45 protein-coding genes and 1 pseudogene (2 of these 46 running past the window's edge) are annotated in these 57,671 nt (G+C 59.9%); 29 read left to right on the top strand and 17 right to left on the bottom strand.

Annotated features, from left to right (window positions below):
- The 8 genes from aspA to AB4N91_RS27290 form a co-directional block, all read left to right on the top strand.
- Positions 1–1,039, top strand: partial view of an aspartate ammonia-lyase gene (gene aspA / locus AB4N91_RS27325; protein WP_010465341.1) — the 3' portion only. Its footprint begins 386 nt before the window's first position; 1,039 of the gene's 1,425 nt are visible here — the last part of the coding sequence; the start codon falls outside the window, past its left edge; it ends in the stop codon at positions 1,037–1,039.
- A 521-nt stretch (positions 1,040–1,560) separates the two neighbouring features.
- Positions 1,561–3,012: an alanine/glycine:cation symporter family protein gene (locus AB4N91_RS27320; protein ID WP_010465343.1), complete on the top strand. Its 1,452-nt coding sequence runs from the start codon at positions 1,561–1,563 to the stop codon at positions 3,010–3,012.
- A 272-nt stretch (positions 3,013–3,284) separates the two neighbouring features.
- Positions 3,285–4,247, top strand: a complete 963-nt coding sequence (locus AB4N91_RS27315; RefSeq protein ID WP_017341458.1) for an IS110 family transposase — start codon at positions 3,285–3,287, stop codon at positions 4,245–4,247.
- 36 nt (positions 4,248–4,283) lie between these two features.
- Entirely contained in the window at positions 4,284–5,288 is a 1,005-nt protein-coding gene (locus AB4N91_RS27310) for an asparaginase (RefSeq protein WP_154912737.1), read from the top strand.
- Between the two features lie 147 nt (positions 5,289–5,435).
- Positions 5,436–6,428 (top strand): AraC family transcriptional regulator, encoded by a 993-nt coding sequence (locus tag AB4N91_RS27305; protein ID WP_083375439.1) that lies wholly within the window; start codon positions 5,436–5,438, stop codon positions 6,426–6,428.
- A gap of 246 nt (positions 6,429–6,674) precedes the next feature.
- On the top strand, positions 6,675–7,706 hold the full coding sequence (locus tag AB4N91_RS27300) for a histone deacetylase family protein (protein ID WP_154912736.1): 1,032 nt from the start codon (positions 6,675–6,677) through the stop codon (positions 7,704–7,706).
- Between the two features lie 12 nt (positions 7,707–7,718).
- Positions 7,719–8,819 carry a polyamine ABC transporter substrate-binding protein gene (locus AB4N91_RS27295; protein ID WP_010465352.1) on the top strand — a complete coding sequence of 367 codons (1,101 nt, stop codon included), beginning with the start codon at positions 7,719–7,721 and terminating at the stop codon, positions 8,817–8,819.
- Between the two features lie 149 nt (positions 8,820–8,968).
- Positions 8,969–13,552, top strand: a complete 4,584-nt coding sequence (locus AB4N91_RS27290; RefSeq protein WP_460111937.1) for a dermonecrotic toxin domain-containing protein — start codon at positions 8,969–8,971, stop codon at positions 13,550–13,552.
- Positions 13,553–13,684: 132 nt separating this feature from the next.
- On the opposite strand, the gene pdxR is transcribed toward AB4N91_RS27290, so the two are convergent.
- The gene (pdxR, locus tag AB4N91_RS27285) at positions 13,685–15,235 is read right to left on the bottom strand and encodes a MocR-like pyridoxine biosynthesis transcription factor PdxR (protein WP_460111936.1); all 1,551 of its coding nucleotides are present in this window, start codon (positions 15,233–15,235) and stop codon (positions 13,685–13,687) included.
- A 90-nt stretch (positions 15,236–15,325) separates the two neighbouring features.
- Between pdxR and AB4N91_RS27280 the strand changes: the two genes are divergently transcribed.
- The 3 genes from AB4N91_RS27280 to AB4N91_RS27270 are packed head-to-tail and all read left to right on the top strand — an operon-like array spanning position 15,326 to position 17,094.
- Positions 15,326–15,949 (top strand): FMN-binding negative transcriptional regulator, encoded by a 624-nt coding sequence (locus AB4N91_RS27280; RefSeq protein ID WP_102594424.1) that lies wholly within the window; start codon positions 15,326–15,328, stop codon positions 15,947–15,949.
- Positions 15,950–15,958: 9 nt separating this feature from the next.
- Positions 15,959–16,405, top strand: a complete 447-nt coding sequence (locus AB4N91_RS27275; RefSeq protein WP_102594425.1) for a GNAT family N-acetyltransferase — start codon at positions 15,959–15,961, stop codon at positions 16,403–16,405.
- A 17-nt stretch (positions 16,406–16,422) separates the two neighbouring features.
- Positions 16,423–17,094 (top strand): GNAT family N-acetyltransferase, encoded by a 672-nt coding sequence (locus AB4N91_RS27270; protein WP_460111935.1) that lies wholly within the window; start codon positions 16,423–16,425, stop codon positions 17,092–17,094.
- 227 nt (positions 17,095–17,321) lie between these two features.
- Here the strand turns inward: AB4N91_RS27270 and AB4N91_RS27265 are convergent, their stop codons facing one another.
- The gene (locus AB4N91_RS27265; RefSeq protein ID WP_083375432.1) at positions 17,322–17,600 is read right to left on the bottom strand and encodes a helix-turn-helix domain-containing protein; all 279 of its coding nucleotides are present in this window, start codon (positions 17,598–17,600) and stop codon (positions 17,322–17,324) included.
- Entirely contained in the window at positions 17,597–18,949 is a 1,353-nt protein-coding gene (locus AB4N91_RS27260; protein WP_460111934.1) for a HipA domain-containing protein, read from the bottom strand. The genes AB4N91_RS27265 and AB4N91_RS27260 overlap by 4 nt, the downstream gene beginning before the upstream one ends.
- 232 nt (positions 18,950–19,181) lie before the next feature.
- Between AB4N91_RS27260 and AB4N91_RS27255 the strand changes: the two genes are divergently transcribed.
- Together AB4N91_RS27255 and AB4N91_RS27250 are read left to right on the top strand one after the other, a co-directional pair.
- A complete protein-coding gene (locus AB4N91_RS27255; RefSeq protein WP_460111933.1) occupies positions 19,182–22,145 on the top strand; it encodes an autotransporter outer membrane beta-barrel domain-containing protein in 2,964 nt (987 codons plus the stop codon).
- A gap of 200 nt (positions 22,146–22,345) precedes the next feature.
- Positions 22,346–24,712: an autotransporter outer membrane beta-barrel domain-containing protein gene (locus AB4N91_RS27250; RefSeq protein WP_460111932.1), complete on the top strand. Its 2,367-nt coding sequence runs from the start codon at positions 22,346–22,348 to the stop codon at positions 24,710–24,712.
- A 134-nt stretch (positions 24,713–24,846) separates the two neighbouring features.
- On the opposite strand, the gene oadA is transcribed toward AB4N91_RS27250, so the two are convergent.
- Positions 24,847–26,655 carry a sodium-extruding oxaloacetate decarboxylase subunit alpha gene (gene oadA, locus AB4N91_RS27245; RefSeq protein WP_010465372.1) on the bottom strand — a complete coding sequence of 603 codons (1,809 nt, stop codon included), beginning with the start codon at positions 26,653–26,655 and terminating at the stop codon, positions 24,847–24,849.
- 11 nt (positions 26,656–26,666) lie between these two features.
- Entirely contained in the window at positions 26,667–28,082 is a 1,416-nt protein-coding gene (locus AB4N91_RS27240) for an acetyl-CoA carboxylase biotin carboxylase subunit (RefSeq protein ID WP_010465373.1), read from the bottom strand.
- 190 nt (positions 28,083–28,272) lie between these two features.
- Here AB4N91_RS27240 and AB4N91_RS27235 point away from each other — a divergent pair, with 190 nt between their 5' ends.
- Entirely contained in the window at positions 28,273–29,235 is a 963-nt protein-coding gene (locus AB4N91_RS27235; RefSeq protein WP_010465374.1) for a LysR family transcriptional regulator, read from the top strand.
- Here AB4N91_RS27235 and AB4N91_RS27230 read toward each other — a convergent pair.
- The 3 genes from AB4N91_RS27230 to AB4N91_RS27220 form a co-directional block, all read right to left on the bottom strand.
- Positions 29,177–29,386, bottom strand: a complete 210-nt coding sequence (locus AB4N91_RS27230) for a PA3496 family putative envelope integrity protein (protein ID WP_010465375.1) — start codon at positions 29,384–29,386, stop codon at positions 29,177–29,179. The genes AB4N91_RS27235 and AB4N91_RS27230 overlap by 59 nt on opposite strands.
- Before the next feature lie 251 nt (positions 29,387–29,637).
- The gene (hexR, locus tag AB4N91_RS27225; RefSeq protein WP_008027445.1) at positions 29,638–30,504 is read right to left on the bottom strand and encodes a transcriptional regulator HexR; all 867 of its coding nucleotides are present in this window, start codon (positions 30,502–30,504) and stop codon (positions 29,638–29,640) included.
- Positions 30,505–30,639: 135 nt separating this feature from the next.
- Positions 30,640–33,513: an EAL domain-containing protein gene (locus AB4N91_RS27220; RefSeq protein ID WP_010465376.1), complete on the bottom strand. Its 2,874-nt coding sequence runs from the start codon at positions 33,511–33,513 to the stop codon at positions 30,640–30,642.
- A gap of 258 nt (positions 33,514–33,771) precedes the next feature.
- Between AB4N91_RS27220 and uvrD the strand changes: the two genes are divergently transcribed.
- The 3 genes from uvrD to AB4N91_RS27205 all read left to right on the top strand — a co-directional run bounded on the left by uvrD (position 33,772) and on the right by AB4N91_RS27205 (position 37,683).
- Entirely contained in the window at positions 33,772–35,955 is a 2,184-nt protein-coding gene (gene uvrD, locus AB4N91_RS27215) for a DNA helicase II (protein WP_010465377.1), read from the top strand.
- Positions 35,956–36,266: 311 nt separating this feature from the next.
- Positions 36,267–37,139, top strand: coding sequence for a Tim44 domain-containing protein (locus AB4N91_RS27210; protein WP_010465378.1), 873 nt, complete (start codon positions 36,267–36,269; stop codon positions 37,137–37,139).
- A 136-nt stretch (positions 37,140–37,275) separates the two neighbouring features.
- Positions 37,276–37,683, top strand: a complete 408-nt coding sequence (locus tag AB4N91_RS27205; RefSeq protein ID WP_010465379.1) for an SMI1/KNR4 family protein — start codon at positions 37,276–37,278, stop codon at positions 37,681–37,683.
- Between the two features lie 21 nt (positions 37,684–37,704).
- Here the strand turns inward: AB4N91_RS27205 and AB4N91_RS27200 are convergent, their stop codons facing one another.
- Entirely contained in the window at positions 37,705–39,468 is a 1,764-nt protein-coding gene (locus AB4N91_RS27200) for a cation:proton antiporter (protein ID WP_010465380.1), read from the bottom strand.
- 205 nt (positions 39,469–39,673) lie between these two features.
- On the opposite strand from AB4N91_RS27200, the gene AB4N91_RS27195 reads away from it, so the two are divergent.
- Positions 39,674–40,156: an acyl-CoA thioesterase gene (locus AB4N91_RS27195; RefSeq protein ID WP_010465381.1), complete on the top strand. Its 483-nt coding sequence runs from the start codon at positions 39,674–39,676 to the stop codon at positions 40,154–40,156.
- A gap of 51 nt (positions 40,157–40,207) precedes the next feature.
- On the opposite strand, the gene pdxY is transcribed toward AB4N91_RS27195, so the two are convergent.
- A complete protein-coding gene (gene pdxY / locus AB4N91_RS27190) occupies positions 40,208–41,080 on the bottom strand; it encodes a pyridoxal kinase PdxY (protein WP_010465382.1) in 873 nt (290 codons plus the stop codon).
- 118 nt (positions 41,081–41,198) lie between these two features.
- Between pdxY and AB4N91_RS27185 the strand changes: the two genes are divergently transcribed.
- Positions 41,199–41,612 carry a DUF3301 domain-containing protein gene (locus AB4N91_RS27185; RefSeq protein WP_010465383.1) on the top strand — a complete coding sequence of 138 codons (414 nt, stop codon included), beginning with the start codon at positions 41,199–41,201 and terminating at the stop codon, positions 41,610–41,612.
- Here the strand turns inward: AB4N91_RS27185 and AB4N91_RS27180 are convergent.
- Positions 41,609–42,574, bottom strand: a complete 966-nt coding sequence (locus tag AB4N91_RS27180; protein WP_154502308.1) for a CobW family GTP-binding protein — start codon at positions 42,572–42,574, stop codon at positions 41,609–41,611. The two genes, AB4N91_RS27185 and AB4N91_RS27180, sit on opposite strands and share 4 nt — an antisense overlap.
- A 27-nt stretch (positions 42,575–42,601) precedes the next feature.
- On the opposite strand from AB4N91_RS27180, the gene AB4N91_RS27175 reads away from it, so the two are divergent.
- Complete coding sequence (locus tag AB4N91_RS27175) at positions 42,602–42,958, top strand: hypothetical protein (protein ID WP_010465385.1); 357 nt, start codon at positions 42,602–42,604, stop codon at positions 42,956–42,958.
- Here the strand turns inward: AB4N91_RS27175 and AB4N91_RS27170 are convergent.
- Both AB4N91_RS27170 and zigA read right to left on the bottom strand, forming a co-directional pair.
- Positions 42,955–43,605: a DUF1826 domain-containing protein gene (locus AB4N91_RS27170; protein ID WP_010465386.1), complete on the bottom strand. Its 651-nt coding sequence runs from the start codon at positions 43,603–43,605 to the stop codon at positions 42,955–42,957. The two genes, AB4N91_RS27175 and AB4N91_RS27170, sit on opposite strands and share 4 nt — an antisense overlap.
- A complete protein-coding gene (gene zigA / locus AB4N91_RS27165) occupies positions 43,605–44,813 on the bottom strand; it encodes a zinc metallochaperone GTPase ZigA (protein ID WP_154912724.1) in 1,209 nt (402 codons plus the stop codon). The genes AB4N91_RS27170 and zigA overlap by 1 nt, the downstream gene beginning before the upstream one ends.
- A 143-nt stretch (positions 44,814–44,956) precedes the next feature.
- Between zigA and AB4N91_RS27160 the strand changes: the two genes are divergently transcribed.
- Positions 44,957–45,334 (top strand): hypothetical protein, encoded by a 378-nt coding sequence (locus tag AB4N91_RS27160; protein WP_010465388.1) that lies wholly within the window; start codon positions 44,957–44,959, stop codon positions 45,332–45,334.
- Here AB4N91_RS27160 and AB4N91_RS27155 read toward each other — a convergent pair.
- Positions 45,331–46,527 (bottom strand): N-acetylmuramoyl-L-alanine amidase, encoded by a 1,197-nt coding sequence (locus AB4N91_RS27155; protein WP_311096981.1) that lies wholly within the window; start codon positions 46,525–46,527, stop codon positions 45,331–45,333. The genes AB4N91_RS27160 and AB4N91_RS27155 overlap by 4 nt on opposite strands.
- An 86-nt stretch (positions 46,528–46,613) precedes the next feature.
- On the opposite strand from AB4N91_RS27155, the gene folE2 reads away from it, so the two are divergent.
- From folE2 to AB4N91_RS27120, 7 genes are read left to right on the top strand one after another with little or no spacing between them, the layout of a single operon-like run.
- Positions 46,614–47,510 carry a GTP cyclohydrolase FolE2 gene (folE2, locus tag AB4N91_RS27150; RefSeq protein ID WP_154912722.1) on the top strand — a complete coding sequence of 299 codons (897 nt, stop codon included), beginning with the start codon at positions 46,614–46,616 and terminating at the stop codon, positions 47,508–47,510.
- The gene (locus tag AB4N91_RS27145) at positions 47,507–48,175 is read left to right on the top strand and encodes a metal ABC transporter ATP-binding protein (protein WP_083375422.1); all 669 of its coding nucleotides are present in this window, start codon (positions 47,507–47,509) and stop codon (positions 48,173–48,175) included. The genes folE2 and AB4N91_RS27145 overlap by 4 nt, the downstream gene beginning before the upstream one ends.
- Positions 48,175–49,041 carry a metal ABC transporter permease gene (locus AB4N91_RS27140; protein WP_083375421.1) on the top strand — a complete coding sequence of 289 codons (867 nt, stop codon included), beginning with the start codon at positions 48,175–48,177 and terminating at the stop codon, positions 49,039–49,041. Before AB4N91_RS27145 ends, AB4N91_RS27140 begins: the two co-directional genes overlap by 1 nt.
- A gap of 11 nt (positions 49,042–49,052) precedes the next feature.
- Positions 49,053–49,928: a metal ABC transporter substrate-binding protein gene (locus tag AB4N91_RS27135; protein WP_154912721.1), complete on the top strand. Its 876-nt coding sequence runs from the start codon at positions 49,053–49,055 to the stop codon at positions 49,926–49,928.
- A complete protein-coding gene (locus tag AB4N91_RS27130) occupies positions 49,925–50,485 on the top strand; it encodes a gamma carbonic anhydrase family protein (protein WP_102594434.1) in 561 nt (186 codons plus the stop codon). Before AB4N91_RS27135 ends, AB4N91_RS27130 begins: the two co-directional genes overlap by 4 nt.
- Positions 50,486–50,487: 2 nt before the next feature.
- Positions 50,488–51,825 carry a dihydroorotase gene (locus AB4N91_RS27125; RefSeq protein WP_102594435.1) on the top strand — a complete coding sequence of 446 codons (1,338 nt, stop codon included), beginning with the start codon at positions 50,488–50,490 and terminating at the stop codon, positions 51,823–51,825.
- 30 nt (positions 51,826–51,855) lie between these two features.
- A complete protein-coding gene (locus AB4N91_RS27120; RefSeq protein WP_102594436.1) occupies positions 51,856–52,761 on the top strand; it encodes a His/Gly/Thr/Pro-type tRNA ligase C-terminal domain-containing protein in 906 nt (301 codons plus the stop codon).
- A gap of 79 nt (positions 52,762–52,840) precedes the next feature.
- Here AB4N91_RS27120 and AB4N91_RS27115 read toward each other — a convergent pair whose 3' ends face one another.
- The gene (locus AB4N91_RS27115) at positions 52,841–53,362 is read right to left on the bottom strand and encodes a DUF3617 domain-containing protein (RefSeq protein WP_010465397.1); all 522 of its coding nucleotides are present in this window, start codon (positions 53,360–53,362) and stop codon (positions 52,841–52,843) included.
- A gap of 131 nt (positions 53,363–53,493) precedes the next feature.
- On the opposite strand from AB4N91_RS27115, the gene cls reads away from it, so the two are divergent.
- Positions 53,494–54,933 carry a cardiolipin synthase gene (gene cls, locus AB4N91_RS27110; RefSeq protein WP_010465398.1) on the top strand — a complete coding sequence of 480 codons (1,440 nt, stop codon included), beginning with the start codon at positions 53,494–53,496 and terminating at the stop codon, positions 54,931–54,933.
- On the opposite strand, the pseudogene cfaB reads toward cls, so the two are convergent.
- Positions 54,930–56,115: pseudogene (cfaB, locus tag AB4N91_RS27105) on the bottom strand (C17 cyclopropane fatty acid synthase CfaB). The gene cls and the pseudogene cfaB overlap by 4 nt on opposite strands.
- Positions 56,116–56,331: 216 nt before the next feature.
- Positions 56,332–57,671 carry the 3' portion of a cation-translocating P-type ATPase gene (locus AB4N91_RS27100; RefSeq protein WP_460111931.1) on the bottom strand. 571 nt of this gene lie beyond the right edge of the window, so only the last 1,340 of its 1,911 coding nucleotides appear in the window; the start codon falls outside the window, past its right edge; its stop codon occupies positions 56,332–56,334.

The raw sequence follows: 57,671 nt of genomic DNA, 5'->3' as shown, positions 1-57,671 counted from the left end.
ATACCAATACCTGCACCCGAACAACGACGTGAACATGGCGCAGTCGACCAACGACGCCTACCCGACCGCGATCCGCCTGGGTCTGCTGCTGGGTCACGACGCGCTGCTGGCCAGCCTCGACAGCCTGATCCAGGCGTTCGCTGCCAAGGGTGTTGAGTTCAGCCACGTCTTGAAGATGGGCCGTACCCAGCTGCAAGACGCCGTGCCGATGACCCTGGGTCAAGAATTCCGCGCCTTCGCCACCACGTTGAGCGAAGACCTGGCACGCCTGAAAACACTGGCCCCTGAACTGCTGACCGAAGTGAACCTGGGCGGCACCGCGATCGGTACCGGTATCAACGCCGACCCGCGTTATCAGCACCTGGCCGTTCAGCGCCTGGCCCTGATCAGCGGTCAACCGCTGGTTCCGGCGGCCGACCTGATCGAAGCCACCTCCGACATGGGCGCCTTCGTGCTGTTCTCCGGCATGCTCAAGCGCACCGCGGTCAAGCTGTCGAAGATCTGCAACGACCTGCGCCTGCTGTCCAGCGGCCCGCGCACCGGCATCAACGAAATCAACCTGCCGGCGCGTCAGCCAGGCAGCTCGATCATGCCCGGCAAGGTCAACCCGGTAATCCCGGAAGCGGTTAACCAGGTAGCGTTCCAGATCATCGGCAACGACCTGGCCCTGACCATCGCTGCCGAAGGCGGCCAGTTGCAACTGAACGTGATGGAGCCGCTGATCGCCTTCAAGATCTTCGACTCGATCCGCCTGCTGCAACGCGCCATGGACATGCTGCGCGAGCACTGCATCGTCGGCATCACCGCCAACGAAGAGCGTTGCCGTGAGCTGGTCGAGCACTCGATCGGCCTGGTCACCGCGCTGAACCCGTACATCGGCTATGAAAACGCCACCCGCATCGCCCGTATCGCCCTCGAAAGCGGCCGCGGCGTGCTGGAACTGGTGCGCGAAGAAGGCTTGCTCGACGACGAAATGCTCGCCGACATCCTGCGCCCGGAAAACATGATTGCTCCGCGTCTGGTGCCTTTGAAGGCTTGACCGAACGCAGACTCTTGCTCTTTTAACGAAGAGCACCAGGAGCCACACGCTCACCAGGTCGAGGGACTAGACACCTCTCACCTTTTGAGGGCTTGGGGATTTATTCCCCAAGCCCTTTTTTTTAACTTTTGTAAGGAAAACCGTCTTCTGTAGGAGTGAGCCTGCTCGCGATGAACGATAACGCGGTGTAACTGAAATACCGCGGTGCCTGCATCGCGAGCAGGCTCACTCCTACAAAGGCCTGGCTCAAAAAGTCAGGTGTTTCAAAGGCTTCGTTTCGTCGCTTGCACCACAACCGTGCAGACGGACGGCACTCTCCTAGGTATAGTGCCGCCCCTCTTCGCGTGAGCGGTCGTCGGTAACGAGGCCCAAACCCATGCGAAACCCGAACTAATAACAAACCTGCGATATGGGCCCGGGACGAACACTCGCCTCACTGTTGTGCCACGTGCACACCGGTGTAACGCGATGTTTCTGCCTGCCCAACATTTGCCTACACAAAAAACAGCGAGGAATAATCCATGCTCGAAGTCATTAACGACTTCCTCTCAGGGAAAGTACTGATCGTGCTCATTGTCGGGCTCGGTAGCTACTTCACGATCCGCTCGCGTTTCGTTCAATTGCGCCATTTCTTCCACATGTTCGCGGTGTTCCGCGACAGCCTGAAAAGCAGCGCCGGCCAACTCAGTTCGTTCCAGGCCTTGATGCTCAGCCTCGCCGGCCGTGTCGGCGCGGGTAACATCGCCGGTGTCGGCATCGCCGTTACCCTGGGTGGCCCGGGGGCGGTGTTCTGGATGTGGGTGACCGCACTGGTCGGCATGTCCAGCAGCTTCTTCGAATGTTCCCTCGGCCAGCTCTACAAGCGCTGCGATGCCGACGGCACCTACCGTGGCGGCCCGTCCTATTACATCCAGCACGGTCTGCAGAAACGCTGGCTGGGCATGATCATGGCGTTCCTGTTGCTGGTGACCTTCGGGTTTGCCTTCAACGGCCTGCAATCCCACGCCGTGACTCACTCGCTGAACAACGCGTTCGGCCTCGACACCACCTACACAGGCCTGGCCCTGGCGGTGCTGCTCGGTCTGGTGTTCATCGGCGGGATCAAGCGCATCGCCAAGGTCGCTGACCTGCTGGTGCCGGTGAAAACCCTGGTGTACATCGGCGTGACCATCTATGTGATCGTGCTGCAATTCGACCAGGTTCCGGGCATGCTGATGACCATCGTCAAAAGTGCTTTCGGTCTGGACCAGGCCTTCGGCGGCCTGATCGGCAGCGCGATTGTCATGGGCGTGAAGCGTGGCGTGTTCGCCAACGAAGCGGGCCTGGGCAGTGCGCCGAACGTGGCGGCCGTGGCTTCCGTCGAGCACCCGGTGGCACAAGGCGTGGTTCAGGCGTTCAGCGTGTTCCTCGATACTTTCGTGATCTGCACCTGCACCGCATTGCTGATCCTGCTCTCGGGTTTCTACACCCCAGGCTTCGAAGGCGACGGCATTGCCCTGACCCAGAACTCGCTGGCCGCCGTGGTCGGTGACTGGGGTCGCAGCTTCATTTCCGTGGCGTTGTCGTTGTTCGTGTTCACCTCGATCCTCTACAACTACTACCTGGGCGAGAGCAACCTGCGCTTCCTGATCGGTGAAAACCGCAAGGCGCTGATTGGCTACCGCGCGCTGGTGCTGGTGTTGATTTTCTGGGGCGCCATCGAAAACCTCGGCACGGTGTTCGCCTTCGCCGACATCACCATGACCATGCTCGCGTTCGTGAACCTGATCGCGCTGTTCCTGCTGTTCAAGGTCGGCATGCGCATCCTGCGTGACTACGATGACCAGCGTGCCGCCGGGATCAAGACGCCGGTATTCGATTCGAGCAAATTCCCGGATCTGGACCTGGACTTGAACGCCTGGCCAGCCAATCCGCCGGCCGCGGCTCCAAAGGCTGAAGCCGAACTGCAAGGCGTACCCGCAGCGCAACGCTGATGGGTAAACGACGGGCGCATCCTCTGCGCCCGTCAGTTAAAGTGCACAACTTGTGAGAGCGGGCAGGCTCGCTTGTATGTTTAGACTTGAAGGGGTGGGTGGGACTAAAGCTCGTCATCTGACTCTGACCAGTACAGACCGTGGGAGACTTCGTCCCACCCCTTCACCTAATGCGCCGATAAGGAATGCATCGGCTCGGACCGACGATAGAAACAAGCCAGCGCAACGGTGAACCCCGTCAAGTATCTAAACCCTAGCTCGGAGGGTGTGCCATGACAATCCTGGATTCGCAGGTGGTCGTCGGTGTGGATGTGGCGAAGGACGAGATCGTTATCTATCGATCCGACCTGGAAAAGACCCTAAATATCGCGAACAAGCGATCAACCTTGAAGCAATGGCTCAAGACGCTGCCAGCGCACAGCGCTATCGCGCTAGAAGCGACCAATATCTATCACCTTGATACAACGGAAATGGCCCATGAAATGGGCCATGACGTTTACGTCATCGATGGCAGTCGCCTCAACAAATACCGCGATGGAATAGGCATGAGGGCGAAAACAGATACGTTGGATGCCGAACTGCTGGCCCGTTACTTGAGCCGCGAATCCGACAGATTGAGGATCTGGAATCCGCCACCGAAGGCTTACACACAAATGAAAAGCCTGCTTCGCCGTCGGGCTCAGTTGGTCCGGGCCTGTGTTGCACTCAAGCAGAGCTGGAAAAACGAATCCTTGCTGAAAGAGCACTTCAACCAGCTTCTGGCCGCCATTGCCCAGTTCGAAAAGATGATTCAGAAAACGCTCAAGGAAATTGCTGAGGAAGGTGGGATTGATGATCAGGTGAAGCGTTGCCAGGCCATCGAGGGCGTAGGGCTCCTGACGGCCACCGCAGCGGCCACTGCTTTTATGCGTGGGGAATTTGCCAACAGCGACGAGTACGTCGCCTTCCTCGGCATGGATCCGCGTGTGAGGCAGTCAGGACAAAAGGATCAAAAGCGCCGACTCTCTAAACGAGGGGACTCGGAGTTCCGGCGCTTGTTTCACAATAGCGCTATGGCTGCCAGCCGTTCGCCGACCTGGAAGCCGTACTACGAACGCTATCTGGCCAGAGGTCTAAAAGGCACTCAGGCCTTGGTTATCCTGGCACGCAAGCTGGCCAGAGTGATGTTTGCCCTGATGAAAAACCAAACCGAATACAAGCCAAATTCTATGTTTGGGTGTTCCCCCCAAACATAGAATCTCCCACATGTCATCTCTTGCGGAGACTTTCCCATGGTTCCCAACTCCTACCCTGCCGCCCAGCACGTCATGGTGCTCTACACCGGTGGCACCATCGGCATGCAAGCCAGCGCCAATGGCCTGGCCCCGGCGTCCGGTTTCGATGCGCGGATGCGTGAATATCTGCACAGCCAGCCCGACGTGGTCGTGCCGCAGTGGCGCTTTCGCGAAATGTCGCCGCTGATCGACAGCGCCAACATGAGCCCGACGTACTGGCAGCAACTGCGTGAAGCGGTGGTCGACGCCGTTGATGTCCAAGGCTGCGACAGCGTGCTGATCCTGCACGGCACCGACACCCTCGCCTACAGCGCCGCCGCGATGAGTTTTCAATTGCTCGGCCTGAATGCCCCCGTGGTGTTCACCGGCTCGATGCTGCCGGCCGGCGTGACCGACAGCGATGCCTGGGAAAACCTCAGCGGTGCGCTGGTTGCCCTCGGCCATGGCCTGGCGCCGGGCGTACATCTGTATTTCCACGGCGAACTGCTGGACCCGACCCGTTGCGCAAAAGTCCGCAGCTTCGGTCGCCATCCGTTCAAGCGCCTGGAGCGTCAGGGCGGTGGTGTGAAGGCCACGTCGCTGCCGGCTCAATTGAATTACAACCAGAGCAAGCAACTGGCGAAAGTCGCGGTGCTGCCGTTGTTCCCAGGCATCGGCGCCGAGCAGCTTGATGGCGTGCTGAACAGCGGTATTCAAGCCCTGGTGCTGGAGTGTTACGGCAGCGGCACCGGGCCGAGCGACAACCCTGAATTTCTCGCCGCTCTGGAGCGGGCGCGGGACAAAGGTGTAGTTGTTGTCGCCGTCACCCAATGCCATGAAGGTGGCGTTGAGCTGGATGTCTACGAGGCCGGTAGCCGGTTGCGAGGCGTGGGTGTGCTTTCGGGCGGCGGCATGACCCGTGAGGCGGCGTTGGGCAAGTTGCATGGGTTGCTGGGTGCCGGGCTGGACACCTCTGAAGTCCGGCGTCTGGTCGAGCTCGACCTTTGCGGTGAACTGGTCTGATACACCGCAGGACCTGTAGGAGCGAGGCTAGCCCGCTAAGACGTCCTTGAAGGCGCCAAAAGCTTCGCGGGCAAGCCTCGCTCCTGCAAGTATTCATTCGCGGCATACAACTTGCTCGATTCCAGCATCCAATCGCTGGAACTTCCCATGCTCCACTCTCACCTCACCACCCTCAACGCCGTCTCCCTGGTGCTCAACACCTTCAAGGCCGAAGGCTTGTCCAGCGAAGCACTACTGGCAGGAAGCGGCATCAGCGCGGCGGATCTGAGCCGGGCGGACACGCGCATCACCACCAACCAGGAGATGCAGGTGTGTGCCAACGCCGTCGCGCTCAAGCGTGATATCGGCCTGGAACTGGGCCGGCGGATGCACGTTTCGTCCTACGGCATACTCGGTTATGCGCTACTCACCTCTGCCACCTTCGGTGACGCTTTGCGCCTGGCGATGCGTTATCCGGCGCTGTTGGGAACACTTTTCGAGTTGAGCCTGGAAGTCGACGGCGAGCGGGTGTGGTTCGTGGCTGCCGATTATCGAGAGAACCCGGCGCTGGCCGTGTTCAACGCCGAGTTCTGCCTGGTGTCGTTGAAAGTCATTTGCGATGACCTGCTCGGGCACCCGCTGCCATTGCTCGCCGCTCGCCTGGAACATACGGCGCCGGATTATCGGGCGAGCTACGCCGAACACTTCGACTGCCCGCTGCACTTCGACGCGCGAGATAACGCCTTCGCATTCGACAAGCGCTGGCTCGACCAGCCCTTGCCGCTGGCCGATGTCATCACCCATCAGGCCATGGTCGACCGCTGCCGCAAGCAGAACACCGAATTCACCGGGCGTCAGGCGTGGTTGGGGCGGATTCGGCAGTTGCTTCGTGCGCAACTGAATGCAGCCCCGGGGCTGGAAGGTTTGGCGTTGCAGATGAATTGCTCGGCGCGCACCTTGCGTCGCCATCTCAAGGACTTGGGGTGCAGCTATCAGGAATTGCTCGATGAACTGCGCTTCGAGCAGGCCAAGCAGATGCTCTGTGAGGATCAGCTGCCGATCTACCGGATCGCCGAGGCGCTGGGCTTCAGCGAAACCGCGAGTTTCCGCCATGCGTTCGTGCGCTGGAGTGGTGTGGCACCGAGTCAGTTTCGCCCTTGACCCACAACTCTCTGTAGGAGCGAGGCTTGCCCGCGAAGGCGTCTTCAAGTACGCCAAACGCTTCGCGGGCAAGTCTCGTGCCTACAGGTGGTTGCCCAACACCGGGGCACTTGCGCGCCAATAAAGGGCGAATTCCGGTCAGATCTTTTGGCCATATCGATCCCCTTTTGGCCTTTCCTGCCGTTCTCCGAATCGCGCTGCGCCGCAAGACTGTGTTCAACCGAATCAGCCTGCGGAGAACAAGAAATGCTGACGATCTACTCGGACGATCACCACCTGCACCACGGCCGTTGTGAATTGATGGACGGGCAACTGATGCCCTGCTTCGAAATGCCCTCGCGTGCCGACCATGTGCTGCAACGCGTGCAAACGCAGAACCTCGGCCCTGTCGAAGCGCCGAAGGATTTCGGCCTCGACCCGATCGCGCGCATCCACAGCCGCGACTACCTCGACTTCTTCAAAGGTGCATGGGCACGCTGGACCGAATTCAAAACCGACGGCGATTTACTGCCCTACACCTGGCCAGCCCGCACCTTGCGCCGGATCATCCCCACCAGCCTGCACGGCCAGCTCGGCTATTACAGCTTCGATGGCGGCGCGCCGATCACCGCCGGCACTTGGCAAGCGGCATACAGCGCAGCGCAAGTGGCCCTCACCGCGCAAGCCGCCATCCAGCGCGGCGCTCGCAGTGCCTTTGCCCTGTGCCGTCCACCGGGACACCACGCCGCCAGCGACTTGATGGGCGGTTATTGCTACCTCAACAACGCCGCCATCGCCGCTCAGGCGTTCCTCGATCAAGGCCACAAAAAGGTCGCGATCCTCGATGTCGACTACCACCACGGCAACGGCACCCAATCGATTTTCTACGAACGCAGCGATGTGCTGTTCACCTCGATCCACGGCCACCCGGAAGCCGAATTCCCGTTCTTCCTCGGCTATGAAGACGAGCTCGGCGAAGGGGCCGGTGAAGGCTTCAACTTCAACTACCCTTTGCCGGCTGGCAGCGGCTGGGACCGTTGGAGTGCAGCGCTGGAGCAAGCCTGCAACGAGATCGAAACATACGGCGCCGACATCGTCGTCGTGTCCCTGGGCGTCGATACGTTCAAGGACGATCCCATCTCCCAGTTCAAGCTCGACAGCCCCGATTACCTGGCCATGGGCGCGCGCATCGCGAAACTCGGCAAGCCGACGCTGTTCGTGATGGAAGGCGGCTACGCGGTAGAAGAAATCGGCATCAATGCCGTGAACGTTCTCGAAGGTTTTGAAAGCGCCCAATGAGGAATTAGAACAATGAACAGACTCACGCGTTTTATCGCACCGGTACTGTGCGCCACAGTACTCGGTGGCGCCGCCCACGCTGAAGAGCGAACGTTGCGCGTCTACAACTGGTTCGACTACATCACTCCCAAGGCGCTGGAAGACTTCAAGGCGCAGAACACCCAGACCAAACTGGTCTACGACATCTTCGACACCAACGAAGCACTCGAAGCCAAGCTGCTGACCGGTAACTCCGGCTACGACGTGGTGGTGCCCTCCAACGTGTTTCTCGCCAAGCAGATCGAAGCCGGCGTGTTCCAGCCCCTGGACCGTAGCAAATTGCCGAACTGGAACCACCTCGATCCGAAGCTGATGAAGCTGCTCGAAGGCAACGACCCGGGCAACAAATTCGCCGTGCCGTACATGTACGGGACCATCCTGATCGGCTTCAACCCGGACAAAGTCAAAGCCGCGCTGGGCGACAAGGCGCCGGTGGACAGCTGGGACCTGATCTTCAAGGAAGAGAACATCAGCAAGCTCAAGCAGTGCGGCGTCGCCCTGCTCGACTCGCCGTCGGAAATCCTGCCCCTGGCCCTGCAACACCTCGGCCTGGACCCTAACAGCAAGAAGCCGGCGGACTACGAAAAGGCTGAAGCGCTGTTGATGAAAATCCGTCCGTACATCACCTACTTCCACTCCTCCAAATACATGGCGGACATTGCCAACGGCGACATCTGCGTCGCGGTCGGTTATTCCGGCAGCTTCTCCCAGGCCGCCAACCGCGCCAAGGAAGCCAAAAATGGTGTGGTCGTCGATATGCGCCTGCCCAAGGAAGGCGCGCCGATCTGGTTCGACATGCTCGCAATCCCCAAAGGCGCGAAGAACCCGGAAGACGCCTACACCTTCATCAACTACCTGCTGCAACCCCAGGTGATTGCACCCGTCAGCGATTTCGTCGGCTACCCGAACCCGAACAAGGACGCCACGGAACTGGTCGACCCGGCGATCCGCAACAACCCGAACCTGTACCCGACCGAAACCGCGATGGGTACGCTGTACACCCTGCAACCGTTGCCGCGCGATGCCGAACGCGCGCGGACCCGGGCCTGGACCAAGATCAAGTCCGGGACCTGATACCCGACCGAAAACCGAAGACCCGCGGCGACGCGGGTTTTTTTGCCTGCGATATTTATGTACCACCCGACACGGGTGGCCGCCCGATACCTTCTCCCGATTCCGCGCTGCGCAATCAGCAGCGGCGCGCTCTCAGTCAGGAGACGACCATGTCCGAAACCGTTGCCCCGAGTGCAGAAGAGCTACTGACCCAACTGGTCACCGGCCCCTCGATCAGAGAAGTCGCAGCGGCCGCGCTGAGTCCTGCGCTCAACGCGCTGTATCCGCAGTTGAGGATTGACCCGACACTCGCCACGGTCGTCACCCCGACCTGGGTCGATACCGGCACCGAGGTAGTGCCCGGCCCTAACGTGTTTGAATCGCTCACCGATGTGTTGGTACGACTCGGTTTGTCAGGATCGACGGTGACGCTCATTGATGGAGAACACTTCCTGACCCTGCAACCGGGCGCGGAACCGCAGGCTCAACTGCCGGTGAAAATCGATGCCATCGGCTGCCTGCTCAATGCGCTCGCACCGCAGTTGTTCATCGCCTATCAGCAACAGCAGCTTGATTACTGGAACCAGGAGACAAGCCCTTCGACGCCGCGCTGGCATTCGCTCGCGAAATCGCTGCAGGACATCTGGAGCCCCGATCCCGCCTCGGACTGGGATGCGGATGAAAAAGCCATGGCCCAGGCCATCTTCGATCATCCGGATCGCGCAACTCGGACACAGGACAAGTACCTGACCAAGGCCTGCCTGATCGACACCGATCGGCTTGAGAACGCCGTCAGCGAACACCTGCGCGTTCTGGATATCGCCGTGTTCGTGGGCACATCGGGCACGCGCCCCCTGGTGCTGACGCACTCGATTGCCGAAGGGTTCAAGCGTTACGACTCGGTTGCCGCGCTGGGTGAAGCCGTGTTCAAACACCCTGGAACGTCAAGCGTCGAGCAGACCCTGCAATGGCGTCTGTATGAGCCCGAGGGCAATTTCTTTCACCACCAGGCCTGCGCGCTGATTGCGCTCGAGGTCGAAGCCATCGGTGCATTCGGTGCGGTCCAGCGCGCGTCAGCCACACCTCTTTCGCCACAAATCAGTGCGGCGGCAAAAAGCTTCACTGAATTTGAAGCCCTGCCGTCGTCACGCTTCAACAGGGTTCAAGGGTTGCTGACCGACTGGCTGAAAAACGCTTCGTCGGCGGACCTCTCCCGCTACAGCCGACACTTGATGGACCTGGCACAGCTGCGGGAACAGGACGCTGGAAAAACCTTCGACGAGGACATCGCGTCACTGCCGGCGTTTGCGCTGCAGACCCTGCGAGAGCAGATGATCAAGGATCATCCCGCGGCAGCGGACCTGGACCTGCAAGACATTGAAATCAGCATCACCAGCGTCGTGGTGCTCGGCGCTGTCGTGATACCCGGCAAGACGCAGACCACCACGCTGTCGCTGATCGAGCTGGCGCTGCAAAACCTGATTGCCATTCCGCTGGGAAACAAGACGGTGAACTGCAAAAACGGCGACGCAGTGCCCATCTGGATGACCCCTGCCTATCTTGAAAAGCTCGTCACACAGGTCAATATCGGTGGGGTTTACCCGGCGCTGATCAAGCGCAAGTTGCTTGACGACCCGGCAGAAACGTTGCGACGACAGACGCTCTACACCCGCCATCTGCGTATCCAGCTGCCCTTGCAGGCGCTGCAACAGAAGATGCGCGGCGAGGCGGGTATTGATGAACGTGGTTACCAGTACGTTAATGCCGTCATGCTGGAAAACGCTGCCGACCGCAGGGTAAACGGGCAGGAGATTGTCATTCGACCGCTGGCCTTTATGACCGGTGATCGCGCCAGCAGCCAAGGCGATGAAGTCGCCAACATGTTCGTCATCGGCCCCAGGCTCACCGATCAAGGACCGTGCCTGCTCTACCGACCATTGCTCACCCCCTCGTTGATGCAATACCCGAGCGAGGCCAATCTGCTGTATGCCATCAAACACGAAAAATCACTTCGCCAATCGATCCTGGCCTGGCTGTCCGACGATGTTCGGTTCAACTATTCCCAGTATGTGTTCTCGGGTGAGTTGCCTTCGGTCTGGACGTTGACCCAATTGCTGGTCGATCCCACGTCAGCCCTGGGCAAGATGGGCACGGTGACGCTCAGTGCAGCAGCCCTTGATGACACGCCGCTGGCCGCCGTGTTCAAGGCCAACGCCAACGCCATGATTACCTTGGCGGACCAACAATCGGTGTCCAATGCGCAAGCCCGCTGGGCAACACTCAAGCAAGGCACATGGATGCTGTTCAATGTCGCGCTGCCCTTTCTTGGTCGCACCGCCGGGGTGGCTGCGTGGATCTGGCAGATCATGGACGACTTGCAGGACATTACCGAGGCCGCTGAGAACGATGACAGCTCACTCGCCTGGTCCGCCCTGACCGATCTGCTGTTGACCCTTGGCATGGTGCTGGCTCATCGCGCCGCCACTCGCAACAAACCCGTCTCGCGGTTGCCCGAGAAGGTCGAGCCGCCACGCGTCATACCCGAAAGCAAGCCTGCGCACACCATCACGGTGAGTCATCTGCCCGACCTCAATCAGCCTCCACCCTCCCATGAGGTAGCGATGCACGCCATCGCCACGCTGCCGCCTTCATCCCTGGGCGTCTTGCTTGATGAACTGGCCGTCGCCGAACCCAAAGGGATGGCCGCCGCCTCCAGCGAGCCCGGCCTTCGCCAACACCTCGGTTCGCTCAAGGGAAAATGGTATGCGAAGGTTGGCCAGCGATGGTTCGAGGTCACCCTCAACGACAATGACGATGTGCAGATCATTGATTCACGCCGGTCTCCCGCACGCACGGGGCCGTTGCTGATCAAGAACGCCAGGGGTGAATGGTTTATCGATACGCGGCTGAGGCTCAAGGCCGGAGGCAAGGAGAAACAACGGCTGGAGCAACAAAACCGGCAACGCCAGGCTGAACTGAAACAGCAAATGATCGCGTTCGAAAGCCAGACCCAAAGCCGCGAAACAGAGCTCAAGGAAGCTCAAAAAAACGCCCAGGCGACGACCGCCACCGACACCCATCGCCGCGTGTACCTTGAAATGCTCGACGCGCAGATGTCACTCCTCAGCATCAACATGGAACAGATGAAAGCCTTCAATGCTCGCGAGGCGATTCCCAATTACCGAAAAGCGATGATCAGTCGCCTGGATTTCCAGCTGTCGCTGCTGCAAAGATGGTTCGTTCAACAGCAGTCGGTTTTCGGCAATCAAATGCGCTTTTCCCTCGATATTCTCGACAACCCGTCAACGGAAAATACACAGACCACCCGGCAAATCCATCAACTCACCGGCGAGTTGACCGCCAGCTACATCAATAAAATCGAGTCGGCACAGGCGTGCTTCGAGCAACTGAACCTGCTCGGCAAAGAAGCCATCGAAGTTATCCGCGACGTTAAAGCCAACATGCCGTCGTTCGATTTAAAGGACCTCAAACTGTTTCAGATCACACTCGGCCAGGAGTTGTGCCTCGACAACAGCGTTGAGCCCGCACCTGAAGCGCGCCAGGCACTGGAGAGCGTTGTCGAAAATGCAGGCCTTGCGATTCAGGCCTCACTGGACCTGATCGCTGACGAAGAAGTGCTGCACTTGCCGGATCGGATCGACGGGCTCAGCGATCTGGTGGAGCAACTGACGATCACCGACCAGCGCATCGTCGATCTGCCCACGGAGTTTCCCGGTCAGTTCCTGCAACCAGCCCTCGACGTGATGCGCCAACGTCTCGACGGTTTTCAACAGCGCACCGTGAAACACCTGGCGAGCTTGCTGCGGGAGCGCCAGGCGCTCGAGCCGCTACCCGGCCCTTCCCGTCCACCGACCGCGCCCGCCAAGCGAATCATCAAGACCCGCTACAAAGGTACTGTGGTGGGCCAGCCTCGTGCCGACTCCATGACACACGGTTCAGAACTGATCGACGTGACCTCGGCGCTGACCGGTAAAGTCATCTCGACTTTTCATGAGAAAACCCCGGGGGTCTGGGTTGAAAGAGTGGCCCCGCCACCGGTTTCCGCCGTCGTTCTCCAACCCGACTTGAGTGCAAGCACCGCTCAAGGGCAGGCGTTGCTGGAGGGATTGGAAGCGTTCATTCGTCGAACGCAAGCCCATTCAAAAGGGATGCGTCGAATCCCCGTGGAAATCGAGGAGATGTTTCATCAGCAGGCTCACCGGCTGCAGGACGCCGCCAGCGCAATCGACGCAGCGTTGGTCGCGACCAATGCCACCGAGGGCGGTCCGGGATCCGTCGTCGTTTTGGTCAAGCAGCTAAACGACGCGGCGACCAAGCTGTATAACCAGGGACGCGTCACGCGAATCAGCATGACCAAACTACAGCCGCCGACAGCGGAGCGCGTCCGCTGGCTGCAAAGCGAAGGTCAGGTCGACATCGTCAAGAATCCAGGCCGACGCTTGCTCAAAAGCCGTAAACGAGACTATCTCGAGGAATATGAGGTCCGCGATCACAGCAACCAAAGTGTTCTGTGGTATGCCCACTTCCACTATGCGGAGCCCGCTTCACCTGCACAAACCTTCACCGCGGCACACCTGAAAACCGTGCAACAACGACTGCTGGGTGGCGCATCCGAGTCCCGCCACGCCAACGACGACCTCCAGGCGATCTCGATCTACCGCAGCGAGATCAGCCCGCAACTGGCGACGTCCCTGTTCTTCGCAAAAGTACCGGCCTCGGCCTCAGGGTCATAAACCGTGCTGAACCCGAGACCTGCATTCGCGGGTCTTTTTTTACCCGCGATATCTATCTACCACCTCCAGTGGCCGACGCCTGATTACCGTCGATGCACCAAGAGGCTTTCCCGGCCTCGTCATTGCCCCCACCTAAGGACGCCAGACCTTTTCCAGTCGCCCGAGCGCGGCGCTGATGGCCGCCTCGGGCACCGCCGCGAAACCCAGGACCAGCCCCGCGCGCTGGTCCATAGGTGTTGTCGAATCCGGCAACCAATAACCGCTCAGGGCATTGATCTCGACGTCGACACTCGCCGCCTGCTCCACCAGCTCGCGCTCGCGGGCCTGTGAGTCGACCGCCACGGTCAGATGCAGCCCTGCCGCGACACTGGGCAGGCTGCCGATGCCGGGAATATTCCGCGGCCAACCGGCCAGCAAGGTATCGCGCCGGCTCAGGGCCGCGCGACGCATGCGGCGGATATGCCGCTGGAAATGCCCGGCAGCCATGAACTCGGCCATGACCGCTTGGGTACTGACCTCGGAGTGCCGGACGTCCACCGCTCGACGTTGCGAAAACGCCTGCACCAGCGTTGGTGGCAACACCAGGTAACCCAGGCGCAGCGCCGGGAAGGCAACTTTGCCAAACGTCCCGACGTACAAAACCCGGCCCTGCCGGTCGAGTGCGGCCAACGGGGCCAGTGGCGCGCCGCTGTAGCGGTATTCGCCATCGTAGTCGTCCTCGACGATCCAGCCTTGGGTACGTTCGGCCCAGGCCAGTAACTCAAGACGTCGCGCCAGGCTCATCACCACCCCGGTCGGGTATTGATGCGACGGCGTGACATACGCCAGTCGACAATCGCTGAGGCCATTCAATTCGTGGCAGTCGATGCCCTCACTGTCCACCGCCACGCCATGCAATCGCGCACCGGCCACGGCGAAGGCATGACCTGCCGCCCGATACCCCGGATTCTCGATCGCCACCCCATCGCCCGGTTCCACCAGCAGCTGTGCACAAAGGCTAATCCCCTGCTGCGCGCCGCTGGTGATCACTATTTGCTCAGCCGAACACTGCATCCCTCGTGAACTGCGCAAATACGCGGCGATCATGCCGCGCAAACGCTCGTCCCCCGCCGGATCGCCATAACACAGTTGCTGTAAATCCGGTTTACGCCAGAAAGCGGCATTCAGCTTGGCCCAGACCTCGAAAGGAAACAGATCGAACGCCGGAACACCCACCCGAAAAGCCCGCGGCGGACCGCTCGGCGGCAGGGCCAAATGGTTCTTTTCTACGCGCCCCAACGCGCCACTGTGGATAACTTTACTGGATGAAATCACAGGTAAATCCAGCCAATTTGTGGATAAGGCTGTGGGTAAACCTGTTGACAACCCTGTGGATACTTTTGTGGATAATTTTTTTCCGGATGCCGCGGTTTGAGGCAATTGCGCGACGTAAGTCCCGTCACCGACACGCCCTTCGATAAACCCCTCGGCATAGAGCTGGTCGTAGGCCCGCACCACACTGTTGCGGGAAATTGCCAACGCCGCCGCCAGATCCCGGGTGGCCGGCAATCGCGTGCCACTGGCCAGTCGTCCGTCGAGCACCCGCAGGCGCAAGGCCTGATAGAGCTGGCGACTCAGACCTTGGCGACGGTCGAGTTCGATACCCGCGGGGTTGAAGGACAACGAAAGCGACGTTCCGCTCATGACAATGGACCTACGAAATTGGTCATTAATGGCTCTTACAACAGACCAATAGCCTGCCTAGGATGGATGCATTCGCCAAGGAATATTTCCATGTACAACCCCAGCGGCTTTGCCATCAAAGATTTGCATGAACTGCAGCAGCAGATAATCGACACGCGTCTCGCCATGGTGGTCACCCACGGCGAGCAAGGTTTGCAAGCCAGTCATCTGCCGCTGTTATTCAATCCTGAGCAGGGCCCGAATGGCACCCTCTACGGCCACTTCGCCCGGGGCAATCCCCAGTGGAAGGAACTGCAGAACGGCGCAGAAGCCCTGGTGATTTTTGCCGGTGCCGACGCTTATGTCAGCCCGGGGTTTTACCCGAGCAAAGCCGAGCACGGCAAAGTCGTGCCGACCTGGAACTACGTCGCCGTGCACGCTTACGGAACCGCCGACGTGTTCACCGAGGCCGATCGCCTGCTCAACCTGGTGAGTGCGCTGACCGATCGTCACGAAGCGAGTCGCCAGCAGTCGTGGAAAGTCACCGACGCGCCCGCCGACTACATCGACGGCATGCTCAAAGCCATCGTCGGGTTTGCCCTGCCGATCCAGCGCCTGGAAGGCAAGCGCAAGCTCAGTCAGAACCGCAGCGCTGCAGACATCGCCGGTGTGCGCGAGGGGCTCGCCGCCAGCCCTGATGTGCATGACCAGGCCCTCGCCCACTTGATGCGTTAAGGAATGATCATGAGTCAGATTGAAATTCGCCCGGTCAGCGCAGACGATCACGCCGCCTGGCTGCCGCTGTGGCAAGCCTACCTGCGCTTCTACAACACCGAATTGGCCGATGCGGTCACGGACAGCACCTGGCAGCGCATGCTCGACCCGAATGAACCGACTCACTCGGCGTTGGCCTGGGTCGATGGCAAGGCGGTCGGCATGGTGAACTTCATCTACCATCGCTCGAACTGGAGTATCGAAAACTCCTGCTACCTTCAAGACTTGTTGGTAACGCCGCAAACCCGGGGCACCGGCATCGGCCGCAAGCTCATCGAATTTGTGTACGCCACCGCCAAAGCGGATGGTTGCTGCAAGGTCCACTGGCTGACCCACGAAACCAACGCCACCGCGATCCAGCTCTACGAGCGCATCGCCGAACGCCCCGGTTTCATCCAGTTTCGCAAAGCCCTTTAAGGTTCAAGGAGAACACTATGTCGACTTCACTCGCAGACTGGAAAGGCGCCCCGGCGCCGTCGGTTCAAACCATCGAAGGGCGTTTCATCCGCCTGGAAAAACTCGACCCGTCGCGTCACGCCGAGGGTTTATGGAAAGCCCTGCAAGGCCCGGGATCAGACCCGAAACTCTGGGACTATCTGCCTTACGGCCCTTTCCCGGAGCGTAGCGCTTTCAATGATTGGCTGAACAACCATGCGGCCAACAGCGACCCGTATTTCTTCAGCGTGATCGACCGTGCCAGCGGTGATGTACAGGGCCTCCTGAGTCTGATGTCGATCGTCCCGGCCCAAGGTCGCATCGAAATCGGCCACGTCACCTTCGGCGCGCCGATGCAGCGTTCGCCGAAAAGCACCGAGGCCGTTTACTTGCTGGCCAAGGAATCCTTTGCACTGGGCTACCGGCGCCTGGAGTGGAAATGCAATAACGGCAACGCCCGCTCCAAGTACGCGGCCGAGCGGCTTGGGTTCAGTTTTGAAGGCGTGTTCCGTCAGCACATGGTGGTCAAGGGAGAGAACCGGGATACGGCGTGGTATTCGATTCTGGATTCAGAATGGCCGGCGATTGGCGCGGGGTTTGAGCAGTGGCTATCCGATGAAAACCAGACGGAGTCCGGGCAGGTGAAAACACTGGTCGAGTGCCGCGGGTAGCTTTCAGAGTCTGGACGTACGGCTTCGCGGGCGAGCCGGATCGCCCGCGAAGTTTTGGATGTTCATTAACGCCTCGCTAAATCCCGCCTCCAGCCCAGCGAACCTGAAGTATCACAACCGTCCTCAATCAACATTGGCGAAATGCAGGCGCATTTATGAATGAAGCCCATACCCGCAACTTCAGTCCGTTGCTACACCCATTAAGCAAAAGCGGAGCTTGAGTTTTCTTAGTTCAAGTCTCGCCGAATCCGCACTACACCCATCTTCAGTCCAAACGGCTTGAACACGGCATTCAGCGATTTCAACGTTTGATTCCCTTCCCCATGCTCGATATGTACCAGCGTGCGCACCGAAATTTTGCACATTTTTGCGAATTGGGTCTGGTGCAGCCCTGTGGCCTCTACTCGTAATCGACGAACTGCCTCGCCTATCTCAAGAGTGCCTTGAGCCAGCCCTTCCTGGATACTTTCAATGAGTACAGTACGCTCGGCCACGGTCATGCTCATTTCAGGTCCCACTCTTTCAAACGCTGCTCCAGATTTTTCAAGGCAATTCGCGGGTGATTCATTGTTGCGTCGGGCAAGCCACTGGCGGTCAAAATGTCGGGGAGTGCTGCCAGATGTTTGGCATCCTCGCGCAATCGTTCGAAAGAATTCGACGCGTCACTCACCGCAGCTAATGGATCATTTGGATCGGCAATGTCAGCCAATGCTCGACATACGCCACGCCAATCAACGTCACCCGCTCTCTCCAGCTCTTTTGGCCATTTGGTAGTGCGTGTCACACCTTCGTCGTCCATCACCATAGGCGCCAGATCATAGATCGGTGCTAAACGAAACGAAGCTGTGTCCCGAAGGATTGCGGTGTTGCGGCCATGGTTATCTGAGTTGCCGAGGATTTTATTGATCAGATCCCGACGCAGGTAGTCAGCAACAAGATTCGGGATTTGGTCCGTCTGCCCCGCTTCACGCCAGAGTCTCGCAAGTAGCCGGATAACCTCCATGTGGTCCATTGCGCTACCGGGCGTGGTTATTTGCGCCAAAGAATAGATCGACTCCACGGCAAAACGCTCGACCCCCTGAGGGGTTACTTGTCGGTCAAAACGCTGCATCCACAAACTAGGTTTGGTCGCCTCTTCCAACGCCAAGCCCTGTTCTGCCACCGTCTCGATGTCTAGTTTCTGTAGTGCTTTGTAGTAGTGGTATTCGCTTCTGAGGATATCTTGATCGTTCCTGTTTCCTTTGTTGCGAGAGAACTTCACGAACCAGTGCTGGGTAACGTCTGCGTCGTCCAATACTGCGTCCGGGTATAAATTTCCATCCTTACCCTGAACTAACAAAAGTTTGGGCGCCTCGCCACCCGCCCCCGTTGCTCCACCAATAGCGGCGCCTTGCTCATAGGCATATTCGAGAAACCGGTTATCACGACTAATGACCTCTTGGCGTTTAAACCCTATAGCCTCACGCTGATCTACCGCCTCGACGGACTCCTTTATGCGCATATTGCCAATCGGTGCCGGAGTGCTTCTGGCCACTAAATAAAGATCAGTACTGATATCAGCAGGCTTGTCGCGACCTATGCGCGCCAGAAGAAATCTCTTGGCTGCACCGGAAGGAGCAATATCGTGCAGAAATGCTGGTGCACTGGATCGCTTGCCCTCCCATTCAAGGGGAAACCTGGCACTCACCGCCTTGGCAAATGGAGCTCCGATGTCCTCAATATTTTCGATGAGATAAGGTGTTGCGTAGCCGAAGTTACATCGACTTTCGAATCCTTTTTCAGGGCTGTCGAAGCTCAAGACCATGGCGTCGTGCCATTTCCCTGTAATGAAAATCTGTAAAGTCAGGTCGTACATGCCATCAGCACCTGCATAAATGCATTTCTTGAGGATTTCTTAAGCCTTGAGTGCACTATAGTGCGTTTGTGAAGCTCCAGGCCTACGCTTAAACGCATTAAAATGCAGATAGATCACGATTAGCCGTTTTAGAATGCAAAATAATGCAGATACAGGGGGGCGCGCAGACATCATTCTGTAAAAACCCTCCGCTATACAAGACGGCCCGCTTATAACAAAAAGGCCGTCTCACATGCCCTTCTCCCCCCAGCGCCTGGCACTCAGCATCGCGTTGTTGATCAGCACTGGCGCCCACGCCGCACCCTTCAAGAATGTGCAGATCGACACGCCGACCACCGCTGCGCAAACCCTCGGCGGCGCAGACACGCTGACGATTTTAGCGCCGGGCAGCATCACCAACGCTGGCAAGGCAGTGAGCCTGAAAGACAGCACCAGCGGCGTGGGTGTGGTGATCGATAACTCGGGCAGGATCATCTCGACCGGCGGCCGGGCGATCGACAGCAGCGGTGACCTGACCCAGGCACGCAACTACAGCATTTATAACCGCGCGGGTGGGCAGATTCTCGGTTTCAACGACGCGTTGCGCATCGACAGCAACTTCGCCAGCGGCAGCTTGCTGATCGACAACAGCGGCATTATCCGCTCGACCACCGGCCAAGGGCTGGACCTGGATGCGCTGCGCAGTGCCGGGGTCAAAACGACGATCATCAACCGCGCAGGCGGGTTGATTCGCGGGGACGCCAGCGATGGCATGAAGACCGGCGCCAACGCGATAATCACCAACTATGGCGAGATCTCTACCGGCGACGCTCGAATCGCTGACAACAAATTCGACGGTATCGACATCGACACCGCGACCGGCGTGACGGTGACCAACTACGGCAGCATTTCCGGTGGCCGCCATGGCATCACCACTGACCTGGGCGCGACACTCACCAACTACGGTCAAATCACCGGCCGCAATGGCTCGGGCTTCGGCTCCGATGGCGACGGCACCGTCATCAACCACGGCACGATTACCGGTGCTTATTCGGGCCTGCAACCCAATGGCGACGGTGATGGCGTGGACATCGACAAGCTCGCCCACATCGAAAACTACGGCACCATTCAAGGTGTCGGTGCCGGCGGTGTCGACAAGGGGGGGTTCGCCAACGGCAGCGAAGGCATCGCGTTGGGTGGCGGCTATGTGTTGAACGCCAGCGGGGCGCTGATCAGCGGCGCCAACAGCGCCATTTTGGTGGACGACGGCAGCGGCGGTTCGGGCGTGGCCGCGACCACGCTGGAAAACTTCGGCACCATTCAGGGCCTCGACGGATTCGGCGTGAAGTTCGTCGGCGGGTTCGATGACAGCGTGATCAACGGCGGCACGATCAGCGGCAGCAATGGCCTGGCGCTGGACTTGGGCGGCGGCAACGACAACCTGACAGTGCGCAATGGCAGCCGCTTCGTCGGCATGGTCGACGGCGGCAGCGGTGACGACCGCGTGGTGATGGACGACGCGGCGGGCGGACATTTCGGTGCGAGTCGCAACTTCGAATGGCTGGAGGTCAGGCACGGGGCCTGGACGCTGACCGGCAGCGGTGATTTCAGCGACGGCGGCGCGGTGCGCAATGGTGCAACGCTGATCAACCAAGGCGGCATCGCTGGCACTTTGACCGTCGATGCGGGCGGTGTATATGCCGGTGGTGGTTCGGTCGGCAACTTGCTGGTCAACGGGACGTTACGGACCAACACTCAACTCGGCACAGCAACCATCACCCACGACTTGACCATGGGCAGCGGCGCGACCCTGGCCTACGGCGTCAATGCCGATGGCAGCAGCGCGCCGATCCAGGTCGGCGGCTTAGCCAACCTGAACGGCTCAACCCTGGCGGTGAACCCTGGCAGCGGCACTTATCCGTGGCAGAGCCACTACACCGTCCTGCAAGCCGCGAACATCAACGGCACCTTCGGCAAGGTCACCAGCGACTACGCGTTCATCACGCCGACCCTCGCTTACACCCCGACACAAGTCGACCTGACCTACACGCGCAACGATGTCGCCTTCAACCAGTTCGCCGTCACGGGTAACGGCAGCAACGCCGCCAACAGCCTGGCCTCGATGGGCAAAAATAACGCGCTCTACAACGCACTGCTGAACACCACCAGCGCCACGGCCGGCGCGGCGATCGAGCAACTCGCCGGCGCCAGCAACGCCAACCTGACCAGCGCCACCCTCAGCGCCAGCAGCCAGATCGGCAGCAGCATGCTGTCGGCGATGCAGCAAATGGGCGGTGGGCCAGGATTGCTGGTCGGCCTGGATCAGCGCGACACCCCAGTACTCGCCGCCGCTGGCGTTCCCTCTGAAGCCCGCAACCTCAATGACCCGAACGCCCAAGGCCGACTATGGCTGCAAGCCATCGGCGGCTACGGCAAGCTCGATGGCGAGCATGGCAGCAGCGGCCTGGAGCAGCGCACCAAAGGCAGCGTGCTCGGGGCCGACTGGGCGCTCAATCCACAATGGCGATTGGGTGTTCTGGGCGGTTATTCGAAAACAGATCTGGATGCCACGGGAGTCGATGGCAGTGTCGAGAGCTGGCACGCCGGCGTCTATGCCTTGCGCCAAAGCGGTCCCTTCGCTTTGCGCCTCGGCGCCGCGTACAGCGGTCATCAGGGTGAAAGCAAACGCACGGTGGCCTTCAACGGCTTCAGCGACCGCCCAAAAGGCGATTACGACGCCGACAGCCAGCAGGCCTTCGCCGAACTGGGCTACGCAATGGGCAGCGGTCGACTCAGTGCCGAGCCGTTTGCCAACCTCGGCTACCAGCGTTATCACCGCGACCGCTACCAGGAAAAAGGCGGCGCCGCCGCACTTCAAGTCGACAAACAAACCCAGGACAACTTCAGCAGCACCTTCGGCCTGCGCCTGGCGCACCTGAGTTCGCTGGAGAACGGCATGAGCCTGACGCCCCGTATGACCGCAGGCTGGAAGCACACCTATGGCGATGTCAGTAACTCGACGCGTCAGGCTTTTGTGGTCGGGGGAACGGCGTTCAGCGTTGATGGCAGTTCACTGGACCGTGACAGTCTGGTGCTGGAAGCCGGGCTGGACCTGGGCATTTCGGCGCGGCATTCGGTGGGGATTGGGTACAGCGGAGAGATGGGGAGCAACAGCCGCAATCATGGGGTGATTGGGCAGTGGCAGATGAGTTTCTGATCCGTAAAAAACAGACCAGTCCGGAAAGGTTGTAGGCAAATACTCCGCCGTGTGAAGGCCAATGCACACGTAATCTGCGGAGTAGGATTTTTGCTACAACCGAATTTCCATGGCCCTTCAAAAATGCCGGAAACGCCCGGCATTCAAGGACCAGCGCTCCCTCCTAGAGTTTGACCTTCTCAAAAACAAGGTCAAATTCAATGCCCACGCCGTCCACTTATCGCCCGCATCGACTCGCCCTGGCGATCGCCCTCTCCCTTGGCTGCATCGATGTATCGATGGCTCAGCAACCAGAGATTGATGCGGCTGTCGAAGCGCCCGACAAAAAAGCTCGAACAACCGCTTGGCGAAAAAGTGATGATCTTTTGGCGATCAGGAACTTCATTGGTCCGATGCAGCATGCCGTCAAACCCGCTTCACTAAAGCCCCAAGAACCGGTAATTCAGCCGCCAACTGATTCGGCTGCCCCGGAACCTGTAGATCTCGCAGCGCACCTTTACGACTTTCCCGAAACTGCCGACGATTCGCTCCCACCGCCATCGCCCGCAACACTGGAAGGCGAACCCGGCCCGGTTTCGGCTGAGGTGCCAGCGAATCCTGCTCCACCTGTAGCCGCTACCACGGAACCCATCGATCCAGCAGAGCCTCTTTACGAGTTACCCGGGAACAATGATGTCCCGCTCGAAACGGTAGATAACGATTTACCGATGACGTTCGACGAATTCTCAAATGCCGATGGCGTCAAGCGCACCACTGCAGCAGGGCGGTACGAAAGCATCGACGGCGTCTCACTGACACTGGGGATGGGAGATGACCTTCTTATCATCGGTAGCGGTGTCAGCTTTGCAGGAGAAATTCAGGGCGGTGGTGGGAAAAACGCACTACTGCTCGACTCCCCCGAGGGCGGCGTACTCGACAAAACCAGTAACTTTTCCGGGTTGCGAGTCGCGCAAGGCGCTTGGTCTTTGACGGGTAAAGACGACTTCGACCGCGGAGCCGAGGTATTGGACGGCGCAACGCTGTTCAACATGGGCAGCATCGCGGGTGATGCCATTGTTCGCGAAGGGGGGCGCTACGGTGGCCAAGGTGAAGTACGCAATCTTTATGTAGACGGTACATTGCAGGTCAGCGAGCGGCTTGGCGCTCCACGCATCAAAGGAGACCTGATATTCACAGAGGGTGCCACGCTCTCCTACGGCGTAACGGCTACCGGCAAGCCTCCCACCATCATCGTCGAAGGTATTGCAGCGCTTGAAAATGCCTCACTGGAGGTTGCTGCACTGCCGGGCAACTATCCCGACAGCAGTGATTACACAGTGCTGAAAGCCGGCCTGGTGGAAGGCAAATTCGGTAGCGTCACGAGCAATCTGGCGTACATGACGCCGAAGCTGTCTTACTCCAAGACTGATGTGGTGCTCAACTACGCTCGCAATGAAGTACCGATAGAGGATTTCGCCGCAGACGACAATGCTCGAGCGTTTGGCCAAAGCGTGGCCGAGCCGACGGCTAAAACAAGCGCGTCCAATGCGGCCGTCACCGCCCTGCTCACCACCGACAAATCCACTGCCACCTACGCTCTTGAGCAACTGGCCGGTGACAGCAATGCCAACCTCGCCAAGGCAACCCTCAACAGCGACAGCCCTGTCAGCGCCTCCTTGCTCTCGACCATGCGCCAACTGGACCGCGCCAGCGCGTACAACCCACGCGGCAACCGTTCCAACTCGCCACGACTCGCCGCCGGCAGCCCGGAAAACGGCAGGGTCTGGCTGCAAGCCTTGGGACACGGTGGAACGCTGGATCGCGACCACTACGCTCTGCAAACGTCGACCAAAGGCCTCGTTCTGGGCGCAGATTGGGGTGTCGATGAGGAATGGCGTGTCGGTGTGATGGGCGGCAAGTCTGAGACTCGCCTGGACAGCCGCGAACTAGACGGCGATCTCGACAGCTGGCACTTGGGCGCCTATGCCCTGCGCCAGAGCGGCCCCATGTCGCTGCGTCTGGGCGCGACCTACAGCAATCACGACGCCAGCACTAAACGTCGGGTTGCCTTCAACGGTTTCAGCGACCGCCCCGAAGGCCGTTATGCTGCCAGCACCCAGCAGGCCTTCGCGGAAGTGGGTTACAACCTGGGTCGAGCCAATGTCAGCATCGAACCCTTTGCCAGCCTTGGCTACCAACGCTATCAGCGCGACGGTTACACGGAAAAAGGTGGCGCGGCAGCGTTGAAAGTCCACGGCCAGACCCAGAACAACCTCAACAGCACGTTCGGCCTGCGACTGGCGAAGATCAACACCCTGGATAACGGCATGCAACTGACCCCGAGGTTCAGTGCCGGCTGGAAACACACCTACGGGGATATCGACATCGACACCCGTCAGCGACTGGCAACGGGCGGAAAGAACTTCACCGTTTCCGGTGCGCCGCTGGACCGTGACAGCTTGCTGGTTGATACAGGTCTGGACCTTGGCTTGTCAGCGAAACATACGTTGGGGGTCGGCCTTAACGGCGAGATCGGCACTGACAGCCGCAATCACGGCGTAATGGGCCAGTGGCGGATGGCGTTCTGATCAACCATTGATTCACCCAGTCCCAGTGGGAGCGAGCTGGCTCGCTCCCACATGTTCAAACGCGAAACTGCGGGCAAAAAAAAGGGGAGCACATGCCCCCCCGAGGTTTAAAACGGTGTATCGAGGCTGTTATCTCAGCCTTCGATCTCGATCAGGATTTCGCCCGGGTTCACCCGGTCGCCCTTCGCCACATGGATGGCGGTGACTTTACCGGCGATGGCCGCCTGGACTTCGGTTTCCATCTTCATCGCTTCGGTGATCAGCACGGCCTGGCCGGCTTTCACGGTATCGCCTTCCTTGACCAGCACGTCGACGATGTTGCCCGGCATGGTGGTGCTGACGTGGCCCGGAGCTGTGGCTTGCTTGCGCTTGCTGTTGCCGCCGCTGACGAATTCGTTGAGCGGTTCGAACACCACTTCTTCCGGCATGCCGTCGATCGACAGATAGAAGTGACGCTTGCCTTCAGCCTTGACGCCAACACCGGTAATGTCGACGCGGTAGGTTTCGCCGTGGACGTCGATGACGAACTCGGTCGGCACGCCTTCACCACCGGCCGAGGTCACACCGCCGGCTTCAGGAATCGGCAGCAGCACTTCTGGCGTCAGGGTGCCGGCCGCGCGTTCTTCGAGGAATTTGCGGCCGATGTCCGGGAACATGGCGTAAGTCAGCACGTCTTCTTCAGACTTGGCCACGGCACCGATCTCGGCACGCAGCTTGGTCATTTCCGGCTTCAGCAAATCGGCCGGACGCACGTCGATCACGTCTTCGCTACCAATCGCCTGACGACGCAGTTTCTCGTTCACAGTGCCCGGCGCCTTGCCGTAGCCGCCTTGCAGGTAGAGCTTCACTTCGTTGGTGATGGTCTTGTAGCGCTCGCCGGCCAGCACGTTGAAGAACGCCTGGGTGCCAACGATTTGCGAGGTCGGGGTCACCAGCGGCGGGAAACCAAGGTCTTCACGAACTCGCGGGATTTCGGCCAGCACCTCGGCCATGCGGTTCAGGGCCCCCTGCTCTTTCAGCTGGTTGGCCAGGTTGGAGATCATCCCGCCCGGTACCTGGTTGACTTGCACACGGGTATCGACTGCGGTGAACTCGCTTTCGAACTGGTGGTATTTCTTGCGCACGGCGTAGAAATACAGACCGATCTCTTGCAGCAGCTCCAGGTTCAAACCGGTGTCGAACTCGCTGCCTTTAAGGGCGGCGACCATCGACTCGGTGCCTGGGTGGCTGGTGCCCGAAGCGAAGCTGGAGATCGCGGTGTCGATGTGGTCGGCACCGTTTTCGATGGCCTTGAGTTGGCACATCGTGGCCAGGCCAGCGGTGTCGTGGGAGTGGATGAACACCGGCAGCGATTGCTCGGATTTCAACGCCTTGACCAGTTCGCCGGTGGCGTATGGCGTCAGCAAACCGGCCATGTCCTTGATCGCCACCGAGTCGCAACCCATGGCTTCCATTTGCTTGGCTTGAGCCACGAACGCGTCAATGGTGTGCACCGGGCTGGTGGTGTACGCGATGGTGCCTTGGGCATGTTTGCCGGCCGCTTTTACGGCTTCGATGGCGACGCGCAGGTTACGCACATCGTTCATGGCATCGAAGATGCGGAATACGTCGATGCCGTTGACCGCGGCCTTGGCGACGAAAGCCCTGACCACATCGTCGCTGTAATGGCGGTAGCCCAGCAGGTTCTGGCCACGCAGGAGCATTTGCAGGCGCGTGTTAGGCAGCGCGGCGCGCAGTTGGCGCAGACGCTCCCACGGGTCTTCTTTGAGGAAGCGTACGCAAGCGTCGAAAGTCGCGCCGCCCCAGCATTCCAGCGACCAGTAGCCGACTTTGTCGAGCTTGTCGCAGATCGGCAGCATGTCTTCGGTGCGCATGCGGGTGGCGAGCAGCGATTGGTGGGCGTCGCGCAGGATGGTGTCGGTTACAAAGATCTTCTTGCTCATTCTTATATTCCTCACAGGCCTGCGTGGGCGGCGATGGCGGCGGCGATGGCCAGGGCCAGCTCTTCGGGTTTGCGCTTGATCGAGTAGTTGGTCAGTTCAGGGTGGCTATCAACGAAGCTGGTATTGAACTGGCCGCTACGGAATTCAGGGTTACGCAGGATTTCCTGGTAGTACGCGGCGGTGGTCTTGACCCCTTGCAGACGCATGTCGTCGAGGGCGCGCAAGCCACGGTCCATTGCTTCTTCCCAAGTCAGCGCCCACACCACCAGTTTCAGGCACATGGAGTCGTAGAACGGCGGAATGGTGTAGCCGGTGTAGATGGCCGTGTCGGTGCGCACGCCGGGGCCGCCGGGCGCGTAGTAACGGGTGATCTTGCCGAAGCTCGGCAGGAAGTTGTTTTTCGGGTCTTCGGCGTTGATCCGGAATTGCAGCGCGAAACCGCGGTGCTGGATGTCTTCCTGTTTCACCGACAGCGGCAGGCCGGACGCAATGCGGATCTGCTCACGGACGATGTCGATCCCGGTGATTTCTTCGGTGATGGTGTGTTCCACCTGCACCCGGGTGTTCATCTCCATGAAGTACACCTCGCCCTCGGCGAGCAGGAACTCCACGGTGCCAGCGTTCTCGTAGCCCACGGCCTTGGCTGCGCGCACAGACAGGTCGCCGATGTAGGCGCGCTGTTCCGGGGTCAGTTGCGGGCTTGGCGCGATTTCGATGAGCTTCTGGTTACGGCGCTGGATCGAGCAATCACGCTCGAACAGGTGCACCACGTTGCCAAAGCTGTCGCCGAGGATCTGTGCTTCGATGTGTTTCGGGTTGACGATGCATTTTTCCAGGAACACTTCCGCCGAACCGAAGGCCTTGGTGGCTTCGGAAATGACGCGCGGGAAGGCTTGTTCGAGTTCTTCACGGCTGTCGCAACGACGAATACCCCGGCCACCACCACCGGACGTGGCCTTGAGCATGACCGGATAACCGATGCGGTCACCTTCGACCAAGGCTTCGGCGATGTCCGCAACGTTGCCTTCGGTCCCCGGGGTGACGGGTACGCCTGCCTTGATCATGCTGCGACGGGCTTCGGTTTTGTCGCCCATGCGGCGAATCACTTCAGCCGATGGACCGATGAACTTGATGCCGCGCTCGGCGCAAATGTCCGCCAGCTCAGCGTTTTCCGACAGGAAACCATAGCCGGGATGCAAGGCATCACAACCGGTTTCGACCGCCAGATTCACCAGCTTGCGCGCATTCAGGTAACCGGCCAATGGCTCGGCACCGATGCTGTGGGCCTCATCCGCACGCTTCACATGCAAGGCATGGCGATCGGCGTCGGAATAGATCGCGACCGAGCGAATGCCCATCTCGGCGCAGGCACGCACGATTCGTACGGCAATCTCACCACGGTTGGCGATCAGGATCTTTTTTATCACTTGGAGGTTCCCTTGAGCCGGTGGTACCCACGACCTGCTAGACCAGGTCGACGCGTGACTAAATGTTTCGACTTAGTCGCAGCCCCACACTAGCCCCCACAAGGGATTAACAAAAATGATTAATAATTGGGTTAGCCATAAGTAAAGACTTATAGTTGATCCATCAGCTTGTGGCGAGAGTGCTTATAAAATGCGTAAGTCATTGATGCGTATGACATTGCGTCAATTGCAGATCTTCAATGAGGTCTGTGATTTGAGGTCGTACAGCCGGGCAGCCGATGAAATGTCCCTCACCCAACCGGCCGTCAGCTTGCAGATTCGTCAGCTTGAGGAGCTGATTGGTCAGCCTTTGTTCGATTACGTCGGCAAAAAACTCTACATGACGGAAGCCGCCGAAGCACTACAGCGTGCCAGTCGAGACATTTTCGGGCGCCTGGAAAACCTCGATATGCAGCTGTCGGACATGCAGGGATCGTTGCAGGGACAGCTGAAACTGGCGGTGGAATCCAGCGCAAAGTATTTCGTCCCGCACTTGTTTGCTGCGTTCAAGCGTCAGCATCCGGAGGTGAATCTGCAACTGACGGTGGTCAACCGAGGGCAGGTGATCCGTCGATTGTCTGATAACCGCGACGACCTGGTGATCATGTCCATGGTGCCGCAGGACATGGGGTTGGAGTTTCTGCCGTTCCTCAACAACCCGATCGTGGCCGTGGCGCCACCGGACCATCCGCTGTGTCACATGGGGCCGCTGCGCCTGCAAGACCTCGAGCCTTACACCCTGCTGCTGCGCGAGCCCGGCTCTGGAACGCGTATGGCGTGCGAAGAGTATTTCAAAGAGAAGCGCGTGCACTTCAACCAGACGCAGGAGGTCTCATCGGCCGAAGCCCAGCGTGAATGTGTGCTGGCGGGTCTGGGCGTCGCGCTGTTGACGCGCCACGCCCTGAACCTTGAGTTGGCGACCGGCGGATTGATCGAGTTACCGGTCGAAGAACTGCCGCTGTACCGCAGCTGGTGCCTGGTGCAGGCCAAGGCCAAACGGCTGTCGCCGGTGGCCCACGCATTCCTTGCGTTTATCCGCAGCGAACGGGTGCAGATCAGCGCCCTGGTTGAGCGTTTCGACGGGAAGTTGCGGGAGCTGCCTGCCAGTAGTTGAGTTCCAGATCAGAAAAATCGCCGATCTCGGCCAGCAACTGGCGGCGCTCGCAGCGATCTTCGATGGCGCGGCGAAATTCCATGCGGCGCTGGTCTTCTTGCTGGCGACGGGTTTTGACGGCGCTGTTGCGTTCTTCGTAGGGCTGGGCCATTTCGAGTCTCCCAAGGCGATTACGGGAGTTTCAAGATAGGCGCGAGGGATGACGGTTTGGCGGCGGGTGGGTTACAGAACGATGAAACTCGCAGACTGACCGCGAACCTGTGGCGAGGGAGCTTGCTCCCGCCCGGCTGCACAGCCGTCGTAATGAGCCTGATGCGATTGGTCAGAACATCGCTGTGAATGGTTTGGGGCCGCTCCGCAGCCCAGCGGTAGCAAGCTCCCTCGCCACAATTCCAGCCATTATCAGTCGTCGAGGGCTTTCACTGATTTGGGCGACAGCCGCAAGCTGCGCAGACTGCGTTTGACGCTCTTGAGGTGGTTGACCAGGCTCGGCCCGCGCGCCATGGCCACGCCCATCGCCAATACGTCGATCACCACCAGGTGAGCGATACGCGAGGTCAGCGGCGTGTAGATTTCAGTGTCTTCATGCACATCAATCGCCAGGTTGACGGTCGACAGCTCGGCCAACGGCGTCTGGCTCGGGCACAACGTGATCAACGAGGCGCCGCTCTCGCGCACCAGGTTAGCGGTGATCAACAAATCCTTGGAACGCCCGGACTGGGAAATACAGATCGCCACATCGGTCGGTTTCAAGGTGACCGCAGACATCGCCTGCATGTGCGGATCGGAATACGCCGCCGCAGTCAGCAGCAAACGGAAGAATTTGTGCTGGGCATCCGCCGCCACCGCGCCCGACGCGCCAAAGCCGTAGAACTCGACGCGTTGGGCCTGGGACATCAGCGACACAGCCCTCTGCAATTCCACCGGATCGAGCTTCTCGCGAACCTCCATCAAGGTGTGCAGGGTGGTGTCGAAGATTTTCAGGCTGTAGTCCGCGACCGAATCGTCTTCATGGATCGCAAACTGACCAAAACTCGCACCTGCCGCAAGGCTCTGCGCGAGCTTGAGTTTCAAGTCCTGGAAACCGGAACAACCGATGGCGCGGCAGAAGCGCACGATGGTCGGCTCACTGATGCCCACGCTATGGGCCAGGTCGGCCATGGAGCTGTGCATCACCGCCGCCGGATCAAGCAGCACGTGGTCGGCGACCTTGAGCTCCGACTTGCGTAAGAGGTGGCGTGACTGGGCGATGTGTTGCAGCAGATTCAAAGGTCTGGACTCTTTGTTATTGGCAGGGGCCGGAGATGTAGCAAGCTTGTAGTTATACTACATGAATCGGCTTTTTGCCTGCTCAATGCGTAACTCGATGTCCCCATTCCACGCCACATACGCTTGATGTAGCACTTACAAGGGTTTTGCGTCCTCACCTAAAAGCGCCGCCAGGTCATCGGCCTCGACTGGACGGCTGATCAGGTAACCCTGCACTTCATCGCAGCGCTCGGCTTTCAAGAATTCCAGCTGCTCTGCGCGCTCCACACCTTCAGCCACCACTTTCAGCGACAAGCCATGCGCCATGGCGATGATCGCCCGGGTGATCGCTGCGTCCTCGCTGCCCTGCCCCAGACCGCGGATAAACGCCTGATCGATCTTCACGTAATCCACGGGAATGCGCTTGAGATAACTCAGGGACGAATAGCCCGTGCCGAAATCGTCGATCGCCAGTTTCACGCCCAGATCCCGCAGCTGCTGGAACGTCGCGATGATGTGCTCGACGCTGTCCAGCAACTGGCTTTCGGTGAGTTCGAGCTCCAGGTAGTGCGGCGCCAGACCGGTTTCTTCCAGTACCTGCCGCACCAGGCTGACCAACTTGCCCTGGCGCAATTGATGCACCGACAAATTGACCGACACGCGAATCGGCTCAAGCCCCTGCCGTTGCCATTCGCAGGCCTGCCAACAGGCTTGGCGCAACACGAACTCGCCGATCGGACCGATCAGCCCGGTTTCCTCCGCCAGACCGATAAATTCAGCGGGTGGCACACGCCCCATGGTCGGATGATCCCAGCGCACCAACGCTTCGGCAGCGTTCAGGCGTCCGGTGGCGAGGCAAAGTTTCGGTTGGTAATAGACTTGCAGCTGCTTCTCTTCGATCGCTTTGCGCAGCTGATTTTCAAGCTGCAATCGCTCAAGGGTGCTGGCCTGCAAGCTCTCGGTGTAGAACTGGAAGTTGTTGCCGCCCAAGTGTTTGGCGTGCTGCATGGCAATGTTCGACTGGCTGACCAGCGCGGAAATTTCCCTGGCGGTGTCCGGCAACATGCTGATGCCCATCGAGGCGCTGACCACCAGTTCATGGCCATCGACGGTGATCGGCAAACGCAGTTTGGTCGACAACCGGGTCGCCACGCGCGCCAGGCTCGACAGGTTGCCGTAGGCATCGAATATCACCGCAAATTCGTCACCGGAAAGCCGCGCGATGGTGTCCGCCTCGGGCAATGCGTTGACCAGCCGCCGGGCCATTTTCTGCAGCAACTGGTCAGCGACTTCATGGCCAAGGCTGTCATTGAGCAGCTTGAAACGATCCAGGTTGATATGCAGCAGCGCCAGGCTGCGACGCCCGCCCTGACGCACTCGCTGATGCGCTTCGCGCAGCCGTTCACGGAACAGCGAACGGTTGGCCAGGCCCGTGAGTTCATCGTAATGGGTCAGATAGCGCATGCGCTCTTCGGATTCCCGTCGAGCGGACAGATCGGCGAAGAAGCCAACAATATGGCTCACCTTTCCCCGAGCATCCCGAACAGCGTTGAGTTGCAGCCACTGTGGATAGAGCTCGCCGTTTTTGCGGGTTTCCACCAGCTCGCCCTGCCACGTGCCGTGCTGTTCCAGCGCATGATGGATCGCGCCGTAGTGCCTGCGCGCATCGCGGCTGCACGGCAATTCGACGACGTTGCGCCCGATCATGTCGTCGATGTCGTAGCCGGTGACCCGGCTGAAAGCCTGATTGACCGCGATCAGCGCGTAATTGGGGTCGAAAATCACGATGCCTTCGCTGGCCGCCTCAAACACCGTCGCCGCCAGTTGGCGCTGTTCTTCCTGGCCCTTGCTCGCGCTGATGTCGCGGCGGGTGCCGACCATGCGGATCACCCGACCATTTTCGCTGCGCTCGACCGCTCGTCCACGGTCCTCGATCCAGACCCAGTGACCGTCGCCGTGCCGCACCCGGTATTCGATCTGGTAATCCTCGCTGCGGCCTTTCAAATGCTCGACCAGGGCACGACGCAGCGACGGCAAGTCTTCGGGGTGAAGGCGAGGCTTGAGGTGGCTGAGCATCGCGGTGACGAATTCCGGTTCCAGGCCGAACAACTCTTGAAGTTGGGTGTGATGGACTTCGTCAGTTTGCAGGTTCCAGTCCCACAGCCCGAGTTCACTGGCCTTCAACGCCAGCGCCAGTCGCGCTTCGCTCTTGCTCAGGGCCTGGTTGGCCGCGTCCAGTTCGAGGCTGCGCTGGGCGACCCGGTTTTCCAGCTCGACCTGGGCTTCGCGCAACTTGTCTTCGGCGCACCGGCGATGATCAATCTCTTTGGCCAACTCGTGATTGAGCTGGTCGCCGCAGCTCTGCGCCTGCTGCAGATGCTCGATCAGGGCCTGATTCTGAAAGCGCCGTAGCAAGCCGCTGTCGATCAACCTGTTGACCTGCCAGGCCACCACACTCAACGCGCCCAATAAAATCAGCCCGAACCAGCCCCAACCCTGGCCTTGTTCATCTCCCCCCCAGAAGAGATAGGCGATGGCCGGCAACAGGCAAGGCAAGGTAAAGGACAGGAATGCCGGCAGGCTGACCGCATACGCAACGCTGGCCGACAGGGCGGCGGCGCCGATCAGGCCGAATACCCAGGCTTGCTGCATGAAATTATCAGCGGGAACCAGAGCGATGCCGGCACCGGCCAGGGTCAGGCCTGTCATGGCGGAGCCCAGCAGGAACATGCGACGCCAGACCGGATGGGCCTGGCGATTGGGAATGGCCGAATCGAAGGCCGCGACTTGAATCACCCGCAGGGCCACCAGCGATAGAAGCCAGATCAGCCAGACGCTGACGATGAAGTAGCGCTGCGGACTCCAGAGCAGTGCGGCACAGACCAGCCCGTTGATCAGCATGAACAGCGTAGGCAGCAGCGAGCCCTGGTAGAGCAGGCGCGTGCGCTCGACCGCCATTTCCATGGCGTACTGTTTGCGGATAACCCGGGGCTCCACAGAAGGGCCCGACAGGTCGGAGCTGAGGGTCATAGGCAATGTTCTTGTTCTTATAATGGTGAGCATGAGCCCGAAACGTGGACGGAGCATACACAAGCCGATGCCCTTACCAAACTGCCCCGGATCATAAAATCGACAAAATTTCAGCCCCCCGCCGCCGCCTCAAAACCCTTGGAGCGAGCCCCGCCAACGCTTGCAGCCAGTGACTGACCGGTCGTCATTCGTGCTTCTTTCATCGGCTAATGCAAAGCTCGGTTTGCCCGGTGTGACGGCGCACCCTAGAATGCCCCGATGCGCGATGATCTCTCCCTTCTGCTGAACTCCCTCAACGATGCCCAACGCCAGGCCGTAGCTGCCTCCGTGGGTCGTCAGTTGGTCCTGGCCGGTGCTGGTTCCGGTAAAACCCGAGTGCTAGTGCACCGTATCGCCTGGTTGATCCAGGTCGAAAACGCCTCGCCCCACTCGATCCTGTCGGTGACCTTCACCAATAAGGCCGCTGCCGAGATGCGTCATCGCATCGAGCAGCTGATGGGTATCAACCCGGCCGGCATGTGGGTCGGCACCTTCCACGGCCTGGCGCACCGCTTGCTGCGGGCGCACTGGCAGGAAGCCGGCCTGAGCCAGACCTTCCAGATTCTCGACAGCGACGACCAGCAACGGCTGGTCAAGCGGGTGATCCGCGAGCTGGGGCTGGACGAGCAACGCTGGCCGGCCCGCCAGGCTCAGTGGTTTATCAACGGGCAGAAAGACGAAGGTCTGCGCCCACAACACATTCAAGCCAGCGGCGACCTGTTCCTGGCGACCATGCGCAGCATTTATGAGGCCTACGAGGCCGCTTGCCTGCGCGCCGGTGTTATCGACTTCTCCGAATTGCTGCTGCGTGCCCTCGACCTGTGGCGCGATCACCCGGGCCTGCTGGCCCATTACCAGAAGCGCTTCCGGCACATTCTGGTGGACGAGTTCCAGGACACCAACGCCGTTCAGTACGCCTGGTTGCGTCTGCTGGCCAAGGGCGGCGACAGTTTGATGGTGGTGGGCGACGACGATCAGTCGATCTACGGCTGGCGTGGCGCGAAAATCGAGAACATTTATCAGTATTCCGACGATTTCCCGGATGCCGAGACCATTCGTCTGGAGCAAAACTACCGCTCCACCGCCGGGATTCTCAAGGCTGCCAACGCCCTGATCGCCAACAACACCGGGCGCATGGGTAAAGAACTGTGGACCGATGGCGGCGAAGGCGAAGCGATCAATCTGTACGCCGCGTTCAACGAGCACGATGAAGCACGCTACGTGGTGGAAACCATCGAAAGTGCGCTGAAAACCGGCTTGGCCCGTAGCGATATCGCGATTTTGTACCGCTCCAACGCCCAATCGCGCGTTTTGGAAGAAGCGTTACTGCGCGAGCGCATTCCGTACCGCATCTATGGTGGGCAGCGCTTCTTCGAGCGCGCCGAAATCAAGAACGCCATGGCCTACCTGCGTTTGCTGGAAGGTCGCGGCAACGATGCGGCGCTGGAGCGGGTCATCAACGTTCCGGCCCGTGGCATCGGCGAGAAAACCGTTGAAGCGATTCGCGACCATGCGCGCCACAGTGACGTATCGATGTGGGAAGCCATGCGCTTGCTGGTCGCCAATAAAGGCCTGACCGGGCGTGCCGCTGGCGCGCTCGGCGCATTTATCGAGCTGATCGAGAACCTTGCCGCCAAGTGCATGGAAATGCCGCTGCACCTGATGACCCAGACGGTTATCGAACAGTCGGGGCTAATTGCCTACCACGAAGCGGAAAAAGGCGAGAAAGGCCAGGCCCGGGTAGAGAACCTTGAGGAACTGGTCAGCGCCGCGCGCAACTTCGAAAACGCTGAAGAAGATGAAGACCTGACGCCATTGGCGGCGTTCCTGGGCCACGCGTCGCTGGAGGCCGGTGATACCCAGGCCGACGAGCACGAAGACAGCATTCAGCTGATGACCTTGCACAGCGCCAAGGGCCTGGAATTCCCTTACGTGTTCCTCGTGGGCATGGAAGAAGGCCTTTTCCCGCACAAGATGAGCCTGGAAGAGCCGGGGCGTCTTGAAGAGGAGCGCCGTCTGGCTTACGTCGGCATTACGCGGGCGATGCAGAACCTGGTGATGACCTACGCGGAAACCCGACGCCTGTACGGTAGCGAGACCTACAACAAGGTGTCGCGTTTCGTGCGTGAAGTGCCAAAAGGCCTGATCCAGGAGGTGCGGCTGTCCAACAGCGTCAGCCGTCCGTTCGGCGGTGGTCAGCAACAGAGCTCCAGCAGCCTGTTTGGCGGCAGCGAGATTCCGGACACCGGGTTCAGCCTCGGTCAGGCCGTGCGGCATTCTGTGTTTGGCGACGGCGTGATCCTCAACTTTGAGGGCGCCGGTGCTCAGGCCCGGGTGCAGGTGAACTTCAGCGAAGGCAGCAAGTGGCTGATGCTCGGTTACGCCAAGCTGGAAGCTATTTAGGCGCCCATGATCGTTCCCACGCTCGGCGTGGGAATGCATCCCGTGACGCTCCGCATCACAGTGGACGCAGAGCGTTCATGGCGGCATTACCACCCAGAGCGTGGGAACGATCTATCTGCGCCGCGCCCGCTACGGGCATTCCTACAGAACTTATCTCCTCGTCCTACAGACCAAAGTTAACAGGCCCGATTGCGCTGACCGAAGCTGAACGCAACCTGTCAGGCAAAAGCCCGAAACACTCTGCCGCTAGCCAGTAACACTTCAGCTGTGCAACATGGCGCGCGTGCCATCCACAAATGGGAATTCCCTTTATGAAACGTTTTCTTAGCATCGCCATGGCGTTGTGCATCGGCCTGACGATGAGCCTCGACGCCAACGCCAAGCGCTTTGGTGGCGGCAAGAGCTCCGGCGCTGCGCCGACTCACCAGACCAGCCAAATGGCTCCTTCTTCTGCCGCCGGTGGTGCTGCCGCCACTGCGGGCGCGGCCGGTGCCGCAGGCGCTGCCGCCAAGGCTGGCGGAGCTTCGCGCTGGCTCGGCCCTCTAGCCGGCATCGCTGCCGGTGGCCTGCTGGCCTCCATGTTCATGGGCGACGGCTTCCAGGGCATGCAGATCTTCGACATCCTGATCATGGCTGTCATTGCGTTCCTGATCTTCCGCTTCATCGCCGCTCGTCGTCGCAAGCAACAGGAGCATCTGGCTCCAGCTGGCGCGCCGATGCAACGTGAAGTGTTCGAGCAGAAGCCAGCCGGCATGGGTTCGATCTTCGGCGGCTCGGCGGCACCTGCTGCCGCTCGTCCGGTAATCAACGCGCCAGCCTGGTTCAATGAACAGAACTTCATTGAAGCGGCCCGCAACCACTTCCAGTCCCTGCAGCAACACTGGGACTCCAACGAAATGGACAAGATCGCCGAGTTCGTGACCCCGCAATTGCTGGAGTTCCTGAAGCGTGAACGTGCCGACCTCGGCGAAGGTTTCCAGTCCACCTACATTGATAACCTCAATGTTCAACTGGACGGCGTGGATGATCGTGCCGACAAGACCATCGCCACCCTGACCTTTACCGGTGTGTCGAAGACTTCGCGTTTCGACCAGGGCGAAGTGTTCAGCGAAAGCTGGAACATGGAACGTCCGCAGGGCGAAAACCAGCCTTGGCTGGTGGCCGGTATCCGCCAGAACGGCTGATCCCCTCCGCGTTACGCATGCTGTAATAGAAACCCCGGCCTCGGCCGGGGTTTTCTATTTCGCAGTTGCATCTGTAGCGAGCTACTGTATAAACCGCCCCAACTAAACCGCGCCATCAAGCAAGAGGATCCCGGACGTGGAAGAAATCATCGAACAACTGCGTGAAGCCAACGAACCGGTACCGGTCCCCTTGGAGTTGCCTGACGAAGACCAGATCGTGGAAATCGAGGAACAACTGTTCATCGACATTCCCTTCGTCTTCAGAGAGTTTTTGCTGACTGTCAGCGACGTTGTCTACGGCAGCCTGGAGCCGGTGACCGTCACAGACCCGCAATCCCACACCTACCTGCCAGACGTTGCTGCCAACGCCTGGGATGCGGGTGTTGATCGCAGCATGATCCCGATTTGCCAGGACGGCGACAATTACTACTTGGTCGAAGAAGACGGCACCGTGGTGCTGTGGTTGGCCGAAGAAGAGCTGGTCGCCGAAGAAACCTGGGAATCGGTGTGGCACTGGGCGCGGGACGTCTGGCTGGAAAGCTGAGTCGTCTGACGCGCCGCGTGGTCAATGCCCGGACGACTCCTTGTGGTTGTCCAGTGTTTCGAGCAACGCCACCTGCATCCGCGTGTGCACGCGGATGAACCAGCGCCAGAGCAGTGCTGCCACCCCGGCGGCCACCACGACGATCAGTACCAGCAACTTGTTGGTCGGCAAAATACTGGCCGACAAGGCTGCCAGCAGCAGGAAGATCACCAGCAGCGAGAGGATCGGGATCACTTCGGCGATCACCCGGCGCACTCGCTGCGTGTGGCGCCCTGCCATCTCCGGCTTCACGCCCATCTCCGCCAACAGCATCGACAGCGCCTTGAGCTTACGATAAGCGGCGATCAGAAACGGCAGCGACAACAGCAACGCCCCGCCCCAGATCAACGCTTTCTGCCAGCTCGGATCGCTGATCCACGCTTGCAGGTACACGGACATGCGTTCGGCGAAATACGCGCCGGAAAAAAAGATCGCAATCACCAGCGCCAGATTGACCCCGACCTGCAACAGAATCCGCCGGATCATCGACGCCAGCAGCGCGCCCTCGCCCTGAGGCTGAATGCTGCGCAGCCACTCGCCGTACATCCCCAACACTCGCGCCAGCCGCTGCGGCATCACCGCAGCAAGCTTGATCGACAGCGGATCAGCCGCGCGGATCAGATACGGTGTCAGCAACGTGGTAATCACCGAGACTGCCACGGCGACCGGGTAGAGGAAGTTGCTGGTGACCTGCAGCGTCATGCCCAGCGCAGCGATGATGAAGGAGAATTCGCCAATCTGCGAAAGCCCCATCCCCACGCGCAGTGAGGTGCGTCCGTCATTGCCGGCGATAAAGGCCCCGAGGCCGCAGGAAAGCATTTTGCCGAGCACAACGGCCACGGTAATCACTGCGATTGGCCAGGCGTATTGCAGCAGGATCATCGGATCGAGCATCAACCCGATCGCCACAAAGAAGATTGCACTGAACAGGTCGCGAACCGGCTCGATCAAGCGCTCGATCTTCAGCAATTGCCGTGACTCGGCCATGATCGCCCCAATCAGGAACGCGCCCAGGACCATGCTGTATTCAAGCTTGACCACCAGCAGGCAGAAGCCGAAACACAGGCCCAGCACAGTGATCAGCAGCATTTCATTGCTTTCGAACTTCGCCACATAGGCCAGTAATCGCGGCACCAGCAAGATGCCAATGACCAGTGCCACGATCATGAACAGCGAGAGCTTGCCCACCGTGGAAAACACTTCGCCAGAACTGACCGTGCCGCTGACCGCGATGCTCGACAGCAAGGCAATGATGCCGATACCGAGGATGTCCTCGACAATCAGCACACCGAAGATCAGCTGGGCAAAGCGCTCGTTCTTCATCTTCAGGTCGTTGAGCGCCTTGACGATGATGGTGGTTGAGGAAATCGCCAGGATCGCGCCGAGGAACAGCGAATCCATGGTGTTCCAGTCAAACCATTGGCCGATTTCGTAGCCGATCCAGATCATCAGCACGATTTCGAGGAACGCCGCGATGAATGCCGTGGCACCGACCTTGAACAGCTTGCGCAGGCTGAACTCCAGGCCCAGGCAGAACATCAGGAAAATCACCCCGAGTTCCGCGAGGGTCTTGATGGTTTCTTCGTCATGGATCAGGCCGAACGGCGGCGTGTGCGGACCGATGATGAAGCCGGCGACGATATAACCCAGCACCACCGGCTGTTTGAAGCGGTGGAACAGCACCGTCACCACCCCTGCGACCAACATGATCACTGCCAGATCCTGAATAAAACTGATGGCATGCATGGTGTCGGGCTCCTTGAGGTGGACGTCCGGAGGTTAACACCGCGACTTCCGCCAGAAAGGCGGTGCAATATATGGAAACAGATCGATCCGGCGTGACGGCGAGCAGCCGCCCGGCGTCCCGATAACTGTGGTTTGAAAAAAACCGACCAGGCACCCGCAGAGGTGCCGCCCTTCCCGCCATTCTGCCTTGACCCGTGAGAACGCTATGGAACCCGGAAACGCCCAGCTGTCGATGACGGTATTGATGACCCCTGACATGGCCAACTTCTCTGGCAATGTTCACGGCGGTACCCTGCTCAAATACCTCGACGAAGTGGCCTACGCCTGCGCCAGCCGTTACGCCGGCCGCTACGTGGTGACCTTGTCGGTGGACCAGGTGATTTTCCGCGAGCCGATTCATGTCGGTGAACTGGTGACCTTCCTGGCCTCGGTCAATTACACCGGCAACACTTCCATGGAAGTGGGCATCAAGGTGGTGACCGAAAACATCCGTGAGCGCTCGGTTCGCCACACCAACAGCTGCTTCTTCACCATGGTGGCAGTGGATGACGACCGCAAACCGGCTGCCGTACCGCCGCTGCAACCGCAGAACAGCGAAGACAAGCGCCGCTTCATGCAGGCTCAGCAACGCCGGCAGATTCGTCAGGAACTGGAAAAGCGGTATCAGGAAATCAAGGGCGATGCCTGACGTGTTCGGGGTTTAGATCGCTTTCGCGGGCAAGTCTTGCCCGCGAAGCTTTTAAAGGCTGATGGCAGTCGCTTCGAACTTCACCCGCGGATGCGCAATCCGGTCCTGCGCCCGCACCAGCTCCAGCTCATAGCTGGCACACGCCTGGGTTTCCAGCAGCACTTCATGCACCGCCGCCGCCGTGAACTCGAAGGCCGCCAACAGGCTGTCGCCTAACAGCACACGCGCCAGGAACAGCCCCGACGTCAGGTCGCCAACGCCCACCGGCTGACGCGGAAACGCCAGCAACGGACGACGCAGGTGCCAGCTGCCTTCCGCCGTTACCAACAACATCTCGAAGCCATCCGCCGGCTTGCCGGGATAGTCCAGATGCTTGACCAACACCGCCTTCGGTCCGCGCGCCAGCAGTGCGCGTGCCATCGCCAGGCAATCGAACAGCGACTGCGGCTTGCGCCCCGAGAAACTGTCCAGCTCCAATTGGTTCGGGCACATGAAGTCCGCCACCGAAGCCGCCTCTTCCAGCAGGAAATCGCTGACTTCGGCCGGCACGCTGCAGCCCTTCTCCGGATGGCCCATTACCGGGTCGCACAAATACAGCGCCTTGGGGTTCATCGACTTGATCCGCGCCACACCCGTCAGGATCGCCCGGCCCTGAGCCGCACTGCCGAGATACCCGGACAGCACCGCATCGCAATTGCCCAGCTCGCCAATCGCCGCGATCCCTTCAACCAGATCGGGGATCTGGTGCGGTGCCAGCACCTCACCGGTCCACTGGCCGTATTGCGTGTGGTTGGAGAACTGCACGGTGTTGAGTGGCCAGACATTCACCCCGACCCGCTGCATCGGGAAAACCGCGGCGCTGTTGCCAGCGTGGCCGAACACCACGTGGGACTGGATGGCGAGCAGATGGGGCGTACGTTTCATGCGGTGAGTTCCGTAAAACGATTGAAATTCGAGCCGCGCAGTATGCGACGAAACACGGCCTGTACGACAGACCGGCGACGCAGTTAAGCTGGCACTATCTTGTTGGAGCAATTTGCTGATGCTGACCCTCGGAAATATCTTCGTGCTGATGCTGCTCGCCACTGGCGGCGCATGGCTGTGGCACAACCACGGCTTGCGCGAGCGCGCGCTGGAAAGGGTCAAGCTGCATTGCACCAAGCTCGGGATCGAGTTGCTGGACGGTAACGTGGCGCTGAAAAAGATCGCGTTCATCAAAGACGCCAACGACCGGCGGCGCCTGGCTCGTGTGTATAACTTCGAGTTCACCGTGACCGGCGAAACCCGCCACAACGGCACCATCACCCAGTTCGGCGCCCACAGTGCGCAAATCGAACTGGCGCCTTACCCAATGCCGTTCGACGACACGCCTGCTGTGGTCGACGTGGAGAAGCCTCGCGCGGAAGTGATCGAGCTGAGCCAGTGGCGGCAAGAACACACCAAGTGGCGTCCTTAACCGGTCCGACAGTCGGCCAACGCTTTTTGCAGTGAAGCCACTTCCTGCGGCTCACCGAAAATCAATTCGATCCTCGAATCCTGGCGCCATTCGCTCTGTTGCCATTCCAACGGCGAGTTATCCAGCGCATTCGCTGATACCCAACCGTCGACGCTGTGGATAACCAGCTTCGCCCGTCGCCAGGCAAAGCTTTCAAGCCACTGGCCAACGCAAGCCGCATCGAAGGTCTGAGTCGGATGCCACCGCCAACCGACGCTCCAGCCGCCGTCCTGCGCCTGACTCAAGCAAATTGGCAGCGCAGGATCGGTCCAGATGGCCGGCATCTGCGCCAATCCCTTGGGCACGATAAAGTTATCCACACCCGCATCCGCCTGAACGCCAAGGCCCGGTAATTCGTTCAACGGCAGGCGCGCTTGCTGCGTCCAGTACAAAGGACGAGCAGGCAGCTGCGCGGCGATTCGCTGGCGATCATTGACGTCGAGACCTTCCGCCTTGTTCAGCACCAACAAACCGGCACTGCTCAACGCCTCCTGTTGCGCCTCGGGCAATGGTTTGCCAGCGGCGAGCGCCTGGGCATCCAAAACCAGTACACAAGGTTGTACCGCCAGTACGCCTTGCCACGGCGCTTCACTCAATTGCTTGAGCAACTGCGCCGGGTGGCCCAACCCTGATGGCTCGATGAACAGCCGATCCGGCCGCGCCTTGCGCAGCAACCGCCCGAGGCCGATCTGAAACGGCGCACCATTCACGCAACACAAACAGCCCCCGGCCACTTCCCCCAGTGCGATACCATCGGCGTCCCGGGTCAGCAGCGCGGCATCGAGGCCGATCTGGCCGAACTCATTGATCAGCACCGCCCAGCGCTCGCTCGCTGGCCGCTGCGCCAGTAGGTGCTTGATCAAACTGGTCTTGCCCGCGCCCAATGGGCCGGCAATGACGTGAGTGGGAATGTTCTGCAACATGGTCGATGTTTTCTGAGGAGGTAATGGATGCGGTTGATGGAATTGTCGTTGCTGTTGGCGCTCTGTTCCGGTGAGGCGCTGGCCCAGGCTTGCGTGGTACATAGCACAGCCGAGCGACTTGACGTGAAAGTCTGCCAGCAGAACCGCAACATCCCGCAAAAGCTCTTCGCCGACGGATTCTGCCAGCCGAACCTTCCCGGGCAGAAAGTCGACGTGCAATACGTCGACCAATGTCCCACGGGCGCGTTCGGCGTGTGCAGCAACGCCCAAGTCGCCAATATGCCTTACCGACAGGATATTCACTATTACGGCGTAGCCACCGATGCGGCGTATCTGAAGCCGTTTTGCGAAGGCCAGAGCCAGGGCAACTGGCTCAAGCCTTAGGCCAGCCAATCCAGGGTCAGGATCAAACGGCGTTCGCCCGATGCGGGTTGCGGCGAACGGTGGATCAGGCCGAATCCTTCGTTGCCGTGCCATTTCTCGCCTTTCAGCAGTGCCACTTCACCGCTGACGATCTGCTCGATCAGCGAATGCTGCGTGGGCTCGGCACCAGGCTGGCCCAGTTGCCGGCGATCCATCACCCCTTCTTTCAGCCACTGACTGCCCGCTCCGGAATACGTCGTGATTAACCGCACCGGCACATGATCGACGTGAAAACGCGGGCACATGGCCTTGTCCAGAACGCGCACGCGCAGGCCGATGCGCTTGGCGCCCAACAGACAAGCGAATGCGCTGACCAGCCAGGACACGTCGGCAATGAAACCGGCATAGCCTTCGAGATCGCGGAAACCGGATGCCAATTCATGCAGATCGGGCTCGGTGTCTTCGTTGGGTAACTCCAGGACCAGCGACTCGGCCAGTGGCTCGTTCAGGGACAGCAACAAGCACCCGAAATCACTGATGTGCGCCGGGAGCTGGCGCTGCCAGATCGCCAGATTTACCCCGTCTTCAAGAATTCGGGTCAGGGTTTGCGGCGTTTCCCCTTGAACCTGATGAACGACCGGCCGCAGCTTCAGACTGGGCGCCAGCATCAGGCGGCAACCTCTTCGTCCCAAGGGCCGAACGGATCTGACAGCAAACGCCAGCCTTCGATACCCAAGGCCATTTCATCATCGCTCAGCAGGCAATTGTCGAGTTCGGCGGTGAGTTGCGCAAAGTCGATGTTCTGACCGATAAACACCAACTCCTGACGGCAATCGCCGGTGGCTGCCGTCCAGTTTTCCATGATCCCGGCCGTGCTTTCTTCGTCCTGCGGCCACTGGGTTTTCGGCACGAAGCGCCACCAGCGCCCGGCGAAACCATGGCGCATCAAGCCGCCGGCCTGGGACCAGCTACCCGCGTCCATATGCTTGCTGGCCAGCCAGAAAAAGCCTTTGGAGCGCAACAGTTTGCCGTTCACCCACGGTCGATCGATGAAGCTGAAAAAACGTTGCGGATGAAACGGTCGGCGAGCTCGGTAAGCCGTCGAGGCGATGCCGTACTCCTCGGTTTCCGGCACGTGTTCGCCGCGTAACTCCTGCAGCCAGCCTGGCGCTTGAGCCGCCTTTTCAAAGTCGAAACGCCCGGTGTTGAGGATTTCCTTCAGGGGGACTTCACCCATGACCATCGGGATGATGTGCGCCTGAGCGTTGAGGCGTTCAAGAATCGCGATCAGCTCCTCACGTTCGTGGCGGCTGATCAAATCGATCTTGCTGATGAGGATCACGTCGGCGAATTCGATCTGCTCGATCAGCAGGTCGGTGATCGAGCGCTCGTCCTCCTCGCCCAATGTTTCACCACGGGAAGCGAGGCTTTCGGCCGCCTGATAGTCGAGCAGGAAGTTCATGCCATCGACCACCGTGACCATGGTGTCGAGCCGCGCGATGTCGGCCAGGCTCTGCCCCTCTTCATCCCGAAAAGTGAACGTTTCGGCCACGGGCAATGGCTCGGAGATACCGGTGGATTCGATCAACAGGTAATCGAAACGCCCCTCCCTGGCGAGCTTGCTGACTTCTTCGAGCAGGTCTTCGCGCAAGGTGCAGCAAATGCAGCCATTGCTCATCTCCACGAGTTTTTCTTCGGCACGATTCAGGCTGACATCGCGCTGGACTTCGCTGCCATCGATGTTGATCTCGCTCATATCGTTGACGATTACCGCGACTCGCAGGTTCTCGCGATTACGCAACACGTAATTGAGCAGCGTGCTTTTACCGGCGCCGAGAAAGCCGGACAGGACGGTCACGGGGAGACGATTGGGCATCAGGATTTCCTCACAGAGATGCCCGATCGCAGTGTCGGGCTGATTTCAATGTTATAGTATAACAATGCAATCAAGCCAGTCTGCTCTTGTCCTTCACGATAAAGGGTACGATGCTGAAACCCGCCCACGCCGTGAGAATTCCCATGCGCATTGCCCTGAAATCAGCGCTGGTTACCTTTTCGCTGTTGCTCGCCATAGACGCCCGGGCTCAGATCCCGAACCTGGCCACATGCACCCGAAGCGCCAATCTGCTCGCCTGCGTGGATGCCGATGGCAATGCCTATAGCGTCAACACCGTTGGCAGCACGATCTACTTGCGCGGTTTCGAAAGGGTAGGCAAACGCTATTGGGCGCAGACCAACAGCCGTTACGGCCAGCTCACGTTTTTCACCGGCATCGCCTCCGACGGCGAAGCCTGGGTCGGTTACAACCGGCGAGTCGGCTGGACTACGATCAACCGTTTCTCCAGCTCAGGCGGCAGTAGCGCCAGGTTCACCTGTAGCAGGATCAGCGGCTGCTAGGCCTGCGCTTTTTTCTGTTGCTGTTGCCAGGCGATGTAGCTGTCGAGCGGCGGGTTCTTCTGAAAATAGCGCTGCAATCCTTCGAATAATCCATCAGCCACAGCCTGCTGATGGCGGGCGGTTACCAGTCGCTGACTGTCGCGGGCGTTGGAAATGAAGCCGGTTTCCACCAGGATCGATGGCACGTCCGGCGACTTCAGCACCGCGAATCCCGCTTGTTCCACACGCTTCTGATGCAGCGAGGTGATGGCCGCCAGACTGCCGAGCACGGTGCTCCCTAGCTGCAAGCTCGCGGCGATAGTGGCATTCATCGACATGTCGAGAATCACCCCGGCGAGCATTGGGTCCTTGTCCTTGAGATTGAGCAGACTGGTGGCGCCCAACAAGTCCGCGCCGTTCTCCCTCTGCGCCATGAAACGCGCCGTGGCCGAGGTGGCGCCGCCCTCCGACAAGCAATACACCGACGCGCCTGAAGCGGTGAGACGCGGCGCCGCGTCCGCATGCACCGAGATGAAGATATCGGCGTTGTGCTTGCGGGCAATCTCGACACGTTTACGCAGCGGAACGAAGAAGTCGTCGTTGCGCACCAGCTTCACGTCGAAGCCCTTCTCGCGTTTCAACCGCTTGGCCAATAGCTGGGCGATGGACAGGACGACGTCTTTCTCTCGCTCCCCTTTGGCGCCCACTGCACCGGGGTCTTTGCCGCCGTGACCGGGGTCGACCACCACGATGATGTCGCGCCTGGGGTGAGCCTTGTCGACCCTCGCCTGGGTCGCCTCGGCGATGTTGAGCGGCGCTGATGGCTTCAGATCGAGGACCAGCCGGTCGCCTTGGCCATCCTGCGGCGGCAGCAGAAAGCTGTTGAGCTGAACCGGGCCGCTGAGGTCGAGGACGATCCGCGTATCGCCCTGACCAAAACGCCCGGACCGGATCGAACGAATGACCGTATTGCCAAGCGCCAGTTGGCTGAAGTCGCCGCTGAGGCTGGCACCACGCAGGTCAACAATCAGCCGCTCGGGAGTGCTTAGCGAGAACGTTTTGTACTGCACCGGCCCGCTCAAATCGAACACCAGACGCAGCTTGTCATCCGATCGCCAGAGCCGCGCGTTGCGAATCTGCGTAGCCGAAACACCAAAGGGCAACGCGAAGGCCGCGCAGGCCAGCATCCAGTTGAGCAAGTGACGTCGGTGCATGTTGGAAGCCGCTCGTGAAAAAGGCATGGTCGATTTCAATGTAATAACATAACATATGGAACCCCACTCCTACGACGGACCTGCTCATGAATGCGCTGACTCTGCCGGATATCGCCGCGCAGGCTTCCCGCCAAGCCCTGCCACTCGACTGGGTGGGCATGTGCGGCATTGCTCTTCCTGTGTTGTTCGATGGCCAACGGCTTAGCGCAAAGGTGGACGCCGGCGTGAGTCTCGATGATGGAGAAGCGCGCGGTATTCACATGTCCCGGCTGTATTTAGCGCTGGAAGCACTTGAGCAGGAAAACCTGACGCCCGCCCTATTGCGGCGAGTTCTTCAACGTTTTCTCGACAGTCATGAAGGGCTGTCCCACGGCGCTTACTTAAAAATTGATGCGGATTTACTGCTCAAAAGGCCGGCGTTGATCAGTCCGCTGGCCGGCTGGAAAACCTATCCAGTGAGCATCGAAGCGCGTTTGAAAAACGCGATGTTCCACGTGGAACTAAAAATCGATGTTCCATACTCCTCGACCTGTCCGTGTTCAGCCGCACTTGCCCGGCAGTTGATTCAGCAACAATTCGTCGACGACTTCGCCAACAAGTCGCTGCAACACGCTGATGTATTGGCGTGGCTTGGTTCTACCAAAGGCATCGTTGCGACACCGCACAGCCAACGCAGCAACGCACGTTTAAAGCTGCGGCTGGACGACTACCTGGATGACCTGCCGCTGATTGCACTCATCAATGACGCCGAAGCGGCACTCGGCACTGCCGTACAAACCGCCGTGAAGCGTGCCGATGAACAAGCCTTCGCCCTGGCCAATGGGCAAAACCTGATGTTCTGCGAGGACGCCGCTCGCCGACTGAATCTGGCCTTGAAACGCTCTCCCGGTATCAACGCTTTCCACATACGCGTCGTCCACGCCGAAAGCCTTCATGCCCACGATGCCGTTGCCGAAAGCCGATGGAACTGGGTAACCGCATGATCCGTTGTCAGGCATTGCGCTGGGGGGCGCCCGGTCAACCGCTTACGCCCCCTGTGGATTTTGAATTGCCCGAAGGCAGTCTGACTGCCGTGATCGGCGCCAATGGCTCGGGTAAAAGCAGTCTGCTGAAAGTCATCGCGGGGCTGCAAAAACCCTTGGCCGGAAAAGTCAGCCTCGCTATTCCACGCAAGGGCTCGCTTTCCTTCCTCCCTCAACAGCAACACCTGGACAGGCAATTCCCCATCAGCCTTCAGGAGTTGGTAGCCGCTGGTTTCTGGGGCAGCAAGCAATCGCCAGAGATACGCCACCAACGTATCAAAGCCGTGCTGGAAGACTGGTGCCTGACGGGATTGGAACAGCGCCCGTTGATGGCCCTTTCCGGCGGCGAATTGCAGCGCGCCCTGCTCGCTCGCTTGAGTCTTGCCGAAGCGCCTTTGCTGTTACTCGATGAACCCCACGCCGCGCTCGATGAGCTGGGCCAGTCGCTGCTTTGGAAACACCTTCATAACTGGCACGCCGAAGGTCGAACCCTGGTGGTCGTGTGTCATGACCTCGCCGCCGTTCGCCAACACATTCCTCAAAGCCTGCTGATCAAAAGCAGCGGCTGCATCCTCGGCCCCAGTACCGAACTGATCCGCCAACCACAGCAAGTGCAGGTGGCCTGATGCTCGCTGCCGCTCAGCTTTGGCAACCGTTCCACGAGTTTGTATTCATGCGCCGTGCACTCTTGGGCGGATTGGTCTTGGCTTGCAGCACCGCGCCGTTGGGTGTGTTTCTGATCCTTCGCCGGATGAGCCTGATCGGCGACGCGGTAGCTCACGGCATCCTGCCGGGTGCAGCGCTCGGTTTCTGGTTCGCCGGTTTGAGCCTCCCGGCACTGACCATTGGCGGACTTGGTGCAGGCCTGAGCATGGCCGGACTCGCCGCATGGATCACCCGCCGAACGGGGTTGCGCGAAGACGCGAGCCTCGCCGCGATCTATCCGATTTCCCTCGCCAGCGGCGTGCTGATCCTTGGCATTGCCGGCAAACGCCTGGACCTGCTTCACCTGCTGTTCGGCTCCGCGCTGGCGGTCGATGGGCCGACGCTGACCGGCATGCTGTGGGTCTCCGGGTTCAGCCTGATCGCCATGGCGCTGATCTACCGCCCCTTGCTGCTGGACACCCTCGACCCGCTTTTCCTGCAAACCGTCAGCCGTCTTGGCCCGCTGGCTCACGGCGTATTCCTGACCCTGGTGGTACTGAACCTGGTGATCGGCTTCCAGGCCATCGGTGCCTTGATGGTGGTCGGTTTAATGATGTTGCCGGCCGCCGCGTCGCGGTTCTGGAGTCGCCGTTTACCCATGTTGATTGCGATTGCCGCCCTGCTCGGCTGCCTCTCGGTATGGCTCGGCTTATTGCTGTCGTTCTATTACTCGCTGCCCAGCGGCCCGGCGATCGTGCTGGTGGCGGGCGGTTTGTATGCGCTGTCCGTGGTGTTCGGTCCGGTGCACGGTTTGCTGCGCCGCCCACCTTTACTCACATCCCAATGAGGTTCTTTCCGATGCGCGCTTTACTCGTGCTGTTCAGTCTGATGCTGTCGATGTCGTTGTCTGCGGCGGAAAAACTTCAGGTGGTCACCAGTTTCAGCATCCTTGCCGACATGACCCATCAGGTCGGCGGCGACCATATCCAGATCACCAACATGGTCGGTCCTGACGCCGATGCCCACACCTACGAGCCGACTCCGGACGATGCCAAAGCCTTGCTCAAGGCCAGACTCATCATCAAAAACGGTTTGGGTTTCGAACCATGGCTGGACCGCCTGGTGACCAGCACCGAGACCAAGGCCCCCGTCATCAGTGCGAGCCACGGCGTCATCCCTCGCTCCCTGGATGAAGACGGCGAGACCGTGCCCGACCCTCACGCCTGGCACAACCTGGCCAACACCGAGCTGTACATCAGCAACATCACCAAGGCGCTGATCGCCGCCGACCCGGCGAACACGGCCGACTACGAACGCAACAGCCAGGCCTACCTGAAACAGATCTACGCACTGCTCGCCCAAGCCAAGGCCAAGCTCGGTTCGCTACCGCCGGGCAATCGCAAGATCGTCACTTCTCACGATGCGTTCGGTTATCTGGGTCAGGCCTACGGCATCGACTTCATGGCGCCGCAAGGCCTGTCGACGGAACGCGAACCTTCAGCCGCGGAAGTCGCTGCACTGATCACCCAGATTCGTCAGGCCAAGGTCAAAGCGGTGTTCATGGAAAACATCAAGGATGCCCGTCTGCTCAAGCAGATTGCCGATGAAAGCGGCGCGCACATCGGTGGCACGTTGTACTCCGATGCGCTCGCCGCAAGCGGTCCGGCGAGTACCTTTGCCGGCCTGTTCGAATACAACCTCAACACCCTCTACGACGCATTGAGCAAGCCATGATCCGCAAGAACCCCTCAGGCGATTTGCCACTGATTGCGGAATCCGCCTATGTGGATAAAACTGCGATCATCTGCGGCAAGGTGGTGATTGGCGAGAACGTCTTCGTCGGCCCCTACGCCGTCATTCGGGCTGACGAAGTGAACGCGTCAGGCGAGATGGAGCCCATCACTATCGGCGCCAACTCGAACATTCAGGATGGTGTGGTGATCCACTCCAAGTCCGGCGCGGCGGTGACCATTGGCGAGTTCAGTTCAATCGCTCACCGCTCCATCGTTCATGGCCCTTGCACGGTTGGCGATCGAGTGTTCATCGGTTTCAACAGCGTACTGTTCAACTGCGCGGTCGGCGATGGCTGCGTGGTGCGGCACAACTCGGTGGTCGACGGTCGTGACTTGCCCGAAGACTTCTACGTGCCCTCCACCACCCGTATCGGCCCCAACACCGACCTGTCGCAGTTCCCACCGGTGAGCGTCAGTGCCTCGGAATTTTCCGAGGACGTGGCGCGCACCAACGTCGACCTGGTGCGCGGCTACAAAGCCCTGCAGAACGAGTTTTAACCATGAGCAGCGTGCTGATTCGCAATGCCAGATTGGTGAACGAAGGTCGTGAATTCGATGGCGACCTGCTGGTGAGCAACGGCAGGATCGTGAAGATCGCGGACAGTATCCACGGAGAAAATGCCCACGTCGAAATCGATGCACAAGGACAGTGGCTAGTGCCTGGAATGATCGATGACCAGGTGCATTTCCGAGATCCCGGGGCACCGGACAAGGGTAGCTTTTACACCGAATCGCGGGCGGCCGTGGCGGGCGGCATCACCAGTTTCATGGACATGCCCAATACAAATCCGGCAACCCTGACCCTCGCGGCACTCGATGACAAGAAGCGTCGAGCAGCGATCAACTCCGTCGCCAACTACGGCTTTCACTTCGGCGTGAGCAACGACAACCTCGACACCGTGGCGGCGCTCAATCCCTGTGAAGTAGCCGGTGTGAAAGTGTTCATGGGCGCCTCTACCGGCAACATGCTGGTGGACGATCCGCAGACGCTCGAACGATTGTTCGCCGAGGTGCCGACCCTTCTGCTGGCCCATTGCGAACACACACCCAGCATCGAAGCCAATGCTGCAAAAGTCCTCGAGCGTTTAGGGGAGCACATTCCCGCCTCGGTGCACCCGCAGATTCGCGATGCCGAAGCGTGCTTTCGTTCGTCCTCAATGGCCGTGGACCTGGCCAGGCGACACGGCACCCGCCTGCACGTTTTGCATTTGACCACCGCGCGTGAACTGGCATTGTTCGAAGACAAACCGCTGACACATAAGCGCATTACCGCCGAAGTCTGCCTGCATCATTTGCTGTTCGATGATCGCGACTACCCGAGTCTCGGCAACCTGATCAAATGCAATCCGGCGATCAAGACTCAGGCCGATCGTGATGCCCTGCGCCAAGCCCTGATGAGCAATCGGCTGGACGTCATCGGCAGCGATCACGCGCCGCACACCTGGGCGGAAAAACAACGGCCCTATCACCAGGCCCCGTCCGGATTGCCACTGGTGCAACACGCCCTGCCCGCGTTAATGGAACTGGTGATCGACGAAGTACTGCCGATAACTGCCCTCGTGGCCAAGACCAGTCATCGCGTGGCTGATCTGTTTGCCATTCCCGACCGTGGCTATCTGCGCGAAGGCTACTGGGCCGACCTCGTTCTGATCAAAGCCGAGCCAGAGGGCGTGGCCGTTTCCAGGCAGCCGATCTTGTCGCAATGCGGCTGGACACCCTTCGCTCGCCAGCGTTTTCGCCACAGCGTCAGCACCACGATCGTATCGGGGCAAATCGCCTGGCACGACAAACGTCTTAATGACAACTGCCAGGGTTTACCCCTACGGTTTATGCGCTAACGCGCGTTAATTGCACTCGAGAGCACCGACATGATTCACATCACCCTGAGCGATGGTTCATTGCGTGAATACGACCAGCCGTTGTCGGTGTATGAATTCGCCGCGAGCATCGGTGCCGCGCTGGCCAGAGCGGCCGTGGCTGGTCGGGTGGACGGTGTTCTGGTGGACTGTGAGTTCATGATCGAGGCCGATGCCCGGGTCGGCATCGTCACGCCTCAGGAGCCCGATGGGTTGGAGATCTTGCGACGCTCCTGCGCATTGATGCTGGCAGTGGCCATCAAGCAACTCTATCCAAAAGCGCAATTACAGATCGGATCGGCGATGGGTGATGGCTTCTTCTACGAGTTTGCGTTTGAGCGTCTGTTACACCTGGTCGACCTTGCCGGTATCGAAGCGCGCATGAGGACACTGGCTGCAACCAACCATTCGATCCGGCGCAGAAAGCCGCCAACCGGATCGACGCCCCCGGAAAAGTCATTGCCCTATCTCCTTGGGGACTTCGAGTGTCTGTCAGTGGGGCCGCATGTTCCCGCAACCCGGGTGTTGCAGGCATTCGCGCTCGATCACATCAGCGGCACCGCGCCACAACGGATTTATGGAACGTGCTGGCCCAGCCAACAGGAACTGGATGACTGGCGGGCGCCGCTGCACGTGATCATTGTCAGCATGGACGAGCGTCAGGCGGATTACGCACAGTCGGTGACCGAGGCGTTGCGCCGGGGTGGCGTGCGCGCTCGTGCTGATCTGCGCAACGAGAAAGTCCGCCACAAGATCCGCGAGCACAGTCAGCAAGTGCCGTATCTGGTGGTGATCGGTGAGAAAGAAAAAGCCGGCGGGTTTGTCAGTGTGCGCAGCCGCACCGGAGAGGATTTCGGCAGGATGGCGGTTGATGCGGTGTGTGAGTGGTTGAGGTCAATTGGCATTGCGAGAGTCTGAGCCGGCCCCTTCGCGGGCAAGCCTCGCTCCCACAGGATCTGCATCGACCCTGTAGGAGCGAGGCTTGCCCGCGAAGCTTTTAAGCCCTCGGCTTGACCGTCCCGCAATCCTGACCCAACCACACGGCGCGAGTATCGAGGCTACCCTTCTGCTGAAGGCCGGTCGCATTGAACGTGCCGTTGACCTTGGTGGTGAACTCACGATCACTGAGGAAAGTGGCGACCCCCGCGCCCTGCGCTTTCGGACAGCTGAAACGGAATTTCCACTGATTACCGCTGCGGTCAGTGATTTCCTGTTTGCAGCCCGATTGCGGGTCCGTCAGCGGGATATTGTCTGACTTCACTTGCTCCGGCGTCAGGCACGCCCGAATCCCCTTTCCGCCCATGGTGATGCCCTGCTTCTCCAGCTGCGCACGCTGTTGCGGAGTCATCTGGCCCTGCAACTGGCCGAGGATCAGCTGCAAGTCCGGCAGGTTCTGGTCATCGACCTTCATGTTGCTCGTGGTCAACTCCCACAAACCTGGCTGCAGCATCTGCGCCTGAGCGGCCAGGGGAACTGCTAAACCTAAAGCCACGGCCAAACCCAGCAGACGAACGTTCATCGAGTAACTCCTGATCAGTAGTGGCCGTTAGACGTCAGCCACAGGCTTCAGTTCATGGGCCAATTAAATAGCGACATTCTGCACGGAACATGGTCTGTTAAGCATTGAATCTTCAGGAGCAAGGCTGCCCCATGGATTACTTTGGACCGCACATTTTCGGCTACATGATTGCACTGCTTCATACGCTGGGCCTGATCGCAGCCATCCACGCCGTACTCACCGTCCGGACCGCCCAGGGCGCTATCGCCTGGGCCCTGTCGTTGATCTTCATGCCTTACCTCACGCTTATTCCGTACTTGGTCTTTGGCCGCAGCACCTTCGATGGCTACATCAAGGCGCGGCGCCAGGCCAACGAGGAAATGCGCAAGGCGATCTCAGAGCTCAACTGGCGCCCCTGGGTAGAAGAGGCGCTGACCGCACGCGCCTCCAACGCCTACGCGTCCCTGCGGGCGATGCCGAAACTGGGGCGCATGCCGTGCCTGGCGAACAACGAAGTGCGCTTGCTGATCAACGGCCAAGCCACCTTCGACGCAATTTTCGAAGCCATCGACAACGCGAAGGAAGCGGTGCTGATTCAATTCTTCATCATCCACGACGACCGCCTCGGCCAGCGCCTGCAAACCCTGCTGCTCAAGAAAGCCGCAGAAGGCGTGGCCATACACTTGCTGTACGACCGCATCGGCAGCCATTCCCTGCCCCACAGTTACGTGCAGCCGTTGCGCGATGCCGGCGTCGAGGTCAAAGCCTTCGCCACCCGCAGCGGCTGGCTTAACCGTTTCCAGGTCAACTTCCGCAATCACCGCAAGATCGTCGTGGTCGACGGGATTCTGGGCTTCGTCGGCGGGCATAACGTCGGCGACGAATACATGGGCGAGAAACCGCCGCTGGCACCCTGGCGCGATACGCACGTGCGCGTATGCGGGCCGGTGGTGGCCTGCATGCAGGAATCGTTTGCCGAAGACTGGTTCTGGGCGGCGCGATCATTGCCACCACTGATCCTGCCGGACGTGTATCCGGACGACGGTGTGCTCTGCCAATTACTCGCCAGCGGCCCGGCCGATTCCTACGAAACCTGTTCATTGTTCTTCGTCGAAGCCATCCATGCGGCGACAGAAAGGGTGTGGATCACCAGCCCCTACTTCATCCCCGACGAAGCCGTGTTCGCTGCGTTGAGACTGGCCGCTCTTCGAGGCGTGGATGTGCGGCTGCTTCTGCCCTCACGACCGGACCACCGAATCGTTTACGCGGCCTCAAGCCTTTATGCTTTCGAAGCCGTGCGCGCAGGCGTACGCGTGTTCCGGTACGCGCCGGGTTTCCTGCATCAGAAGGTGGTGTTGATCGACAGTGAAATCAGCGCCATAGGCAGCGCCAACCTGGATAACCGCTCATTCCGGCTCAATTTCGAAGTGATGTTACTGACCGTCGACAGCGCGTTTGCCGCCGAGGTGGAACAGATGCTCAATGATGACTTCGCCCAGGCCCACGAGATCGCCAAAGAAGAAAGCCGGGAGACCCGCCGCCTGCAACAGGTCGGCATGCGGATCGCCCGGCTTATTTCACCGATTCTCTAAAGGTAGATGTCGTCTCGCGTCCAAGGCAGTTCATGGCTGCCATCGGCGTGGGCTTTCACCGCGAGGATCTGGTGCAGGTTGATCCAGCCTCTGGCGAACGCGTAAGCGCATCCCGCCAGGTACAACCGCCAGATCCGCAGCGCCTGTTCCGGAACCAGTTTTGAAGCCGCTTCCAGATTGTCCTCCAGGCGTTCGCTCCAATGGTCCAGGGTGCGCGCGTAGTGAAGGCGCAGGCTCTCGACATCGACGATCTCCAGCCCCGCTTCGCTGATCTCGGCGGAGATCATCGACAGGTGCGGCAACTCGCCGTTGGGGAACACATATTTCTCGATGAAATCCCCGGCACCGCGCCCCACAGGTCGGCCATCCGTGTGCTTGGCGGTGATCCCGTGGTTCATTACCAGGCCGCCCTCTTTCACCGCGCCGAACAAGGTCTTGCAGTACTCGGCCAGGTTGGCGTGGCCGACGTGTTCGAACATGCCGACGCTGACCACCTTATCGAAGCGCCCGTCCTGAGGCAGATCGCGGTAGTCGAGCAGTTGCAGTTCAACCAGATCGTCCAGGCCTTCGGCAGTCACTCTTTCACGGGCCAGGGCCAGTTGCTCTTTACTCAGGGTAATCCCGAACACTTTCGCGCCAAACTCGCGGGCCGCAAAACGGGCCAGCCCTCCCCAACCGCAACCGACATCCAGCAGGTATTCACCCGGTTGCAGCCGCAGCTTGCGGCACAGGTGGCGGAACTTGGCTTGCTGGGCTTGCTCCAGCGTTTCGCTGCCGGTCTCGAAATAGGCGCAGGAATACGCCATGTCGCTGTCGAGCCACAGCTGATAAAACGCATTGGAAAGGTCGTAGTGGTAGGAAATCGCCTTCGCGTCGGTTTCCTTGTCGTGGAACGTGCGCACAGGCTGACTGTCGTCGTCCTCGCTCAACAACGCCTGACTCCATTCATCACAAACGCGGATCACGTCGCTGATGGAGCCTTCGAGTTCCAGCTTGCCTTCGACAAACGCCGCTCCGAGCGCGTCCAGGCTGGGATGAGTGAACTGGGTAACCATTTGTGGGTCCTTGACCACAATAGTGACGCTGGGCGTCGGCCCCAGGTTGAATTCATGGCCGTCCCAGAGTCGCAGGCGTAGCGGTAACTGCAGATTCTGTAAGGCCGGTGGGAAGTTGCGCGAGCATGGAAAGTCCCCCTTGTTTCAGACGTCTGATGTGAGGGTAGACCATCCTAGAAAAATAGCTGGCTATCGATTTAATAGCGTTTTTCTATAACTCGCGGCGCTTAAACCAGCCGTCGTGCGTCCACAAAAGCAGATGGTCCTTACCCTAGATGACTACAAATTTGATGCACAGTTCTAAAAACTCGGTTTTGCCCTCATAGCCCTGGTTTAGAAGCGTTCAAGCCTCGTCTTTAATTTTCAGCAAAGGCTCCTGAAAGCGCAGCAGACGCCCCGCATTACCGAGCACCAACAACGTACTGAGGTTATGCAGCAACGCTGCAATCATCGCCCCCGCAGCACCGAGCCAGCCGAATGCCGCAAACGCGACAATCGCCAGGGTCCAGCCCAGACCGATGATCACGTTGACCTGCAAGGTCTGCCGACATTGGCGACTCAACCGGACACAGGTGCCGAGGCGACGCAGGTCGCTGCCGATCAACACAATATCCGCCGACGCCAGCGCGATGTCCGCGCCACCCGCGCCCATGGCCACCCCCACGACGCCGGCCTTGAGTGCCAGCGAATCGTTGATGCCATCCCCCACCACCATCGGCCGGAAGCCGTTGCCGATTTCCGTCAGCACCCGGTTGAGTTTGTCCTCAGGCAGTGCCTGCGCTTCAACATCGGTGATGCCGACATCACGTGCCAGCGTGTGCGCGACGCTGTGCCGATCGCCCGTAAGTAACAACTGGCGACCCAAACCCAGTTCACGTAATTCACTCAAGGCAAAACGCGCCTCAGGTTTGACGCTGTCTGCCAGCAACAGCCAGGCCAGGAATTCACCGTTGAGTGCCAGCCCGGCAATCGGGCCATCGTGTTCGGGAACCGCCGAAGTGGCGATGCCCAGTTGCGCGAATAGCTCTGGACGGCCGAGCGCTGCTTCGCCCTGCTCCGTCATCGCGACCACGCCCAGGCCCTGGCGCTCGTGGATGTCCGACAGCAGCAGAAAATGTTCCTGAGTGACCAACCCGGCGAGCGCACGGCTCACCGGATGACTGCTGGCCGAGCCGAGGCTCGCAGCGAGTTTAAGCACGTGACTGCGGTCCTCCAGCGGGCTGTCGATGGACTGCAAGCGCAAGGTGCCAAACGTCAGGGTTCCGGTCTTGTCGACCACCAGCGACGTGAGGTCCGCCAACTCTTCCAGGAACGCCGAGCTGCGAATCAGAATCCCGTGCCGCGCCGCCACCGCCACGCCGGCAATCGCCGTGGCCGGCGCCGATAACACCAACGCGCAAGGACACGCCGCCACCAGCACCGCGAGCATCGCCTGGGCATCATTGGTGACAAACCAGGTCACCGCGGCCAACAGCAATACCAGCACCATGTAACTGCCAGCGTAACGCTCAAGCAAACGGGTGATCGGCGGCTTCGAACGCTCGGCGCTTTGCATCAGGGCGATGACTTTACCGAGGGTCGATTCGTTGCCGGTGCGTGTCACTTCGAGGCGCAGCAAACCGTCGAGATTGATCGCGCCGCCAAAGACCTGCATGCCGACACCCGCCTCGATCGGCACCGACT

It is taken from the genome of Pseudomonas sp. H3_D04, assembly GCF_054669175.1.
Note: the sequence above shows the minus strand (reverse complement) of the source record. Positions and strands in the feature narration are given on the sequence as shown.

What these genes read in the sequence shown, in the direction of transcription:
- AB4N91_RS27320 (WP_010465343.1), top strand. Translation starts at nt 1,561, where the DNA reads ATGCTCGAAGTCATTAACGACTTCCTCTCAGGGAAAGTACTGATCGTG.
- AB4N91_RS27315 (WP_017341458.1), top strand. Translation starts at nt 3,285, where the DNA reads ATGACAATCCTGGATTCGCAGGTGGTCGTCGGTGTGGATGTGGCGAAG.
- AB4N91_RS27310 (WP_154912737.1), top strand. Translation starts at nt 4,284, where the DNA reads ATGGTTCCCAACTCCTACCCTGCCGCCCAGCACGTCATGGTGCTCTAC.
- AB4N91_RS27305 (WP_083375439.1), top strand. Translation starts at nt 5,436, where the DNA reads ATGCTCCACTCTCACCTCACCACCCTCAACGCCGTCTCCCTGGTGCTC.
- AB4N91_RS27300 (WP_154912736.1), top strand. Translation starts at nt 6,675, where the DNA reads ATGCTGACGATCTACTCGGACGATCACCACCTGCACCACGGCCGTTGT.
- AB4N91_RS27295 (WP_010465352.1), top strand. Translation starts at nt 7,719, where the DNA reads ATGAACAGACTCACGCGTTTTATCGCACCGGTACTGTGCGCCACAGTA.
- AB4N91_RS27290 (WP_460111937.1), top strand. Translation starts at nt 8,969, where the DNA reads ATGTCCGAAACCGTTGCCCCGAGTGCAGAAGAGCTACTGACCCAACTG.
- pdxR (WP_460111936.1), bottom strand. Translation starts at nt 15,235, where the DNA reads ATGAGCGGAACGTCGCTTTCGTTGTCCTTCAACCCCGCGGGTATCGAA.
- AB4N91_RS27280 (WP_102594424.1), top strand. Translation starts at nt 15,326, where the DNA reads ATGTACAACCCCAGCGGCTTTGCCATCAAAGATTTGCATGAACTGCAG.
- AB4N91_RS27275 (WP_102594425.1), top strand. Translation starts at nt 15,959, where the DNA reads ATGAGTCAGATTGAAATTCGCCCGGTCAGCGCAGACGATCACGCCGCC.
- AB4N91_RS27270 (WP_460111935.1), top strand. Translation starts at nt 16,423, where the DNA reads ATGTCGACTTCACTCGCAGACTGGAAAGGCGCCCCGGCGCCGTCGGTT.
- AB4N91_RS27265 (WP_083375432.1), bottom strand. Translation starts at nt 17,600, where the DNA reads ATGAGCATGACCGTGGCCGAGCGTACTGTACTCATTGAAAGTATCCAG.
- AB4N91_RS27260 (WP_460111934.1), bottom strand. Translation starts at nt 18,949, where the DNA reads ATGTACGACCTGACTTTACAGATTTTCATTACAGGGAAATGGCACGAC.
- AB4N91_RS27255 (WP_460111933.1), top strand. Translation starts at nt 19,182, where the DNA reads ATGCCCTTCTCCCCCCAGCGCCTGGCACTCAGCATCGCGTTGTTGATC.
- AB4N91_RS27250 (WP_460111932.1), top strand. Translation starts at nt 22,346, where the DNA reads ATGCCCACGCCGTCCACTTATCGCCCGCATCGACTCGCCCTGGCGATC.
- oadA (WP_010465372.1), bottom strand. Translation starts at nt 26,655, where the DNA reads ATGAGCAAGAAGATCTTTGTAACCGACACCATCCTGCGCGACGCCCAC.
- AB4N91_RS27235 (WP_010465374.1), top strand. Translation starts at nt 28,273, where the DNA reads ATGCGTAAGTCATTGATGCGTATGACATTGCGTCAATTGCAGATCTTC.
- AB4N91_RS27230 (WP_010465375.1), bottom strand. Translation starts at nt 29,386, where the DNA reads ATGGCCCAGCCCTACGAAGAACGCAACAGCGCCGTCAAAACCCGTCGC.
- AB4N91_RS27220 (WP_010465376.1), bottom strand. Translation starts at nt 33,513, where the DNA reads ATGACCCTCAGCTCCGACCTGTCGGGCCCTTCTGTGGAGCCCCGGGTT.
- uvrD (WP_010465377.1), top strand. Translation starts at nt 33,772, where the DNA reads ATGCGCGATGATCTCTCCCTTCTGCTGAACTCCCTCAACGATGCCCAA.
- AB4N91_RS27210 (WP_010465378.1), top strand. Translation starts at nt 36,267, where the DNA reads ATGAAACGTTTTCTTAGCATCGCCATGGCGTTGTGCATCGGCCTGACG.
- AB4N91_RS27200 (WP_010465380.1), bottom strand. Translation starts at nt 39,468, where the DNA reads ATGCATGCCATCAGTTTTATTCAGGATCTGGCAGTGATCATGTTGGTC.
- AB4N91_RS27195 (WP_010465381.1), top strand. Translation starts at nt 39,674, where the DNA reads ATGGAACCCGGAAACGCCCAGCTGTCGATGACGGTATTGATGACCCCT.
- pdxY (WP_010465382.1), bottom strand. Translation starts at nt 41,080, where the DNA reads ATGAAACGTACGCCCCATCTGCTCGCCATCCAGTCCCACGTGGTGTTC.
- AB4N91_RS27185 (WP_010465383.1), top strand. Translation starts at nt 41,199, where the DNA reads ATGCTGACCCTCGGAAATATCTTCGTGCTGATGCTGCTCGCCACTGGC.
- AB4N91_RS27180 (WP_154502308.1), bottom strand. Translation starts at nt 42,574, where the DNA reads ATGTTGCAGAACATTCCCACTCACGTCATTGCCGGCCCATTGGGCGCG.
- AB4N91_RS27175 (WP_010465385.1), top strand. Translation starts at nt 42,602, where the DNA reads ATGCGGTTGATGGAATTGTCGTTGCTGTTGGCGCTCTGTTCCGGTGAG.
- AB4N91_RS27170 (WP_010465386.1), bottom strand. Translation starts at nt 43,605, where the DNA reads ATGCTGGCGCCCAGTCTGAAGCTGCGGCCGGTCGTTCATCAGGTTCAA.
- zigA (WP_154912724.1), bottom strand. Translation starts at nt 44,813, where the DNA reads ATGCCCAATCGTCTCCCCGTGACCGTCCTGTCCGGCTTTCTCGGCGCC.
- AB4N91_RS27160 (WP_010465388.1), top strand. Translation starts at nt 44,957, where the DNA reads ATGCGCATTGCCCTGAAATCAGCGCTGGTTACCTTTTCGCTGTTGCTC.
- AB4N91_RS27155 (WP_311096981.1), bottom strand. Translation starts at nt 46,527, where the DNA reads ATGCACCGACGTCACTTGCTCAACTGGATGCTGGCCTGCGCGGCCTTC.
- folE2 (WP_154912722.1), top strand. Translation starts at nt 46,614, where the DNA reads ATGAATGCGCTGACTCTGCCGGATATCGCCGCGCAGGCTTCCCGCCAA.
- AB4N91_RS27145 (WP_083375422.1), top strand. Translation starts at nt 47,507, where the DNA reads ATGATCCGTTGTCAGGCATTGCGCTGGGGGGCGCCCGGTCAACCGCTT.
- AB4N91_RS27140 (WP_083375421.1), top strand. Translation starts at nt 48,175, where the DNA reads ATGCTCGCTGCCGCTCAGCTTTGGCAACCGTTCCACGAGTTTGTATTC.
- AB4N91_RS27135 (WP_154912721.1), top strand. Translation starts at nt 49,053, where the DNA reads ATGCGCGCTTTACTCGTGCTGTTCAGTCTGATGCTGTCGATGTCGTTG.
- AB4N91_RS27130 (WP_102594434.1), top strand. Translation starts at nt 49,925, where the DNA reads ATGATCCGCAAGAACCCCTCAGGCGATTTGCCACTGATTGCGGAATCC.
- AB4N91_RS27125 (WP_102594435.1), top strand. Translation starts at nt 50,488, where the DNA reads ATGAGCAGCGTGCTGATTCGCAATGCCAGATTGGTGAACGAAGGTCGT.
- AB4N91_RS27120 (WP_102594436.1), top strand. Translation starts at nt 51,856, where the DNA reads ATGATTCACATCACCCTGAGCGATGGTTCATTGCGTGAATACGACCAG.
- AB4N91_RS27115 (WP_010465397.1), bottom strand. Translation starts at nt 53,362, where the DNA reads ATGAACGTTCGTCTGCTGGGTTTGGCCGTGGCTTTAGGTTTAGCAGTT.
- cls (WP_010465398.1), top strand. Translation starts at nt 53,494, where the DNA reads ATGGATTACTTTGGACCGCACATTTTCGGCTACATGATTGCACTGCTT.